This window comes from Streptomyces sp. NPDC041108, from assembly GCF_055592645.1.
Genome location: NZ_JBVIYK010000025.1, coordinates 1 through 55855, shown reverse-complemented (window position 1 = coordinate 55855; position 55855 = coordinate 1). Strand labels below are relative to the sequence as shown.

The following is a 55855-nucleotide window of genomic DNA, read 5'->3' as shown; positions in this document are numbered from 1 at the left end:
CCAACAGCGCCTTCCCCGGCACCGTAGCGAGGTACTGACATGCGCCACACCCTTCTCACACCCCTGCTGGCGCTTGCCCTGACCGGATGCTCGTTCCTAGGCCAGGACACCACGTGCACCGAGGCCGACGCGGACTCACAGGTCGCCGCCGCGTGGCGGCCCGCCGACTTCGGCACTCGGGACGCGGCGTGGATCCGGCTGTGCGTGGACGGCACCTGCGAGGAGCGGACATCAGGCAGCCCCGACGACCCGTTCGCCACGCTGGCCATCCCACTCCCCGACGACATCGGCGACGCCACCGTGCCGGTACAGCTCACCGTGACCTCCGTGAAGAACGGCGACAAGCTCGTCGAGGACAGCACCCGAGCCAAGCTGACCGAGCAACACCCCAACGGCACGCCCTGCCCGCCGACCGTCTGGACGGCGATATTCCGCGCCCACCCCGACAAGGGCCTCACCTCCCCCAAGGGCATGAAACTCCAGAACTGAGCCCTGCATACCGAAGCCCGTCCTTCCCCGGCACCACCGGGGAAGGACGGGCGCTTCCCATCCCCGCACCGCCGAAGCGAACAGCACCCTTGACGAGGGCCACGAGGCCTTGCTGGAGGAGCCGTACCGGGGCTACGGCCGCGACGGCCTGCGTAATCACGCGGGTGGGCAGCACTCCCGATGATGCGTTTACGGACGCGGCGGCCATCCTGTGGCCGACCCGGTGCAAGAGGCGGCGCTCGGTGCAGATCCGAACCGGCAGAGGGCTGGCACCCGATACCAGGTCCCGGCCCTGCGGATGAGCGGCTCAGCTCTCGCAGCCGAACTCCTGGTCGCCCACGTCCCCCGGGCAGATGTCCGTGCCGGTGTCGCCGTTGGAGGAGTCGTTGCCTCCCACGCCGTCGATGGCGCCCAGCCGGTCGTTTCCGGCGTTGCCGTCCATGATGTCCCGGCCGGCCCCACCGACGATCTCGTCGTCGCCCGCACCGCCGATCAGGGTGTCGTTGCCGTCGCCACCGACCAGGACAGCGCGTTGCGTGCTGTCGGTCGTCTGGAGAGTGTCGCCGCCCGCGTCGCCGTTGAGCGTGGCCCGCAGGCTCGCCCTCAGGATGACCGTGTCATTGCGGTCGCCCGCGCTGAGGAGGATCGTCCGTGTGCCCGCGGGGCAGGACACCGAGTTGGCGCTGAGCTGGGTACAACCTGCCCCTGCGGTGACGGTGTCACCGTTGTCGATGACGGTGATGTTGCTGCCGGACGGGTTGATGATGATCTGGTTCGCTTTGTGGGCCGCGGCGTTGATATTGATGAAGGCCGAGTTCGCGGTCACACCGGTGGCGGCGTGGGCCTGCCCGGCCGACAAAGCCAGCGCCGCGCCCATCGCGCCTGCCATCACCACGGCCTGTAAACCCTTGCGCATCGAGGTTCCCACTGTTCCTCCAGTCAGTACGGTGCCTGCGATCAAGCATTGACGGGGAAAGAGGGCCGCACATGGGGAGAGAACCCCCAGATACTGTCCGAGATGGATGGGACGAGCCCGTCGAGCCCGGCACCCTGGGGTCTTGTTGTGGCGGCCGTGCAGTCATGCGGGCCACCGTGTTACAGAACGTCAGGAAGCCGATTCTGGTACACAGCCGCCTGCGGCCAGCGAGGTGTCGGCTCAGCTGAGCTTGTTCTTTATCTACCAGGATCTTCCGGGCTTGCCGATGGCTTTGAGGGGCTCGGGGCGTTTGACGGATTTGCCGACGTCGTAGCGGGGTGCCCGGCGTTTGTTCTTGACGCCGGGCGGCCGTCCGGGCCCGGTGCCTGTGGGTTTGGGAACACGGGTCGGGCAGGCGAGATGAGCGCGGATGTTCCTGAACCCCCGGCGGACCCGGGCCGGGGTGAGCCGGTCGAAGGCGGTAGATGCGGCTGAGACCTCGTACCCGGTGCAACGCCCGCTACCGGGGCTGACCGCCCCCGTTGTCCTCGAACAGGTCTCGGGTACGGCGCAGCAGCGCCTCCCGTACGCAGTCCGGTGACAGGACCCGTAGCGTGGTGCCCAGACTGAGAAGGTATGTGGCGAGCTGGTCGGCGTCGTTGCCGCCGATTTCGACGATGGTGGCATCGGGGCCGTCCGGGTGATGGGTGCCGATCGTGGGCGGGACCAGCCGTAGCGCCTGGTCGATGGGGTGCGCTAGCCGGACTGTGACATAGAGCGGGTACACGACGCCCGCGATGGATCGGGAGACGAGGAGCGCCGGGTCGGGCGGGTCGACGAGTTCGACGGTATGTCCGGTCGGCTGGACCTGTACCACCCGGTCGGCCCGGAAGGTCCGCCACTGGTCCCGGGCCACGTCCCGGGCGACGAAGTACCAGCGGCGGCCTGTGTGTACCAGGCGATAGGGGTCGATGTCCCGGACAGTGGCCTTCCCCGCATGGTCCCGGTACGAAAGACGGGTGCGCTCGCCACGACGGCAGGCGGCGGCCAGTTCCAGCAGCACGCCGGGCGAGATCTGACGTCCCTCGGGCCTGGGAGTGTGTACGAAGGTCGCATCCATCTCCCCCAGCCGGTCCGCGATCCGGGGCGATAGGACCTGCCGTAGTTTCAACAGCGCCGACAGCGCGGCCTGGTCGCTGCCCAGGACGCCGCTGAGCGCGGCCTCCCGCAGCGCGACGGCCACGGCAAGCGCCTCCTCGTCGTCGAGGATGAGCGGCGGCACCCGGGTGCCGCCGCCGAGGCGGTAGCCGCCCCAGGGCCCGGGGTCGGACTCGATGCCGTAGCCGAGATCCCGCAGCCGGGCGATGTCCCGCCGGACCGTGCGGTCGGTGACCGCCATCCGCTCGGCCAGCTCGCGGCAGGTCCACGTCGGTCGAGTGGACAGCAGCGAGACCAGTCGCAACAGGCGGGCGGAGGTGCTGATCACATCCCGAAGTGTTCCCCATGACCAGGACCGGAACTGTCCTGGTTCCGTCATAGCGTCCTCCCCATGAGTACCGAACCCACATCCGGACCCGCGATCCGCTTGTTGTCCGTCGACTTTGACTGCCCGGACCCCGCCGAGTTGGCCTGTTTCTACGGCGACGCGCTCGGCTTGCCCGTCGTCTACTCCGGTGACGACTTCATCCTGCTCGGCCGGGAGGGTTCACCCGGACTGGGCTTCATCCGGGTGGCCGACTACCGGCGTCCGACCTGGCCGGACCCGTCCCAGGGCAAGCAGGCTCACATGGAACTGGGCGTCGACGATCTGGACGCCGCCCACGCACGGATGCTGGCACTGGGCGCCATGGAACCCCCTGTCCAACCGCACCCCGATCAGCGGAGGATCCTGCTGGACCCCGCAGGCCACCCCTTCTGCATCTCCACGCAGGGCTGAGCATCACCGGCCAGCCGATGACCGCGACCGCGAGCCCACGCAGGGTGGCGAACACACTGTTGTCCTCAGCTTGTTCTTCATCTTCCGGTGTCGAACGGCGTCTCGAACTGGGTCGCTCACCTGGGGGTTCGCCGGACGCGGGGGCGGCCTCCGTCTGATCATGCGCTCCGACCAAGGTGCACGTGACCAAGACGAAGGCCGTGAGGGTGAGTCTGACCCCTGGTGACCATGGACGAAGGAGTGCACGGCTGGTCCTGGCAGGAGACGTCACCTACCAGGCGCGGGCCCGGTGTTCTACCAGTCGGTCAGGTCCACGAGGAGATCGCAGTGCGGGTCGTCGGAGGGCGGGCGTTGGTGCTGCTCTTCTTCGATGAGGCTCGGAAGGGAGGCGATCAGCGCGGTGGGCGTGCCCGTGAGGCGGGTGTCGACGCCGATGATGCCTGGGTGATCAGGGCGCTGCACGTACAGGCGCAGCAGGCTGTGGCCCAGGAGCAGAAACCCGATCAGGAAGGGGTTCTCCTCGTCATCGGGGTTCGACAGGGCGCGCAGGACGGTGAGTGCCTGGCCGTGTTCGGGTTCTGGGTCCGGGGTGAGCTCCGCGGGGCGGAGGCGCATGACGGTCATCCCCATGGCTTCGCTGATGTCGCTGCTGCTGTAGAGCTGGGTGCCGGCCAGGACGGCGCGAAGGATGCCGGGGATGTAGTAGGGGGCGACGGTGTCGTTGGGGATCTCGTACAGAAACGTCGTGCCGTCCTCCTCGTCGCCGGCGTGGATGGCGATTCGGACGGCGTCTGGCGTGGGCAGGACCCCGCGCAGGCGGCAGCCCTCAGCGAGGGGCGCGTTGAGGTAGTACAGCAGCAGGCGACTGACAGCCGCCTGCTGCTCTCGGTCTTCGGAATCGTTCACCGGTTCATCCATGAGCGGCACTGTCGCATGGGCTGGTCGGCCCTCCAGAGGCAGAGGGCGGGGCGGGGTGGTGGGTGATCCCGTAGTCGCGGGCGAAGTGGTTGGCCTCCATCGCCGATCCGGTCATCCGGTGCAGCCAGAACCCGTACGCCACCGACGCCATCTGCTCAGGTGTCAGGTACAGCAGCCACCGCCGTACGCCGTGATCGCAGCGGGCTGTACGCGTCTGCTCCGCCAGCCCCGCCGCCACCGGCACCCGCAGCCGACCGGCCAGACCCAGGAACAGGCGCAGGGCCGCCATCTGCGAGGGCAGCAACTGCACCAGCCGCCGACCCGCATCCGGCTCACCGACGGCGCTGCCGGGGCGTGGGCGGGAGCGGGCGTAGAGCAGGAGGTCGTGTCCGGCCGGGGACAGGCGGGCCGCCCACAGCACCAGGGTGCCTTCCCACGCCGACAGTTCCGCCCGGTCCTCCCTGCCGGCGATCTCCACCAGACCCCGGTCGGCCAGCCCCCGCACCTGCTGCTTCATCGACAGCACGTCCGCGGCCAGCACCCAGCCGTGCACCGACGCCTGCGCCCGCTCCTCCAGCGCCCCTAGCGCAGCAAGAACCTGCTCCCCACCCCGCACAACAGTGCGGGTGCCGATAAATCATCCGCCCAGGTGACGGGCTTGATCGCTGATCTTGATTCGTGCCAGTCTCTTGCCCGGCTCTCCGCACATGTAGAGGGCTGGGACGGCATGATGATCTGTCATGCTGCTGCGCCTGGCCTACGTCACCGCGACCACCGCCGTCACGCTGCTGCGCCTGCTGCCGATGAGCGATCGGGACAAAGACCTCGAGATTATTGCGTTGCGGCATCAGCTGCTGGTGTTGCAACGCCAGGTCGGCAAGCCTGCGTTCACCGACACCGACCGCGTGATCCTTGCCGGCCTGCTCCACCATCTGCCGAGAGAGGAGCTGGGGCGGCTCCTGCTGCTGGTTCGTCCGGACACGATCTTGCGGTGGCACAGTGATTTGCTCAGGCGGCGGCATGCCGCGACCTGTGCGCCGAAGCGTCGCGGGCGCCCGCCGACCGTCCGCTCGATCCGCGCCCTGGTGCTGCGCCTGGCCCGGGAGAACAGCTCGTGGGGGTACCGCCGCATCCACGGCGAGCTTGCGGCGCTGGGCATCAAGATCGCCGCCTCCACCGTCTGGGAGATCCTCAAGGAGCACGGCATCCCGCCCGCGCCCGAACGCCAGGGCACGACCTGGGCAGCCTTCCTTCGCAGCCAGGCCGACGCGCTTGTGGCCTGCGACTTCTTCGAGACCCGCACACTGACCGGGGCGCGGCTGTACGTCTTCGCAGTCATCGAGCACGCCACACGGAGGATCCGGATCCTGGGTGTCACCACGCACCCCACGGCGCAGTGGGCGGTGCAACTCGGGCGTAATCTCGTCATGGACCTGCAGGACACGGCGAGTAGGGCCAGGTTCCTGATCCGTGACCGTGACTCGAAGTTCACGCCCGCCTTCGACGCGGTGCTCACTGATGCCGGGATCAGGGTCGTCACCAGTGGCGTTCGGATGCCCCGGATGAACTCCCTCATGGAGCGCTGGATACAGACCTGCCGACGTGAACTGCTGGACCGCACCCTCATATGGGACCAGCGACACCTGCTCCACGCGCTGCGCGAGTTCGAATCCTTCTACAACGGGCACCGACCCCACCGGGCCCTGAATCAAGCCGCCCCGCTACGTCCGCTACCCGAACCACTCACCGAACCGGGGGAGATCGGGAACCTGCAGGTCCGTCGCCGCGAGCGACTCGGCGGGACGCTACACGAGTACGAATGTGCCGCTTGACCAGCCCGGATGATTTATCGGCACCCGCACTTCTACGGCCTCAGCCAGGCCGGCCGCACCATCACGGCCGCCGCCTGGTCGCTCAAGGGCGAGGACTGACGCCTCGACGCCCATGGGATTAACAGGTCGTTTCACAATGGCACCGAGGGAGCGGATGCGTTCCGTGGCGCTTCTGCCGGGTAGGACGCCCTCGGCGGATGACCGAGTGGCGGGGGAGTCGCATGGGACGGGCGGACCGGACGTGGTCCTGGCGGGCGGCCGGCGGGTTCGCCGTGCTGTGGCTCGTGGGGGGCCTGGCCGTGGTTTGGCTGTTGTTCGGCGCCCGACTGGCCGCACTGAGCGGCATCGCAGGGCCGACCGGCACCTTCGTGGTCACCGGCTGCTTCGAGGGACCGGAGGACACCAGCACCAACTGCCGGGGCACGTACACGCCGTCCTCCGCGTCCTCGTCCGCTGATGCGACGGCGGCGCGGCCGATGCTGCTCCGCTCTGCCTCCAGCGACCTCCGGCCGGGCACCCGGCGCGACGTCCGACTCGTCGGCGACACGGTCTTCGAGCCCTCGCCGCTCGCCGCCGCCGAATACGTCACTTTCGCCGGCTGGACGGCCGTCACCCTCGGCCTGCCCGGCCACTGGCTGCTCACCTCCGCCCGCCGAGGACGTCTCCGCAACCGCGAGGGCTACGTCCTGGTCTGGCTCGCCTCCTTGCTCGGCGCCATCGCCCTCGGCATCCTCGCCCTCCCGGTGGCGTGGCTCCTGGCGACCGTTCGAGGGTAGGAGAGGCCGCGAGTTCACTCGAAGAAGCGGCGTCTACTAGACACTCCCCACTGTGGTCGGGTGCACCAGAGGCGGCTTCGTTCTACATAGGAGTCAGCGACGACTCGGCAGGCCATGCACTCCTCGACGAACTCCACGCGGCGGTCACCCGGGCGAAAAGTAGCTGAGTGCGGGACGTGAGGCCCTCTCGGCAGCGTGGAACAACCACGGGCACTGTAGGCGGTGGCGTGGGCCAGGCGGCCCCGCTCGGGAAGCCTGGCGGCGCAATTGGGATGAACGCAGCGCCAAAGCGTTGCACTCATCGCAGATCGGGAGCTGCTGGGTGCCGGTTGCGACACAGCAGGAGTCACCCAACTGCTGGACGGTCTTCCGGTGTAGATTCTCGGCCGTCTCAGTTCCGGAGAAGCCATAGGTCCGACATGGGGCCGCCGTTCCACCTGAAGAACAAGACGTTCCCGGTTTGACTGGCGGAATAGTTGCAGTAGGTCATCCAGGTTATTTTTGTTGGCGGCCCGCTTCATATTCAAGGGCTATTGCGAGGTCGGCCCGGGTGCGTACGCCGAGTTTGAGATAAATGTGCTGGAGGTGGTTGTCGACAGTTCGGACAGAAAGTGTGAGGTGTTGGGAAATCGTTTTGCTGGAATTCCCGGCGGCGGCCATCAAGGCGATCTCTTGTTCGCGTTTGGTCAGGCGGACGGAGGGGGTGCCGAGCGTGGACAGGAGCGGGGTCCGGGCGTCCTCGCACTGGGCTGCGAGGGCTGCGGCCCGAGTGGCGTCGGCGGTGGCTTTGCGGGGGTCACCCTGGTGTGTCCAGGCGCCGGCTGATGCGGCTGATGCTTCAGCGGCGAGGATGGGCGATCCCATCTGCTGGAAAGCGTGTGAGCACTCCATGAGGCGGCCGGGGTCGTTGTCGGCGAGGGCGGTTGCCAACCGTGCGCGGGTGTGGGTGAGGGCTCCGTCGCACTGGGTCGCGAGTTCGGTGAGGCGGTGCTGGACGCTCGGGGCGTCACCGAGGCGTGCGATGTCGGTGAGCAGAAGGACCTCGGACAGGATGTGGCCGGTGCGACGAGCGTCGCCGGCCGCAGTGCGCAGGACGTCGCGGGCGCGGCTGAGCTTGCCTTGGGCCGCGTGCAGCCAGGCAGTGCCGAGAGTCTCCTCGCCGGCCATGAACCCGCTCGGTGCGTATTGTTCGAGTTCCGGGAGCAGGGACTCGGCCGTGTCCATGTCGCCGGCCAGTGCCGCGCAGGCGATCAAACCCGATACGTAGAGCCTGGTGGTCCTGGTGTGCTGGTGCGTACGTGCGATGGCGGCGGCTTCCGCATACCAGCGGCGGGCGCTGGAGGGATGCCCGGCCAGCCACTCCGTTCGTGCGATGAAGTAGGCGAGCCACTGGCGGGCGAGGGGGGAGGGCGAATCCTGAAGCGTGTCGAAAGCGCTCAGGCAGGTCTCGCGGGCCTCGCTGATCAGACCGGCCTCCGAGAGCGCCAGCGCGAGCGGCGCCAGTTGGATCGCGGGATGCGGAAGAAGCGTTCCTCCACCGATCGCCTGGTGCATGCTGTGCCCGTGCTCGGCCAGTGCCCTGGCCTGTGCCACGCGGCCGACAACGGCCAGACCCACGGCTTTCGTCGTCGCCGCCAGCAGCCAGATGTCAGGGCTCTCCTGATGCGGGGCTCCGGGGAGGCTGTCGAGCAGTTGGAGCCCGGCCTCGGGCAGCCCGGAGACGGCCTGCATGGCTCCTTCCATGAAATGCAGCTGTTGCTTCGCCGTCCGGCTTCGCAGCACTGTTCGGGCATCGGCGCACACGGACAGTGCCTGGTCGAGTCGTGGGCTGGACCAGAACAGGTTCATGCTCCGGGCGGTGACTGCGGTGATCTTCTCCTGATCGTCGCGGGCGTGGGCGTCGGCCTCGGCGAGGACCGCTTCGGCGCGCTCCAGGCGGCCGGTGTACGTCAGCACTCTGCCCAGCAGGATCCGGGTCTCCAGCGTGTGCTGGTCCGGTTTGATCGCGGTGAGCAGCTGGATGACCTGTTCGCTGTCGTTGGCGTTCATCGCGATGGCGGCGGCCTGGGCCAGGAGGGCGGGATCGGCGGTGCCGATGGCCGCCAGTCGCCAGGAAGCGACGTGCAGGGCGTCGTCGCGGCGTCTGAGTCCGTGGGTTTCGAGACGCTCGGCCAGACGAAGACCCAGGTCGTAGCGCTGGAGGGGTGAGATACCGGCGGCTATGACCTCGCTGTACAGGGGGTGGGACAGCGCGACGGTGATTCTTCGGCCGTGTGCGGTGACCTGGATGATGCCCGAGCTCTCGACTTCGGCCAGGTGGGCGCGGTCGATGAGAGAGGCGGCGTCGGTCACGGACAGGGGGCCGCAGAGGGCAAGGGCTTGCAGCAGCGGGAGCGCCGCGGGCGGGGTCGCCGCGATCTTGGCGGTGATCAGGTCGTTGAGGTGAGGGGTGACGGCAAGCCGGTGATCGGGCATTTCCCAGACTTCGCCGTTGAGGCTGAGGGTGCCTGATTCGACGGCTCCCAGGACGAGTTCCTTCAGGAAGAGGACGTTTCCACCGCTTGCGGTGTACAGCGCGTGCAGGGTGCGGCGGCCGACGAGGCCGCCGAGGACGCGTTGGACGAGTGCCTCGACCTGGGTGCGGTCCATGTGGGACAGGTCGATGCGGCGGACGCGGTCCCCGCGTCGCAGTAGGGCCTCGACAGCGTCACTGACTGGTTCACCAGTGCGGGCGGTGCCGACCAGGACAATGACTTGGGAGTCCAGGAGCTGGCCGAGCAGGACGGCTGATGAGCTGTCCAGATGGTGCATGTCGTCGACGAAGACCACGGTGGGCTTGCCTGGCTCTGCGGCCATGGTCCGGGCGACGGCTCGGAAGCCGCTGACCGGGTCTGCCAGGTCGACGTCCGGGGGCAGCAGGTGGGCGATCGCGCTGAGGGGTACCTGCCCGGCAGCCTTGCCGGCTACGGCCCTCGCAGTGCGTCGTCCGCTCTGGGCAGTTGCCAGTTCCAGAAACTCATCAGCCAGGCGGGTCTTACCCACTCCCGCCGGCCCGCAGATCATCCAGCCCCGGGTGTGTCCGTCGGACAGGTCCCGGGCGAAGGAATCCATGAATGGCTGTCGCCCGATGAGCGGCCATCTGTCTGCCCAGCCCTGCATTCGACTGCTCCCTCAAGGGGCGACCGGTCAGACAAATGCTACCGGACCGCATGAGCAGCATGGTGATCGAGGGGCGGGAGATTCGTAAGCCTCGACATCGCCTTTACACCGGCAGCGGAGCTTCGCCTGGTGTGCTGCTGCCAGCGGCTGTTCCAAAGCATCACATGGAACACCATGTCTATAAGCTGAGCAGGTCCTGCGCTTGCCGTTTCGCCAGGCCTGGCTGGGCTGGTGTGGACGTCGACTTCTCCAGACCCGCAGAACGGCTGACGGCCCAGGACTCCGTCGTGCCGACTCGGAACAACCAGTTTGACGCCGAAGCGGGCGGGAGCGGCACGGGTTGCGGGACAGTGTCATTGAGTCCCGGCATGACGAAGCCTGCCGGACATGTGGGCGGCGGGATACAGGCGAGGGCGGGCCGAGAAGAACGAGGGTGACGCCCTCGTCTCAGCCCAGCCGCCCATCGGCCGTAAACCACGAGCCAGCGGGCCGGTCGCCGACACGTCAAAGGCGGTTGCCACGATGACGTGGATGTCTTATGCGGTCGGCGCTGTCCTGCGCGTAACCAATCACACGGACGATCAACGATGTCGTCCAGTCATATCCTCGTCCACGCCGCGCTCGCCCCGGCGCCTCCCAACGCCTGGCCCTCGGCAGCGCGGTCACCCTCCGCCGCCGCCCGGGTCCATGGTCCGGCCGAGACTCGAGGAATCGGTTGCGAGTCTGCCTCCGCCGCCGCCCGGGTCCATGGTCCGGCTCGCCGCGGTGGACATGCGGTGTCCATCCGACATGCCGCCCCCGGGGGCGGCATGTGCCAGCGAGGGCACAGCCACGACGGCGACGGCCGCCCCCGCTACGATTATGACCCTTCTCATTTTGCTCATTTCTCCTGCTCCTAGGTGATATCTGAGGGCTTTCGCATTGAGCGATGAGGCACGCACATTTACCTCGTGCGCTCATCCTGTGCACGAGAGTGCGAGCGCGCTTGAGTAATGGGTGCTCATCCTGGGCCACGCGCGCGGCAGGGGCGTGGTGGCAACGGCTCGTCCGCCCCACTGCGTGGAAGATGGTCTCAGTGCTCCGCTTCGTCCTCGGCCTTGCTTCGCCTACGGCAGGTCTGGAAGGGCAACGGGGCTTCTTTACGCAGCAGTTCGAACAGGTCGGGATCGACGTTCCCTCCACTGATGACCGCCACGTGGCCCCCGGCAGCGGGGAGGTCGCGCTCGTGGTACAGGTACGCCGCCGTGGTGACCGCCCCGGACGGCTCGACGATCATGCCCGCCCGCCGGGCCAGAAGGGCCACGCTCGAGCAGATCTCCTCTTCGGTGACGGTGATGATGTCGTCGACGAAAACGCGCATGTGCTCGAAGGTGTGCTCCCCCACGGTCGTCATGCGCAAGCCGTCGGCCATGGTCCGGCTGACACGCTCAGTCGGCCAGGTCACGCGCCGTCCGGCGCGCAGGCTTTCTCCGGCGTCCGCCGCCAGCTCCGGCTCGACGCCCACTACCCGTATACCGGGGTGTGTGAGCTTCAGTGCAGCGGCGACACCTGAGATCAGTCCGCCTCCGCTGACGGGCACCAGCACCGTGCCTATGTCGAGTCCCGCAGCCACCGCTTCGTCGGATATGTCGAGGCCGACCGTTCCCTGGCCCGCGATGACGTCCAGGTCGTCGAAGGGCGGCACGATCACATAGCCGTGTTCCGCGGCCAACTGCTCAGTGAGGGCTGGGCATTCTTCGGGGGAAGCGAAGCGCACATCGGCCCCGTACTCCCGGACCCCGTCGATTTTCACCTTGGCGGCCGTGGAGGGCATGACGATCGTCGCTTTCACGCCGTCCTGCCGGGCCGCGTAGGCAAGTGCTTTGCCGTGGTTCCCGCTCGATCGGGCAATGACGCCGCGGGTCTTCTGCGACTCGGACATCCGCGACAGTCGATTGCATGCGCCACGTATTTTGAACGAGCCGGTGATCTGCAGGTTTTCTGGTTTCAGAAAGAGAGACCGATGTCCGCAGGAGGCCCATGGAGCCCTGAGCAGCGACGTACGGGAGACCACTGGCTCCAGGCGTTGACGGGCTGTGTGCAGGTCGTTGAGCGTGACGAGAGGCATGGGTCGGTCATCCTTGTCAGGTAATGGCGGTCATCTGGCGAGCCGCTCACAGGGGGACGGATCACTCGGTCCGGGTGACGCCGACGAACAGCATGGGACGATCGCCGGCCGTACGCAGAGCGGCCTCGTCGGGGCCCCACCAGCAGCCGTCGGGCAGACCGGTCGCGTTGCCCGGGCGGATGACGACCGTGTGTTCCCCGGCCGTTCCCCAGGCGACCGTTCCCGTAGTGCCGTCCGGGCGGTCGACCGCGCAGGGATGGAATTCGTCAGCGTTCTCATACGGGCAGCCGGTGTCGTTGTGCCGATCGACGATTTCGTGGAGTGCGGCACGGTCGTCCATGTGGACCGGGGCTGCTGCCCTCGCCGCGACGATCGAGACGATGGGAGCGGCGAGCAGCACGCCGGCTACGGCTGCGGTGAGGGCTACTGCTTTCAGGGGCTCGTGCATCGCTGTCCTCCTGATTGCTCGGTGCGCGGATCTCCGGGGTGGTGTGGCCTTCTGGATGGACGGGCGGCCGGGCGATGGCCGGGGCGGCCGGCTACGCGCCGGCATGCGGCTTGGCGGGTCATGAGCAGTGGACGCTCAACGCCGCGATCGCCGTTGTCCCGGCTGGGCCGGACATCTCGTTCTGGCCATACACCGTCACAGCGCTGAGGGCCCTACGACTGCCCAGTGGCTGACCCGCCCGTCCCGCCCGGTGACGTCGCCGGCGCCTACGGCGACGGCGTCCACGATGAAGGTGCCGCGCCCGTGCTCGTCGGCGGGGCGGTCGTCGTACTGGTCCTCGGTGCGCGGGCCGCCGTCGGTGACCGCGACCAGGATCGCCCGGTCGTCGAAGAAGCACAGGGACAGCGCGACGGGCGGCTCGGCGTACTGCACCGCGTTGGTCACCAGCTCCGAGACGACCAGCAGGGTGTCGTCCATGGTTTCCTCGTCGGCTCCCCAGGCGTGCATCACCCTGCGGGCCTCGCGGCGCGCGGTCGCGGGCGCCGGCGCACCGCACTGCAGCGACAGCCCCCACGCGCCGGCGGTCCGAGCCGGCGTGGAAGTTCCGGTCACGGCGAGGGCAAAGGAGTCCTCTGTCGTCCTGGCGGCAGTGGGAGGTGCGGTGCAAGTCATGGTGATCACGGCCTCGGAGAGCTGCTGTGTGACTCTTCCAGGAGACGGCGCGCAGCCCTGGGGCGACTGAGCAAGCAGTACTCAAACCCGGAACAAGGCCGGTCTTCGAGGGCGAGGCACGTGTCGGGGCCGGCTGTCCGCACCGGAGGGCTTAGCACGCTTGGGCGGGCAACTTCTGCTCCAGCCGAGTATCTCCTGCTCATGTGGGGGTGCTCCTGCGTCCTGAAGAATCCCGACGCGTGGGGCCGCACGCGAGTGCGGCCAGGAGTAGGAGGTTCGCGATGGCTGCAGAGGACGACTTCGGCGTTGAGGAAGCCGGCGCGCGCAGGGGCGGGCACGCTGAGGGGCTTGCCGCCAACCGGGCGCTGTGGGATTCCCTGGCCGAAACCCACGGCACGACAGACACCGATCAGTCATACGACGTGGAGGCGTTTCTCGGCGGTCAGCAGACGCTGCGCAGCATCGAGCGTGAACTGGCCGGTGACGTAGCGGGCAAGGATCTGCTCCACCTGCACTGCCACTTCGGCATGGACACCTTGAACTGGGCCCGCCTGGGTGCGAGGGTCACCGGAGTCGACTTCTCCCCCGTAGCGATCGCCCGTGCCCGGGACCTCGCCGAAAAGGCGGGACTGGTCGCGGACTTCGTCGTGGCGGACACCCAGCGCCTGCCCGACAGCCTTGCGGCCGGGTTCGACGTCGTCGTCGCCACGTACGGCGTGTTGTCCTGGATCTCGGATGTCAACGCGTGGATGCGGGGGGCCGCGCGGGCGCTCAGGCCGGGAGGCCGGCTGATCCTGGTGGACATTCATCCGGCCTTCCAGACCGTCCTCAGCTTCGAACCCTTCGTAGCCGACTGGCCCTACGGCGGCGGCGAGGCTCAGTACGTCGCTCTGACCGGCACTTATGCAGATCCGAGCGTCGTGACGGCGCCACGGCAGACGGTGCAGTTCCCCTACTCGATCGGTGAGATCGTGACTGCTGCCGCTTCGGCGGGCCTGGTTGTGGAACGGCTGGCAGAGCATACGGAGACGGAATCCGACGGCCGCCACATCCTGCCTCGAGGGGCCGACGGTCTCTACCGTTTCCCCTTCAGCGACACCTACCTGCCGATCATGTACTCGCTGCGGGCTGTCGCGCCACGCACGCCGACGAGCGGCAGCTGATCGCGTCCTCCCTCTGACGTTCAGGGGGCCCGTACGCAAAAGCCAACGGCCGCCCCGCGTTTCGGTGCGGCGTTGCCACGGTCGTCACCAACCCGGGGGTACCGGGCTGCAGTCAGTGCCTGACTGAGAACCAGTAACCGCTCAGGGGTGTGCGGCCCAGAGTTGAGGTGCGGGCAGTGAGGTCATGGTCGGCTTCGGGTTCTCTCTTACGATTCCGGCAGAAGTTGTTCAGGGTCGGCCAAGGCGGGTGAGCGGGATTGGGGCCAGTTCCAGATTGGTTCTGGGAGGTCTTGGATGCGACAAGACCATGCCTGTCTGCCCTGGAGTCATGGCTGGAGTCACAGCCGAGAGAGATTCTTGAGGGGTTCGCGCTGGCATACCTGGATGCGGCGGACTCACTGATCGACTTCTCGGAAGGCGTGAATGTCGACGGAGAGGTCTGGTCCGAGGACAGCACCGAGGATCTGTGCATGTGGGTGGTCGGCCAGGGCCGTGGGTTCTGGTCCTCGGTGGTCACAGGTGAGTGGGAACTGGCAGAAGCCGCGCAGGCATATCACGGGAGCCCGTCGCCGCTCAGCGGAGAAGTGACTCAGTGGGATCCAGAGGTCTCGGCCCCAGAGCACCGGGGGTATCAGTCCCCGAACGCTCTTGTCTACGGCGTCTATCGAACGCGTTTTGCAGAGGCCTGTACGAACGGCTATCGGCCGAATGACCTGCTGTCCCTTTTATCCCGTTCTCCGGATGATGCAGCCAGACTCCTGGCAAATCAGCGGTTGTTAAGTCCAGCCACTCAAGTTTTTTCGTCCGGTGGGAGCGGGCGCAGTACGTGGACGACCTGCACGACCGGCTCCGTGACAGACTCCGGCTGCGCGACGGACGCGACATGGAGCCAAGCGCCGCCGTGATCGACTCGCAGTAGCTGCGCGCCGTCGAGACGGTGGGGGCCGACAGCCGGGGGTGGGATGCGGGAGAGAAAGCGAACGGCCGCAAGCGCCACCTTGCCGTGGACACCCTCGGCCTCCTCCTGGTCGCCCTCATCCCCGTGACCGGTTCTCAGTCAGGCACTCAGACAACGGATGGCCGGCTGCGCAGCGGCGAGTCGTGGGCACATGAGTGCCTCTTGCTCAGGTGCTGCATGCCGGCCGCGACACACGCTTGTCGCTGACCTTCAGACCTCTACGGCAAGGCATGTCATGCGTTCATACAGCAGAGTTGCGTCTCATCTCGAGCGGCGCGGGGGCAGTGAATGCGGTCCGGCTGTGTTCGTCAGCGAGCTGGACCTGACGGACGTGGCGACGGCGACGGCGGTGCACCTGACCAGCCGCCGATCGTATGCAGTCGAGGCCGCGCTGATCGGTTTTGACGGAATACCCGCTCTCCTGGAGAGCCTGGAGGAGATGCAGGCCCAGCCGTTGCGTTGGCTCGGGATGACGACGCGTGACGGTCACCTTGCCGCCTTCGTTGCCTGGCAGCGCCTGGCGAGGGAAGACGGCATCGACATCGAGCGGGTATGCGTCGATCCGGAATGGTTTCGCCGCGGTCTGGCTCTGAGACTGCTCGATCACCTGCTGACCGAGCTGGCCCCCACCGGGCAGGCGCTGGTCAGCACGGGCGCGGACAATCGTCCGGCCATCGCTCTCTATGAGCGTCTCGGCTTCACCCGTGTCGGCACCGTCGCGCGGGCGCCCGGCCTGCTCATGGCCGAGTTCCGGCTTGCGCGGGAATAGGATTACAGGCCGCCTCCCTGGTCATGGCATCTCGTGCGACGGCTGACTGCCTGGCGGGCCAGCCTGCGGCTGGTGGAGGTGCCGGCCGCAGGCCGGCCACGGGTGGGGGTGGGTCTGCGTAAGCGGTCAGTGGTGGCCGTGGCCGCTGGTGATCTCCTCGTACTCCTGGGCGGTCGGCTTGCTGCTCTGGCCGTCCGTACCGTAGTAAGCCTTGCTGAGCCTCGCGTGCGGCCATCAGCGTCACGGCCGGGCCGGAAGCGAGAGGAGCCTTTGGCGCAACGGACCGTCCGGGCAGGGCGTCACGCGGCCTACGGGCGAGCGGCGGCGTCTCGGATTGCGCCGGCTCCCGCCGCCCCGGCTCTCTCATTCATCGGCGGATCGGGCCGGACGGAGAAGTGCACCAAGTCCTGGAGCCAGGAGGCCGACGACCCGCTCGGAGTCCATGGCGGCCATCGGGTTCAGCCTGAGAACGTAACGGCTGAAGATCAGTCCGAGAGTCGTCGTCAGCACGGCCCCCGCTCGTTCTGCGGCGTCGGTTCCGCCGATGTGCTCCGCCAGCCGGGCGGTCAGTTCCCGCTCGACGTACTCGCGGAACGCGCGCATGAGCGCCGGGTCCCGCTGGGCCTGGGTGACCAGCAGCGTCAGCGGACCACCGAATTCCGGATCATCCCATACGGCCAGGACGGCCCGGACGATCTGTTCGGGCATCTGCCCGGGATCGCCCTCGAGCACGCGGGCCATCACCTGGCCCGGGCTGATCCCGAGCGCCATCGCCCCACCGAACACCCCTTGCTTGGAGCCGAAGTGATAGCTGATCAGGGCCGGGTCCACGTCGGCTGCCGAGGCGATGGCTCGCATCGTCGTCGCGTTGTAGCCGTGCCGCAGGAACGCCGTCTTCGCCGCCGCCAGAATCCTCTCCTTGGCGTCGGAGCCTCCACGCGGACGTCCACGAGGTTTATTCATCACCATTGAATATCACGGGGACCCGGACTCTCGTGCGGCTCGCAGGTGCTCACACAGCCAGGTCACGCCGGGCCGGCACCCAGCGGGCGCGGCCGGGGGCGACGACCGCGGCGGTGAGCGCCGCTGCCGCCGCCCTGCAGTCTCAGCGGGTGATGTCGACGAAGACCATGGGCCGGTCGGCGACGGTGTGGAACGCGGCCTCGTTACGGCCCCACCAGTGACCGGTCGGCCTGCCGGTGAGGGCGTCGGCCTGGATGAAGATCGTTCCCCGGCCCGCACCGCTCCATTCCTTCGTGGCAAGCCCCGGAGAGCCCTCGACCCGGGTGTCCCGGAACGCCCAGTGCGGCGACGTCCTGGATGAGAAAGCGACGCCGTGCGGGGCGGAGGTGCTGTCGGAAACCCTGACCGCGTACTCCTGGGTGGCGCTGTTGCCGTCGCGCTCGAACGGTGCCACGGACTGCACGACCATCATGTGGCCGGTAGCGCCCCCGTCCGAGCCGTCCAGGTACTTCACCGCGATGACGGAACCCGCGTGCAGGTCGCCGACCCGCTGTGCGGAGGGGCGGTTGACGTGATCGCTCATGTCATCGAGCGCGCCGCCGGCGGACGTGTCGGTGAAGGCGTCGTAGTACTGCTCCGAGGTCGGGCTGCGGAAGCCGATTCCGGAGGTGAACCACGCGTCGGTGGCCCAGGAGTAGGCATGTTTCAGCGAGGCGGTGAGGAACTGCGCGCACTTGGCCTCGACCTGATAGGAGCTGGGATCGCCGGGCGTGCCCCAGACGACCGGGGCTGTGGCGAAGTTTGCGTGGGCGCCGGCCCCGGGGTAGAAGTTCTCCGGGTCCTGTCCCGGCCAGCCCAGTGCCGCAAGTTGGTCGATGATCTCGTTCTCGGCGGCCACCAGAGGGGCGCCGTCTTCGGTTCCGTCTGCCTGTGCCGCAGTGGGCACGACCGCCAGAACAACGGCTGCCGACACTGCGCACAGGGGGGCTATGAGCTTGTTCATCGTGCTGATCTTCTTCTTTCTGTGATGCTGTTCTGCCGCGGCGGAGTTGGTCACTGCCTGCCGGGCGAGGGCGGCCGGGCGGCACAGCCGGATGTCGTGCAGTGCTGCGGGCGGGATCCGCCGTCGCGCGGCCCCGTGCAACGGGAACCGGCCTGCCGTCTCAGCGACCCGCCGACATCACCGGCAGCGGCCGGGGTCCGGCCTCGCCTTGGGGGGCGTTCGAGGTGGGCCGCCCTCCCCCGCCGCGGCATCTGCCCGCCTCTGGCACCGCCGCGGTTGCTCGGGCCGGCAGGGTCAGTCAACCGTGAGCGGGGGAAGCGGAGATGAGTAATCCCTGCCCATCTGGGCGGCCGGGGGCAGGCCGTACATCTCACAGGAGGCACCGGCCCTAATCTCAGACATACGAGGCGCCGAGTCGGTCCGAAACGTGGATCGCGTGGTCCTGCAGCATGGTGGCGCCGGGGCCGGGGCGGCCGCGGCCGCCCTGTGCCGGTCGCGTCCGGCAGCGACGTATCAGGGAGCTCGCCGCTGATCTGGCCCCGCCGTGCGGCCGATGCCCCCGGTTACGCACGGGGCAGCGTCGCGGACGGCGCCCGGATGATCACCGCCGAAGGACGGGAGACGGGCAAGCGTGTCACGGCGAACGGGCGGCCGCTCATGCACCGGGCCGGCCGACAGGACCGGGCTGCGCAGGAAGCACTGTTCCGCCATGAAGGCCGCCGCACAGGCAGGCGACCTGACCGCACGCGGCCAGCCCTGCGGCGGTGGACACGAGGTGGCCGGCGGCACCGCCTGGAGCTCTGACCGGCTCCGCCGTGCGATCTGCCTGTTCAGTGGGCGGATGCCTGTGGTTCGAGGATGCTCCGGACGGCGGGGGTGTAGGCGGCGACGATCTCTTCGGGCGTCATGCCCACCACGGCTGGGATGCGCAGCAGATAGCGGGTGAGGGCGAGGCCGAGCAGCTGGGCGGAGACCAGCCCGACGTTGTCCTTGGCGGCGGGGCCGAGGGCCGGGGAGACCTGCGCTGCGAAGATCTCCCGCATGCGGCGTGCCGCCTGGTCGTTGGTGACGGCGGAGCGCAGAAGCAGCAGGAGCGCGTCGTCGGCGCCCTCGTGCTCCCAGCGGTGCAGGAAGTGCCGCACGAGGGCTTCGGCCCGTTCCTCTGCCGGGGTGGCGGACAGGTCGGGAAGGCACAGGTCGATGTCGAGGGCGGCGTCGAAGAGCTGGGCTTTGCTGCCGTAGTAGCGCATGACCATGGAGGGGTCGATGCCCGCGTCGGCCGCGACGGCCCGGATGGTCGTGCGTTCGAAGCCCTGAGCGGCGAAGCGCTGGCGGGCGGCGTCGAGGATCGCTGTCCGGGTGCGGTCGGAGCGGCGGGGGCCGGGGGGTGCTTCTGTGCTGTCTGATGTCATGCCAACAAATGTAGGCCATCGCTCGTTGACTTTCCATCCTCCTAGATGCGTTAATGTCAACGGGGGTTGGCCAACAAGCGTTGGCATCCAGTGTCTTCCGTAGTGCGGCCCGTTCGGTGCCGGGGCTGCAGCGGCCGGCACCGACCCCCTCACTGCCACTGCGCGTTCGCGCGTCATGAACTCTGCGCTGCTGCTGTGCCGCGCCTCCAGGGCGGCTGCATCCGCCATGGATCCGTCCTCGGACCAGCGCACCTGTCCAGCGGGAAAGGACGTCTCTCATGAACCGAGGCCTCACAGAACAAGGTCACAAAGTGGTGCGTCACGGCGCAGTGCTGGCCGTCACATGCCTGGCTCTGGCCACCGTCGTCTCGGCGATGGCATCGCTGAATGTGGCTCTGCCGGGCATCGCCCGTGAGACCCACGCGAGTCAGACGCAGCTGTCGTGGATCATCGACGCCTACAGCCTGGTCTTTGCCGCCCTTCTGCTGCTGGCGGCGACTCTGGGCGACCGGTTCGGCCGGCGCCGGGCCCTGCTGGGCGGCCTCGCTCTGTTCGGGGCCGGATCGGTCGCGGCCGCGTTCGTCTCGGAACCCGGGGTTCTCATCGCCCTGCGAGCGCTGCTGGGGGTGGCGGCTGCTTTCGTCATGCCCGCTACGCTCTCGACCATCACCAGCACCTTTCCCCGCGAACAGAGGACGCGTGCTGTCAGCATCTGGGCGGCCGTCGCGGGAGCCAGCGCCATACTGGGCCTGCTGACTTCCGGTGCCGTCCTCGAGGCATGGTCCTGGCGATCCGTCTTCTGGGTGAACGTCGTTCTGGCGGTCGTGGCGTTCATCGGCACCTACGTCTTCGTGCCGGAGTCGGCCGAAGCAAAGAAGCAGCGCATCGACACCGTCGGCGCCACGCTCACGGTCGTCGGCCTGGGCATTCTGGTCTACTCGGTCATCCAGGCGCCCGAGCACGGCTGGGCGAGCACCCGCACCCTGCTCGGCATCACGGCGGGACTCCTCGTGCTCGCCGGTTTCGTCGTCTGGGAGCTGCGCCACCCCTCCCCCCTGCTGGATCCCCGGCTGTTCCGCAACAAGCCGTTCGCCGCCGGGACTTTGTCGATCACCCTGCAGTTCTTCGCGTTCTTCGGATTCATCTTCGTCGTCATGCAGTACCTGCAGCTCGTACGAGGCGACAGCGCGCTGATCGCCGCGGTGAGTGTGCTGCCCATGCCCGCCGCCATGATTCCGAGCGCCCGGCTGTCCCCGAAACTGGCAGCACGCGTCGGCGCTCGCCGTCCCTGGATCGCAGGGCTGATCGCCGTCGCCGTCGGTCTGAGCGTGCTCGCCGAACTCGACAAGACGAGCTCCTACTGGTTCATCGTGACAGGGCTCATTCCCCTGGGCGCCGGTATGGGCCTGGCCATGACACCCGCCACCGCGGCCATCACCGACGCGTTGCCCTCCCGCCTGCAAAACGTGGGCTCCGCGGTGAACGACCTGTCCCGTGAACTGGGCGGCGCCCTGGGAATCGCCGTACTCGGCAGTGCGCTGAACGCCGGCTACCGCAACACTCTCGACACCGAGGGACTCCCGGCCCATGTGGCGGAGGCAGCTCGCTCATCCCTCGCCGCAGCCAACATCGTCGGCACCAGGACAGGCGACACCGCCCTGGTCAATCAGGCCCGCGATGCCTTCGCCTCCGGTCTGCACCTCGCTCTCATCACCGGAGCAGGAGCAGCCGTCCTGGGTGCGGCATCGGTCGCCTTCCTTCTGCGGCGCTCCCCCGACACCAGTGACAGCGCCGACGATTTCGACGGCATCGCCACGGAGGGATGACCCTCCCGCCCTCCTCCCCCGCGCTGCCTGTGCCCCACCTCGTGCCGGCACAGGCAGCGCCGTGCCCGGCCAGGGCCGTGAGAGCGGGGAGCGCATTGCGGCTTCTGCACGTCGCGGTCGCGTCGCGGCTGACCGCACTGCGGCACCCGGGTGACGCACCGCCGGTGCGCCCCGACCCGCTTTCCTTCGCCGAGCGGCCCGCACCGGCCGCCGCGACGGCGTGTACGGCGCTTCATCTGAGGGCAAGGGTGGTGTCGCGCAACGCGGTCAGGGCCGGGGCGTACATGCGGGCCTTGATGGTGCCGAGGGTGACCCCCGCCCTGCTCGCCTGTGACCGGGCCAGTGCGATGGCCGCCGTACGCACTTCGTTCTCGGCGACCGCCTGGTCGACGATGCCGGCGGCCACCGCGTCTGCCCCGCCGTAGCGGTGCGCGGTGAGCATGGCCCGGTGCGCGGTGTGCGGGCCCAGCCGTGCCTGGATGAGTGCGGACATGCCAGGGGTGAAGGGGATGTCGATGTCGGCCTCGGGCAGGCACCAGTACCCGCGGTCTGCGCGCATGATGCGGAAGTCGTGAGCGAGGGAGAACATCGCTCCGGCCGCGAAGGCATGTCCCTGCAGAGCCGCGATGGTGATCACCGGCAGGGACAGCATGCGCGCGAAGAGCTCCTGGACGGAGATGACGTAGTCGGGGTGCTCGTCCAGGTGCGCCAGCAGCCAGTCCAGGTCCAGGCCGTTGGAGTAGAACTTTCCCGTCGCGGTGGTTACCAGAGCGCGCGGGCCTGTCTCTTTCTCGACCTTGTTCAGTGCGGCGGCGACGGAGGCGAGCCAGTCGGGGTGGAAGCGATTCTCTCCGTCTCCGAGGTCGAGAACGAAAACGTCGTCGTGACGATCGAGCGTGGGCATCTGACTCCTTCAAGTGAAGCGGGATCGGGTGTAGGGGGCGAAGTTGGTCGAGGCGCTTTACCGGTTCCTCAGGCGTGACGCTCGCAGCGTGGCTCGGGCGCGCCTGCTGTCACGAAGCCCTCGCGGCGTCGGCCTCGCCGTCTGTTCACCTTCACGTTCTTCACGGACGTGCCCTCGATCAGCTGCGTGTGCATGGCGCCGGCTGAGGCCATGCACCTGAGCCGAGTGCCTCAGTTGCCTTCTGCGACCGGCCTTGGCCCCAGGGACGTTGACGGAGAGGTGCTCCTCCGCCCAGACGGTCAAGGAGGCCAGGGGGATGAGGAGGGCCTTACCGTGGGCGGAGAGCGCGTAGTGGGAACGTGATGGCGTGTCCGGCGCGGTGGTTCGGGTCACGAGGCCGAAGGTGGTCAGTTCCTGCAGCCGCCGGGTGAGCACGCCTTCGCTGAGGCCGGGGAGGCGTTCGCACACCTGGGCGACATCGACCGGGCCCCTGGCAAGGATAGTGACGATCAGCCCGGTCCCGCGTCTGCCCAGCAGGGAGAAGGCCCGGGTAAGGGCCACAAGGGATTCGGGCAGTTGCGGAGGGTGGGGCTGGTCAGGTGGCTGAGGGTGCGGCAGCGTCATGGCCGGTTCCTTCCTGGTACGGCGCGAGGCAGCGCCCTCGCACCGTTCGTCGTGGTGGCTGTCGGGCGGTTGGCTGTGGCTACGCAGTCGACTTCGCAATGCGCGTACCGGTCCGGCGTCCGGGTTCGAGACGGGTGAGCCGGGCATGGGAAGCCTCCTGTTGAACGGAAACGGGTGGAAGGTGGGCGGGGCTCGGTACGTCGCCGGCGGAAGAGGTCAGCCGCTCACGACGTCGTCGAGGCTGCGACGCGGGCTGAGGCCCGCCGCACGCTCGGGATGACCGACGCGGAAGGACAGCAGACCGCTCGACGCGGGACGGCCGAGCAGGACAGCCCACCGAGCGGAGAAAACGTCGCGGGCACCGGAGACGGCATCACGGTCGATGCGCTCGGTGATCTGGTTCATGTGATGCAGACCAAGACCGAGAGCGGTCGCGGTCAGATGCATCCGAGCCAGCAGCCGTCCACCGTTGACCTGGGCGCTTCGGTCGGTGACGTCGTCGACGACGATGACGCCGTACGCGGCGGCAGTCGCGGTGTGCACCTCGCGGGTGGCCTTGACCCAGTAGGCGTCGCCGTCCTTGCGGGACTGCGCGGGGAGGAGTTTCGCTGCGAGCAGGATCAGGCGGCTGAGTCCCTGGCCGTCGAGGGTGAGCCCGTCGCGGTGCTTGTCGATGCTGCTGCGCGAGCTGCGGAACCAGCTGAAGGCCTCCCTCGACTGCGCGGAGTCTGCGGTGATCGCCTCGGTGGCCTCCACGTAGAGCCGGCCCAACTGCTCGCGCGTCGCCCTGTCGGCGATCCACAGCACGCTCGCTCCGTCGACGCGGGAACTCTGCTCGGCGAATCCGTCCAGGTCGACGGGCTCCGACGTGTAAGGGCCGCGGTTTGTGTGTCGGTGCGGGATCGCGTCGGCGAGGTCACGGTCCACTCTGGTGCGGTGCCTCCTGAGTGCGATGCGCGCGACATGGTCCGAGGCCGGGCCGTGCGGGAAGAGGGTGACCTGCGCGGTCAAGCCGACCGATCCGGCGGCGATCACCATGTTCTCGACGGCGCAGCCGAGCCCGGCGAAGTGTTCACGGCCACTCGCGTCGTTGAACGGCATCCTCCTGCTGGGGTCGGAGTGGACGTCGATGGCGTCCCCGTCGACGAAGATCCGCCAGGGCTGGGTGTTGTGCGGGTTGCACGCCAGGATGCCGGCGGCGACCACCCGCTCGATGCCGGACATCGAGCTCCAGTCGTGCCACAGGTCGTACGGATCGCCGGATCCGGCGCTGAAGGCGCCGTTGGTGGCGGCCCGGAGTCCACCGACGCCGACGCCGAGGGTTGCTACCGAGGCGATGCCGAGGGCGGCCAGCTTCAGCCCGTCCCTGCGGGTCAGGGCTATTTCCGGGTGTTCGTCTGGGACGGTGTTCGTGGCCATGGCGTCTCTCCTGTCGCGCGGCCCCGGGTTGCGGCAGGACAATCGCGTTGGACAGGGTGCTCGCGCACCACCCCGCCGCGAGATGTACCCGGGGTGGTCCAGCTGGCAGAATCGGCGCCGGATTGCGGTGCTGGGCGCCGCAGGTCGGGAGAGTCGTGACGTCGAAGAAACCTACGCGGCCACTGCTCACGGTGAAACAGGTGATTCCCCCGGCGCGGGCCGGCGCGGTCCCGCGCGAACGCCTGCAGCGGCAGTTGCGTCTCGCCGAGACCCGGCTGACCGTGGTGGTGGCGCCCGCCGGCTGGGGCAAGACGAGCCTGCTCAGCGGCTGGGCGGCGGATCCCGAAGAGAAGCGTCGCATCGCGTGGGTCTCGCTCGACGAGAGCGACGACGAACCTGTCCGGTTCTGGAGCTACGTACTCACCGCCCTGCACAACGCCGGCGACGCGATCAGCACAGGCCCCCTCCAAGCGTTGGACGCGGCCGCTGTCGCTCCGGTCGACCTCGCGCTGCCGATGCTGCTGAACGAGCTGGCCGCATCCGAGACACCGCATGTACTCGTGCTCGACGACTACCACCTGCTCACCGACCCACGAATCCACGAGGCGCTCGAATACCTGATCACCTACCTGCCCGCCTCACTGCGGATCGTGATCGCCGCACGCACGGACCCGCCACTGCCGATCGCCCGGCTTCGGGCCCGCGGCGACCTGACCGAACTGCGCGCGGCACAACTGCGGTTCTCCCCCGAGGAGGCGACGGCCCTGGTGTCGGCGGTGTCAGGGCACGACCTCGACGGCGCGGCCGCGGCAGGTGTGTGGGAGCGGACGGAAGGGTGGGCGGCGGGTCTGCAGCTGGCTGCTCTCGCGCTGCGCGCGGACCCGGCGAAAGCCCAGGCCGATGACCGGCATCTGGTGGACTACTTCGCAGCCGAGGTACTCCCGGGCCTCGAGCCCAGGCAACGTGACCTCCTCGTGCGGGCCGCGCCACTCGAACGGCTCTCCGGTCCGCTGTGTGACGCCGCACTGCAGGTGACCGGATCAGCCCAGGTGCTGTCCGATCTCGTCAGGGCGGATCTTTTCGTGGCCGCCCTGGACGACGAACAACAGTGGTACCGCTGCCATCACCTGCTCCGGGACGTCCTGGCACACGAGGCCACCACAGACCCGCGGGAGGTCCTCGGCCATGCCGCGGCCTGGTTCACCGAAGAGAACCGGATCGACGATGCGGTGCACCACCTGCTGCGCGCCGGCCGCGACGACGACGCCGCCGAGCTGATGCTGCGCAACGCGGAAACCTGGTTCTTCCCCCGCGGGGCCGCGGCGACCTACCTGCAGTTCGGCGAGCGGCTGCCCGGCCGGTCGGTGGATCCGGCGCTGGCGTTTTCACTGGCCTACACGGCGGCTCTCTGCGGCGATCAGGAGCGGGTCAACCGCTGGCTGGACGTCTGCGAGGCGGGTGGCACCCCCGACACCACCGTCCCCGGCTGGCACAGCTTCCGCAGCGCCGTGCTCTGCGTGCGGGCGGGCTTCGGCATGCCGGATGCCCAGGCCGCGCAATCCGTCGTCATGGTGCAGCAGGCGCTGGACGAAGAAACCGAGGCAGGCACCGCCGGGCATCCGACTACTCAGGCGGCACTGGGAGCCATGCTGGCTCGCGACGGCCGCTTCGAGGAGGCCGCGACCCTCATACTCGACCTGTGGTCGTCACCGACCCACCGCAAGGCGTGGCCGCCGTCGCTGATGCTTCAGGGCGCCGGCACGCTGACGATCAGCCTCGCCGAAGCCGGCCGCGGCGAAGACTGCGACCGGGTCCTGCGCGAGGCCCGTCCGCTCGCCGACGCCGTCGAACGCGACGGGCGGGAGACAAGCACGCCGGGACTGGCGCCGCTGCGCATCGCCCAGGCCAGGCGCAGCTACCAGACCGCCGACATGGAGGCGGCCGCCGTCCTGCTGCGCCGCGCCGTCACCCTCGCCGAACTGCACCCGCGTCCGACCGTACTGTTCCTCGGGCTGGTGTACCTCGCCGACGCCGAACTCGCCTGTGGTGACCGGCCGGCTGCCCGTGCGGCGCTGTCGCGGGCCCGCGAGGTGGTGGACGAGGAGCCGGTGAGCGCCTACGCGAGGCGGCGGCTCGAGGAGAGCGAAGCGCGGCTGGGCCGGGTCGGCGCCCGCACCGCCGTACGCTCGGGTGCTCTTGTGGAGGAGCTCACCGACAGGGAGCTGTCGATCCTGCGGGCCCTGCAGGGGCCGGCGACCCAGCGGGAGATCGGCGCAGCGCTGTTCCTGTCGATCAACACGGTCAAGGCATACAACAAGAGCCTCTACCGCAAGCTCGGCGTCGCTTCCCGGCACGACGCTGTCGTAGCTGCGCGCGGTCTTGGCCTGATCTGAGGCTACCCGGGGTGCTCTTTTCCCAGCCGGTGGTGTTCGGGCACCCGGACCACAGGGTTTTCTGGACGGCATGACCCAAACCCGTTTCGAGCTGACGCTGCGCGGACCGATCGCCCACTCCCTGCTGGACGTGATCCTGACGCGGTTTGACCACGTGTCCACGCCCGGCACGGACGGCACCGTGCTGGTCGCCGAAGCCATGGATCAGGCATCGGTCCGCGCTCTGCTGAACCTGCTCCGGGATGCCGGCCACGAGGTGCTGGTTTTTGAGGCGGTGACGGTCGGAGACGTCCCGCGGCGGACCTGCCGCGGCGGGAGTCCCACGACATACCGGCGGGCGGCATGCGGGTGAGAAGGACTTCGCCGACCCGAACGGCAGTGGGGCACCACTCGCTTCCCGGTGTCCGCCGATGCCGCTACGGGTTTGTGGGCACGCGGGACGGCTGCTCGGTGCGGCGCACGTTCCTTCTGGTGCCGGCGCGTCGGCGCAGCCCGTTCACCGTGCGCGGCGGCGAGGAGGGCGATGTCTAGCGGTAGTTGAGCTCGGCAAGCTCGGTGGCGAGCTTCCTGGGCACCGGGGTATGCCCCAGCAGAGGCAGTGCGAGGTTGCGGACACCGCGGGCCACGGAGCTGCGCGTGGTGGCCACGCGGGTCATGCGGTGGGTGAAGGCGACCACCCGCTGGGCCACGGGGCGGCGTTGCGCCTCATAGCCGTCGAGGCGGCCGGTGGCGAACGCCCGGCCCAGGGCGTAGCCGTCCTGGATGCCGGTGTTCATCCCCTGACCGCCTGCGGGGCTGTGCACATGCGCGGCGTCGCCGGCCAGCAGCAGACGGCCGGCGCGGTAGTGGTCGGCTACTCGGTGGTGCACCCGGAACCGTGACGACCATGCCATACCGGTGACCTGGGCCTGGCCGGGGGCGCGCTCGTCGAGCAGCTTCTGGACGAAGTCGAGGCCCGGTGCGGCGGGCGCGTCGTCCACGGTGGCGACGACCCGGTAGTGGCCGCCGGGAAGCGGGGCGACGACGGCGAGCCCCAAGGTGCCGAAGGTCAGCGAGACTTCGTCCGGTCCCGGGACCCAGTCCATCACCACGTCGGCGAGCACGAAGGACTCGGCGTAGGCGTTGCCGGTGAATCCGATACCTGCCGCCTCACGCACGGTGCTGTGCATGCCGTCGGCGCCGACGGCGTTGGCGGCGCGCAGAGTCTCGCCTGTGGTCATGGTGAGTGTCACGCCGTCGTCGTCCTGGACGACGGACGCGACCTCGTAGGGGCGGTGCACGTCGCCGCCGAGTGCGCGCAGCCGGTCCAGCAGCACGCTCTCGGTCTCGTACTGCGGGACCATCAGCGTGTACGGATGGGGCGTGGGCAGCTTGTCGAACGGCACTGTCAGCAGTCGGCGCGCGCCGTCGCGGACGGCGAACCGGGTGACCTTGACGCCTCGCGCGATCAGCTCCTCTGAGGCTCCCAGCTCGTCCAGGACCTCCAGCGTGCGGGCATGCACAACGGCGGCGCGCGAAGTGTTGGCGCCCTCTGCCAGCTTGTCCAGGACAACGAAGTCGATGCCTGCGGAAGCGAGCGTGACGGCGAGTGCGAGACCGGCCGGTCCGGCGCCGACGACGGCGACTTCGGTGCGGGCGGGAAGTGCGGTGGCGTTCATGGCGGAGCCTTCCGTTTCTGATCCGGGAAGCAAGTCAACAGGCGTTGGCCTACACTCGTTGACAGGATGCTCGAATTCTCGGCGAGAGTCAACACCCGTTGGCCCACATTCGTTGGCGCTGAGAGGGCCGGGGACCTCCGGCGCGGCGCGGCACGGGATCGAGGGATGGCTGGTGGGTGGCGCCGAGGTGCACGGACTGCGGGCGGACCGCTCGTGCAACGGCCGGCAGAGCACACCGACGGCCGCCTCACCAGCCGCGAGACCCCTGCTACCGGGGGTCATCCGTCTGCTGCCTAGCCCACCCCGGAGGTTGGAAGGGACCCGGTGCGTCCCAGTCCGGTTCGGCCGAGACTCCTCCTCGTCGCGTCGTACCCGGCGGTTCGGAGCAGCTCCGTGCGTTCTTCCTCGCCGGTTCCGCCCCACACGCCCGACGTCTGTGCGGTGCCGAGGGCGTAGGACAGGCACTCGAAGCTCACCGGGCAGCGGGCGCAGACACGTTTGGCGGCGGCGGCCTCCCGCAGCGCCGGCCCGGTCGTGCTCACGGGGAAGAACAGCTCGGGGTCCTCGCCCGCGCAGGCGGCGGCGCGCAACCACTCCATCTCACTCCACGGCATTGCTCTGCCTTCTTTGCTGTAGAACGCGTGGCGCTGCAGGGCTGGCATTTCTCGACCATCACCGACCGTCGGTTTCACCCGAGAGCGGCCGGCCTCAAAGCAAGGTGCGAAAGCGATCTGCGCTCAGGAATGCTCAGGTGGGTCCGATGTCACGGGCGCGTCTGCCGGCCTGAATCTCAGCCAGTACGAGCTGTCGGCGTCGAGCTGGGCCGGCACGACCAGGCGGTGGCGATCAGGAGGAGGCCGCCGGTCCAAAGGCCGTGGGCACCTCGCCGGGCGACCGGGCGAGGGCTGAGGCGGAGGCTGGGTCATCGCCGCGGACATCGGCAGCAGGCTCACGGCGGCCATGAGGGTGGCTGCCGAGCCGATGCCCGGGCCGGCCAGCTTCAGCCCGTCCCTGCGGGTCAGGGCTATTTCCGGGTGTTCGTCTGGGACGGTGTTCGTGGCCATGGCGTCTCTCCTGTCGCGCGGCCCCGGGTTGCGGCAGGACAATCGCGTCGGACAGGGTGCTCGCGCACCACCCCGCCCCAAGGTATACCCGGGGTGCCCGAACTGGCAGAATCGGCGCCGGATTGCGGTGCCTGGCCGCAGGTCGGGAGAGTCGTGACATCGGACAGGCCTGCACGGCCACTGCTCACGGTGAAACAGGTGATTCCCCCGGCGCGGGCCGGCGCGGTCCCGCGCGAACGCCTGCAGCGGCAGTTGCGTCTCGCCGAGACCCGGCTGACCGTGGTGGTGGCGCCCGCCGGCTGGGGCAAGACGAGCCTGCTCAGCGGCTGGGCGGCGGGCCCCGAAGAGAAGCGTCGCATCGCGTGGGTCTCGCTCGACGAGAGCGACGACGAACCTGTCCGGTTCTGGAGCTACGTACTCACCGCCCTGCACAACGCCGGCGACGCGATCAGCACAGGCCTCCTCCAAGCGTTGGACGCGGCCGGCGTCCCCCCGATCGACCTCGCGCTGCCGATGCTGCTGAACGAGCTGGCCGCATCCGAGACACCGCATGTACTCGTGCTCGACGACTACCACCTGCTCACCGACCCACGAATCCACGAGGCGCTCGAATACCTGATCACCTACCTGCCCGCCTCACTGCGGATCGTGATCGCCGCACGCACGGACCCGCCACTGCCGATCGCCCGGCTTCGGGCCCGCGGCGACCTGACCGAACTGCGCGCGGCACAACTGCGGTTCTCCCCCGAGGAGGCGACGGCCCTGGTGTCGGCGGTGTCAGGGCACGACCTCGACGAGACCGCGGCGACAGCCGTATGGGAACGGACCGAGGGCTGGGCGGCAGGCCTGCAGCTGGCCGCCCTCGCACTGCGCGCGAACCCGGCGAAAGCCCAGGCCGATGACCGGCATCTGGTGGATTACTTCGCAGCCGAGGTACTCCCGGGCCTGGCGCCGAGCCACCGCGACCTCCTCGTGCGGGCCGCGCCACTCGAACGGCTCTCCGGTCCGCTGTGTGACGCCGCACTGCAGGTGACCGGATCAGCCCAGGTGCTGTCCGATCTCGTCAGGGCGGATCTTTTCGTGGCCGCCCTGGACGACGAACAACAGTGGTACCGCTGCCATCACCTGCTCCGGGACGTCCTGGCACACGAGGCCACCACAGACCCGCGGGAGGTCCTCGGCCATGCCGCGGCCTGGTTCACCGAAGAGAACCGGATCGACGATGCGGTGCACCACCTGCTGCGCGCCGGCCGCGACGACGACGCCGCCGAGCTGATGCTGCGCAACGCGGAAACTTGGTTCTTTGCGCACGGGGACGCCGCGAGCTACCTGCGGTTCGGTGAGCGGCTGCGCAGCCGGGCGGTCGGCCCGGTGCTGGCTTATTCGCTGGCCTTCGCGGCGGCGCTCTGTGGCGATCAGGCCCGTGTGAACCACTGGCTGGACGCCTGTGAAGTCCGGGGCACCGCAGAGACCGTCATGACCGGTTGGCGCAGCTTCCGCAGTGCCGTGCTCACCGTGCGTGCGGGCTTCGGCATGTCGGATGCCCAGGCCGCGCAATCCGTCGTCATGGTGCAGCAGGCTCTCGAACTGGAAACCGTCGGCGATGTCACCGCGCACCCTCACGTGCCCGCAACACTCGGTGGCGTGCTGGCTCGCGACGGCCGTTTCGACGAGGCCGCGACCCTGCTGCTCGACGTGTGGCAGCAGCGCCACCGCGACTCGTTGCCACTGTGGACTGTGATGGCCGTAGCGGGCATGCTGACGGTCAGCCTTGTCGAGGCCGGCCGCGGCGAAGACTGCGACCGGGTCCTGCGCGAGGCCGCTCCGCTCGCCGACGCCGTCGAGCGCGGCGGGCGGGAGGCCAGCACGCCAGGGCTCGCCGCGCTGCGTATCGCCGCCGGCCGACGCGGCTACCTGCATGCCGATGTGGAGGGGGCCGCGGTCCTGCTGCGCCGCGCCGTCGAGCTCGCCGAATTCCACCCGCGGCCGACGACGCTGTTCCTCGGCCTGCTGTACCTCGCCGACGCCGAACTCGCCTGCGGTAACCGCTCCGCCGCCCGCACCGCACTGGCGCGGGCCCGCGAGGTCGTGGAGGAGGAGCCGGTGAGTGCCTTCGCGGTTCGGCGCCTCGAGCAGGCCGAAACGCGGCTGGGCCGGGTCGGCACCCGCACCGCCCTACGCTCGGGTGCTCTCGTGGAGGAACTGACCGACAGGGAGCTGTCGATCCTGCGGGCCCTGCAGGGATCGGCGACCCAGCGGGAGATCGGCGCAGCGCTGTTCCTGTCGATCAACACGGTCAAGGCATACAACAAGAGCCTCTACCGCAAGCTCGGCGTGGCCTCCCGGCAGGACGCCGTCAAAGTGGCACGCGAACTCGGCCTGATCTGATCCCACCCCGGGTACCTTTCCCGAGCGGGTGGTGCGCGCACACACGGGCGACGGGTTTCCTGTACGGCATGGCCCCCACCCGCTACGAGCTGACCCTGCGCGCACCGATCGCCCGCACCCTGCTGGACGTGATCCGGACCAGGTTCGACCACGTGTCCACGCCTGGCGAGGACGGGACCGTGCTGATCGTCGAAAACATCGACCAGGCATCGGTGCGCGCCCTGCTGACCCTGCTCTGGGACACCGGCCACGACGTACTGGCCTTCGAGGAAACAAGGACCTGAGACATCCACCGACATGCGTGATGACCTCGGCGTCCGGCTGTCAGCCGGTTCACGCCGGGGGCCGGACCCGGCACGCCGGCCACCTCCACGAAACCGATCAAGACACTCGGGTGGCCCCCTCGCACAGCGACTCGGCCGGACGAATGCCCGTCTCTCTGACGCTGGTCCTTTCAACGGGCAGGCCGAACCAGATCATCTGCGATCACAACCGGGCGGATGGGTCAGCCGGTGGAGTGCGCCGAACTCGCCATCGGCGTCCGGCCGTCCACCCGTCCAGGTCCATGCCGTCGGCTGCAACTCGGCGGGGAAGCGCCGTCGGATGTGAGGAAGCCCGCCCCCTCCCGGCCGACGGCCTGCACCACACCGCCTGCCCGTCATCGGCCTGTCCGGCGGCAGCACCCTGCTTTCAGGCATGCGCCGCCAGGAGGACAGCGCCGATGCACCTCACCGCCCCGCGCCGGCAGGGGCACCGCACGGGCGAACAGGGCTGTGACGCGGTCGGGGCACGGACGCAGACCGACCTGACCGTCCAGCCGCAGCCCGGCCCCGAGCGGTCGGCATCGTTGCCGCCGCCCTCGAACCACGCGAGGTGACTCGCTCGCTCACTGACTGCGGGGTCTTCGGCCATGGCGAAGTCGCGATGGACCAGGACGCGACCTCGCTCGCTTCCTGAGCCCCCGCCGGGCTGCTCTCCTGAACCGTGGTCGAACTGCCGGCGAAGACGACCAGGCGCAGAACGAGGAATCGCCCGATTCCGGCGAGCCCTGAAGCACTGAGGTAGACGGCCTGCTCGCTCAGCGTCCCGGCCGATGGCTGCATGAGGTGCAGGATGAACATCGCCGCGCAAGTCACCGCGTAGGCGGCCAGGGCCGACCCGGCGGACTGCCAGTGCCGGCGCCATCCGGCACGCCGCCCGGCCTTGAAGGTGAAGCGCGCGTGGAGTTCTGTGCAGAGGATGGTGGAACCTGCGGTGACCAGTGCGTTCGCCGACGCCCAGGGCATCAGCGTGGCCAGCAGTGCCACGGCCGGGCCGGAAGCGAGTCCGACACCGCCGCCGCACAGGACGAACCGGGAGAAGGAGGTGAGCGGGCCGGGAGCGGCTGCGGTCCGGCGTGCCTCGTCCATGGCGGCTTCCGTCCGGCCGGTGTGCTGCGCCTCGTACGCCGTACCGGGCTTCGAGGGGAGCAGCGGTTTCATGGCGGTTGTCCTTCCGGGCCGGGGGCACCTCGGTCTCCGGGCCGGGCGCAGAGCAGATGCCAACAAGCGTTGGCCATCACTTGTTGACAGAATGCCCACCCCAGGCCGGAAAGTCAACGCCAGTTGGCCTACGCCTGTTGGCGATGTGCAGGAGGCCGGAAAACCCGCTGCCCCCGGCGCTCCGACCGCACCGGGTCGCCATACCGAAAGCCGCCCGGCGACGCTTCGCCGCCCAGGGGTACGAGCGCTATGCGATCCGCGCCATCGCCGCTGACGCCGACATCGACCCCTCAAGGGTCATGCGCTACTACCGAAACAGGTCCCACCTCTTCGACGCCGCCCTCGACGCCGTCCTGCACCTCCCTGGCCGACCTCCCCGCAGACGACTTGCTCCCGTCTGCTCTGCTCCGGCCATCGGCGGACCCACCGCCCCGATTTCTTTCTCTTCAGCCAGCCATGCGGCCCACTCACCCGCCCTCACGTCCCCTGGCGAACCTGCCGCACCCAGCGGGGATTTATGGGCATCGTTTACTCATGTGAGGGGCTCGGAGCCGCAAGGACGATGAGTACCTGAGAGGACCCGCACCTGAGGTGCGGCGCAGTTCTCTGACCTGAGTGGTCAAGGAGGCAGGCCGACCCTGTTCCTCTCGTCCCCCTCAATGAACAGGGAGCCCTCGTGGCCTCGTTTCTCTACAGACTCGGGCGGCTGGCCTTCCGTCGCCGCAGGCTGGTAGCCCTCATCTGGGTGGCCCTCCTGGCGCTCGCCGGCTTCGCCGCGGCGTCCGCGCCGGCGGCCACCTCGTCGTCCTTCTCCGTTCCCGGCACGGAGGCCCAAAATGCCTTCGACCTGCTGGAGGAGCGTTTCCCCGGTGGCAGCGCCGACGGTGCCACCGCCCGCATCGTCTTCAAGGCGCCCGCCGGCGCGAAGATGACGGACCCCGGTTCCAGGGCCGAGGTCACCGGCGTGGTCGCCGCGCTGAAGTCCGGCTCCCGACAGGTCGCCTCCGTCACCGACCCGTACACGACGCAGGCTGTGTCGAAGGACGGCTCGACGGCGTACGTGTCCGTCACCTACCGGGTCGGTTCCATGGAACTCACCGACGACACCCTCCACGCCCTGAAGAAGGCCGGCGTACAGGCCCGGCACGACGGGCTCACCGTCGAGATCGGCGGCGACGCGCTGCAGGCCACGCCGGAGACGGGTGCCGGGGAGATCATCGGCGTGGTGATCGCCGGGGTGGTCCTGGTCGTCACCTTCGGGTCGCTGATCGCCGCGGGTCTGCCGCTGCTCACCGCGCTCGTCGGCGTGGGCATCGGCATCTCCACGATCACGGGACTGGCCGCCGCCCTCGACCTGGGCACGACCACCTCGACGCTCGCCATGATGATCGGCCTCGCGGTCGGCATCGACTACGCGCTGTTCATCGTCTCCCGCTACCGCTCAGAACTCACCGAGGGACGCGAGAAGGAGGAGGCCGCCGGACGGGCCGCCGGCACTGCGGGCTCGGCCGTGGTGTTCGCCGGCCTGACCGTGGTCATCGCCCTGGTGGGCCTGGCCGTCGTCAACATCCCCCTGCTCACCAAGATGGGCGTCGCCGCGGCCGGCACCGTCGTCATCGCGGTGCTCATCGCTCTCACCCTGATTCCGGCCCTGCTGGGCTTCGCCGGGGACCGCGTCCTGGGACGCAAGGCCCGCCGGGGCAGGGCCGTCGCGCACCAGCCGAACATGGGCACCCGCTGGGCGCGTCTGGTGCTCCGCCACCCGGTCGCCGTCCTGCTCATCGGCGTCGTCGGCCTCGGCTCGATCGCCCTACCGGCCGCCTCGCTGGAGGTCGGCCTGCCCGACGACGGCTCGCAGCCCGTCCACACCACCCAGCGCAAGGCCTACGACCTGCTCTCCGACGGCTTCGGCCCCGGCTTCAACGGACCGCTGACGGTCGTCGTCGACGGCGACAAAGCCGAGGCCGACCGGACGATCAGGCTCATCCGGAATCTCCACGGCGCGGCCGCCGTCACCGAGCCGACCCTCAACAAGGCCGGCGACACAGCCGTGATCACGGTCATCCCGAAGGACCGGCCGTCCTCGCTGGCCACCGAGGACCTGGTCCACGAGATCCGGGACAAGAGCAGCGACCACGTCTACGTCACCGGTGCGACCGCGCTGAACACCGACTTCTCGCAGAAGATGAGCGACGCACTGCTGCCCTATCTGGCGCTGGTCGTCGGCCTCGCCTTCCTCCTGCTGATGGTGGTGTTCCGCTCGCTGCTCGTGCCGCTCAAGGCAGCGCTCGGCTTCCTGCTCTCGGTCGTCGCCGCGCTCGGCGCCGTCGTGGCCGTCTTCCAGTGGGGCTGGCTCGGCTCGCTGTTCGGCGTCGAGCAGACCGGCCCGGTCATGTCGATGATGCCGATCTTCATGATCGGCGTGGTCTTCGGCCTCGCCATGGACTACGAAGTCTTCCTGGTCACACGGATGCGAGAAGCCTTCGTCCACGGCCAGCAGCCCGGAGACGCCATCGTCACCGGCTTCCGTCACAGCGCCCGCGTGGTGATCGCGGCGGCGGTCATCATGATCGCGGTCTTCGCGGGCTTCATCGGTTCCAGCGAGCAGATGATCAAGATGATCGGTTTCGGACTCGCGATCGCGGTGTTCTTCGACGCCTTCGTGGTCCGCATGGCGATCGTTCCGGCCGTGCTGGCTCTGCTGGGCCGGCGGGCCTGGTGGCTGCCGCGCCGGCTGGAGCGGAGTCTGCCCAACGTCGATGTGGAGGGCGAGCAGCTCGGCAAGGAACTGTCCCAGAGCCCGGGCGGTTCGGACGAGGACCGCGGACTGATCCCCGTCTGAGCCAGGGACGATCCGAAAGGGATTCGGGGCCTCTGTGCGGTGCGGTCGGCGCCACCGCACCCGCCCGGGCATCGTCTGCTCGCGGCGCGCCCCGGAAAGCGGCGGCCCGTGGGGACGAGACCGCCGCTGGAAAGGATGGCCGTGCTGTCGCTGCAGACAGCACGGCCATCACCCACTGGCTTTCGAAATGCCGCAGCGCTCAGTGCCCGGCCAGGAGTCCTGCCGAGGAGGAGCACAGCCGGCCACGGGTGCAGTTCGGCGGGAGGGACGGCGCGGCGCAGCAGGACGGCGGACGCCTCCGGCGTTGTGGTAGCTGCGCCTGGCCTGGGCGATGCGCAGCGGAGCCAGCCCCGGCGTGCTCGTCTCCCGCCCGTCGCGCTCGACGGCGTCGGCGAGCGGACGGACCTCGCGCATGACCCGGGTCGCAGTCCTGCCCGCGGCCGGCTTCGACGAGGGGTGATCGTCAGCGTGCCGGAGCGCCCTGCCGCATCAGCGACGGCGGCCACGCCTTGCGGTGGTGCGGCGACGACCGCAGATCGAGCAGCAGGTCGCAGCCTCGTCGAAGCGGCCCTCTCGGGCCGGCACAGCCCCCGGCGCCGCCCGTACGGCCGGATGCCCGGCGAAGCCCGCTGCGGTCCCCTCGTCCAGCGCCTGCTGCATCACCACGACGGATTGCGCGTCCTCGGCATCCGGCCCGCCGAAACCCGCAGGCACACAGAGCACAGCGCTGCGCAAGCGGGCCGGCCGGAGACGGCGGTGCCGCGGGCGTCACCCGCCTCTCAGACGTCCCATCGGTGGTTGGCCGGCTCCTGATCGCCGCAGAGCACCGCTGTGCAGGCCGGTGAGTACGCCGGCGCGGGCCCACCGCCTGGCCGGGCAGCCGCTCGCCGAACTGCAGGTACGTCGCGGCGGCCACGGTGTCGCCGCTGACCAAGGCGACGTCTGCCTGCCCGGAGGCAGCCCGTCCTCGGGGTGGAGGCAGGCCGCAGTCGTGACTGCGCCCGAAAAGCTGCCCAGACACCGCTTCCTCTCGTGCGTTGCGTCAGATCAGGCTCTTCAGGAGTTCTTCGACCGCGTCGACAAGGAGATCGCCCTCGGTTCCCGGACGTCGGACCATTCCGAGTTCTACGTCGGGCAGTTCGGGCAAGCCGCGCGCCGCCATGCCGGACTCGACCTGGGCGGGAAGAAGGGCCGCGGCGCCCAGCCCGGCGCGAACCGCGCTCTGCACGCCGGCCAGGCCGGTGCTCTCAAAGGCGATACGCCAGTCACGTCCGCTGTCTTTCAGAGCGTCGAGTACCGGCATGCGCCAGCGGCACGGCTGGGAGAACAGCACGAGCGGCAGCGGGTCCAGGCTGAGGTCCACCTCAGGCCCGGCGGCCCAGACGAGGGGCAGCCGCACGGTCCAGCGCGGAGGTTCGGGCAGATACGCCGGGTCACACAGCGCCAGGTGGATGCGGTTGGTCGTGAAGGCCCTTCTCATTGCCGGGCCGGGCGCGCTGACCAGTTCCAGCGTCGCCTGCGGATGCATCCGGCCGAAGTCGGCCAAGGCCTGTGCGAGCGGAGCAGCGGCGAGGTCCTCGATCAGACCTACGCCGCAGTGCCCGGCCACGGTCTCCCCGGTGGCCCTCATAGCCTGTGCCGACAGGGTAAGGATGCGTTCCGCGTACGGCAGCAGAGCCTCCCCGGCTCTGGTCAGCGACACACCTGTGGCAGACCGGTGCAGCAGCGGTTGACCGACGGCGCGTTCGAGTTTCCTCAGCTGTCCGCTGAGCGCCGGCTGGCTGTGCCCCAGCACGTTCGCAGCCCTGCTGATGCTCCCCGAACGGACGCAGCTGACAAAGGCCCGCAGGAGCGATGTCTCAAGATCCGGCCCCATAAGCACAGGTTATATCCGCCCGATGAAAGTTGCCGGTTCCTTGTACCTGCGACAGACCGTACTGTCCGAAACATGCGCTACCTACACGTTGACGTCTTCAGCAGCCGGCCGTACAGCGGCAACAGCCTGGCGGTGTTCCCGGACTCCGCACAGCTCAGCGCGGAGCAGATGGTGCACATCACCCAGGAGATGCGCCACTTCGAGTCGGTCTTCCTGGCCCGGGACCCCGCCAGTGACCGGAGCTGGCATGCGCGCGTCTTCGACCTTGCCGGGGAACTCGACTTCGCCGGCCACCCTCTCATCGGGGCAGCATGTGTCCTGCACGCGCTGCACGGTGGCGATGACACCGAGACCTGGTGCCTGAAGCTCAAGGCCCGAACGGTCGACGTCACCACCCGACGCCGAGCAGCGGGCCGCTACAGCGCCGTTCTCGACCAGGGCCCCGCCGCATTCCTCGGCCGCCCCGACATCGCCGAGCTGGCCGCCTGGTTCTCCTTGGACGCCGACGACCTGGATCCGGACCTTCCTGCGGAAGTGCTCTCCACAGGACTTCGGTACCTCATGGTTCCTGTGCGTGGCGACGCGCTGGAACGCGCCCGGATCACCCAGGACCTCGAAGCCCCCCTCGCTGCGCATGGTGCACAGTTCGCCTACCTGCTCGACGCCACCACACTGGAAGGACGTCACTGGAACAACGACGGCGTCCTGGAGGACGTGGCCACCGGTTCCGGCGCCGGTTGTGCCGCCGCCTACCTGCGCCGACACGGCCGGATCGGCAACGGGGAGAGCGTCACCCTGCACCAGGGGCGCCTCACCGGCCGCGCCAGCCAGATGACGATCAGCGCACACGGCGAAGGGCAGGACATCCGCTCCGTCACGGTGGGCGGCGAAGTGGCGTTCGTTGCTGAAGGGCATCTGAGGGAGCTGCCCGCATGAGCCCCTCCGCACTGCCCCACGTCGGCCCTGACGCCATCCGGGCCGCAGTCGGATACGAAGACGTCCTGGAACCGGTGGCCCAGGCGCTCGCCGACTACAGCCGGGGCATGGGCGACTCTCCGGTAGTGGTCTTCGCACCGGCCGGGCGGGACGGCGACGTCCACGTGAAGTCGGCCTGGCTGCCCGGGCGCCCCGTGTTCACCGTGAAGGTGGCGACATGGTTCCTCGAGCGATCCCGGCGCGGCGGTACGCCGGCATCCGGCATTATCGCCGTCTTCGACGCCCAGACCGGTGATCTGCGGATGCTGCTGGAGGACGAGCACCACATCTCCGACATCCGTACCGCTGCTGCGGGCGCCCTTGCCGCACGTACCCTGGCCCGACCGGATTCTGCCGTGCTCGCCGTCCTGGGCACCGGTGTCCAAGCTTATTTGCAAATCCTGGCGGCCGCCCATGAACTTCCCCTGCGGGAGGTACGCGTGTGGGGACGCAACCCCGACCACGTGCTGCGCCTGACAGCCGCTGTCATGGCCCGCCACCCTGAACTGCACGTGAGGGCCGCGGCCGATGCCCGAGAGGCCTGCCAAGGGGCCGACGTCCTGGTCACCGCAACCGCCAGCACAGAACCGCTGGTCGAAAGCGCGTGGCTCACGCCAGGCATGCACATCACCGCAGTCGGTGCCGACGATCCTTCCAAGGCCGAACTGTCTCCCGACTGCCTGCTGAAAGCCGATCGGATCGTCGTCGACAGCCGTGAACTGGCCGGCATCCACGGGGACCTGGCGCGAGCAGGAATGGACGCCGCGGAGCATGCAGAGCTCGGAGAGGTCCTGGCACGGACCGCACCCGGCCGGTCGGACAACGCCGAGATCACTGTCTGCAAACTCATCGGCCTCGGGGTGCAGGACCTCGCCGCAGCCGAGGTCACCCTCAGGTACCTCGACGACGGCGCCCCGTCACGCAAAAGGCCACCGGCGAGCGCAAAGGACGTGGGCGCCGCCCGGTAGGAGAACCAGCGGACCTGCAAGGCCAGGTCGCATCGCCGGTTGTCCCCGGAGTGTGTCCAGCAGCGGAGCAACCGCTTGACGTCGCTGCGGTTTCCGCCGGTCAGCGACAGCGGGAGCGGGCGCCCGGACGTGGCAGAAGTCATCACGCCCGCGACCAGTCCGGATGCCGGTATACAGCACGAACAGGATCCCGCACAGTGCCTGCCGGTCCGGCACCTGCAGTCTGCCTTCCACCGACTTCGGCGCAGGCCAGGGCAGCAACGGCTCGATCAACGACCACAGTTCATCCGACACGATCCAAGGACGCGACTGCCGTTTCCCCACGACAGAGCAACGACCAACCACGCCGAAAGCCACATGATCAACAGCCCGATCCTGCCGTTGATCATTGCGTGGCCCGGGTTGTGACCCCGGCGGCCGCTTCGCGGCACTACGAACCATGACCGCTGTCGGGCGCGGCACGGTGTTCCGAGGCAAGGAGTCCGAAGAAGACGTCGTCGGTCCACTCCCCCTTGAACCAGGTGCTCTGGCGAGGTGGCCCTCGCGGCGGAACCCCACGCGCCCCAGCAGCTTCGCCGAGCTGACGTTACACCTGTCGCAGTTGGCCCAGACGCGGTGCAGCCCTTCCTCCACCAGCAGATGTTCCACCATCCGCGCCACCGCCTCGGTGGCGTACCCGCGGCCCTGGAACACCGGCGCGAAAGTGAAGTCCAGCTGTGCCTGCCTGCCGTCCTCGCTGAGGCACACCCCGATATCGCCGATCAGCCCCGGAACGTCCCGCCGCTCGACGGCGTACTGGAACCATCCCGGATCGCGGGCACCGATGCCGGCTCACCTCCGGATCCGACCGATACGCCGCCAATGCCAGCGCGTCTGCGGGTGTGAACCTGCGCAGTACGAGCCTGGCAGACTCCAGGCCCTCGTTGTCTTTCATGAGCGCTTCCCTTCTTTCGCGCCATGGCCGGCTGCTGTGAACCGCATGTCCGCGCTCGCCCTCTCCCCCTTCGCTTCTTCGCACCCGGCTGACGACCCTCCGACGCCTGCGCTTGCCCACCGGCGGCCAGCGGCCGGCCATGCGACAGCCGAGCAGCCGGGGTGCTTGCCGCGTGCGCTCGGCTCCCGTACACGCCGCGCAGGGCCGATCGGGGGCTGCAGGGGAACGCCGACGGACCCGTGCGCCGTGTGCTCACTTGCCCGAAGAGGTTTCTACAGCCCACAGAATGTCAGGGGCGCCCACGGGCAGGCCGGGGGACTTGGACGGGACCTCGGCGCGCTGCCCCGAGAGGTGATCGCGATCGCGCGACCGGAGGACACCGCGACGTGGTGAAACTCAACCGCCGGCTTTCATGCGCCGCCGATAGCCGACGGACGGACCGCCCTGAGCGAATACAGGATGGGCAGATAGGTGTCGCTGAAGGGGAACCGGTACAGACCGTCCGGGCCCTGCGGCAGGAGGTGGCGCCCGCCGGTCTCGGTCTCCGTGTGCTCGCCCAGGCGCTCCACGACCAGTCCCGCCGACGTGGCCGCCCTGACGATCTCCCCCAGCGAATACGGGGACTGGGTGGACTTCTTCGGCTCCGCGGGTACGTCGGCGTGGGCGTAGGTGCCCGTCATCGCATCGTGCCGGGGCGCACCGCCGCCGCGGGGCCAGTCGGCCACAAAGGAATCAAAAGTAAGCACCGTCTGGAAGACGGGGTGGGGGTCGACGAGCACCAGCCTGCCTCCCGGCCGCAGCGCCGACGCGGCGCCGGTCATCCAGGCGTCCAGGTCGCCGATCCACGACAGCACCCCGTAGGTGGCGACCACCAGGTCGAACCTTGCGGCCAGGGCATCGGGAAGACGCTGGGCGTCCGCTTCCACGAACTCCGCTTCCAGACCGGCCTGTTCCGCCAGTCGCCAGGCTCGTGCGACCGCATGGGGGGAGGAGTCGACGCCGGTGACGCGGGCGCCCAGGCGGGCCCAGTTCAGGGTGTCCATCCCGAAGTGGCAGTGCAGGTGCAGGAGTTCCTTGCCGGTCACGTCGCCGGCGAGTTCTCGCTCGATCCCGCGCAGGGTCTGCCCGCCTGCAAGGAATGCCTCCACGTCGTAAGACCGGTCGTCGGGGTCGGCGCCGTGGAACTCGGCGAGGTCGTCCCAAAAGTCCCGGTTGGCAGCGAGCCGGTCTGCGTCCGCCGCCACGGCGTCGTCGTCGGAACGCAAGCCGCCAGCTCGGTCTTCAGCGGCCATTGCCGGCCCCTCCTTCTCTGTTCTGTGTGGCGATGCGGCCGGCTACCGGAGCGGCAGGCACCTTTCCTGATCGTCCGCGTTCCGCATGGTGACGCTGGGCATGCTCCGGGCCGCTGCGGATGCCGGGTGCGGGAGCGGGGCCGCCGCCTCGGCCCGCCTGCCCGCCATGCGGCACCCGAGGCAGTCCGGATGTCCGTGCCGGGCGCGGAGGTCCTTCACCCGCCAGTCCCACTGGTCGGCCGGGCGCGGGCCGCTCGGCTTTCCCCATCCCGCCAGGTGGAGGAGCCAGGTGATGGCCGCAGCCAGGGCGATCACTGCGATCCCGGAGAGTACGAGCGGCGCGGAGACAGCGATCACTCCGACACCGGTGACGCAGAAACCGGCCAGGGCGACGGCTGTGCCGGCCCAGCCGGCCACCGTGTGCCCCAGGTCCACGTTCTCGTGTGCGCTCATGTCCTGTCCTTTGTGCGATGCAGTGGGCCGGATTCCGGCGATGTGCGGGGGGCCGCGGCCCAGGTGTGCGCGGGGAGATCCTGTGCCCACACGGTCAGGGCCACCAGCGGTATGAGGAGGGCCTTGCCGTGGGAGGCAAGTGCGTAGACGGTGTGACGGGCGGTGCCTGGGTAGGCGGTTCGCTCCACCAGGCCGAGGGCGGTCATCTCCCGCAGGCGTCGGGTGAGCAGACCGTCGCTGAGGCCGGGGACGCGCTCGCGCAGCAGGGGCAGGTCGGCCGGCCCTTGGGCGAGGGCGGTGATGATGAGTCCGGTGCCGCGTATGCCGAGCAGTGCCAGGGCGCGATTGAGAGCTTCCAGGGACTCCGGGGCGCGGGGAGGGCCGGGTGGTGGTGCCGTCCGGGTGGGCAGCGAAGTCATGTCGGTTTCCTTCCTTCCCGGTGCGGCGCCAGAGACCGGATCGTGGTCTGGCGCCGCACGACTTGGACGTGTCGGATGTGTTCAGCGGGTGGCTAGGCCGTGGCCTTCGCCGCGTCGCGGCCCGTGCCGCCCGTCGGGCCGTCCGCAGGGTCGTGCGTCTGCGTCTCGACGCCGACCGTGCCGGGCTTGCCGGTCCGGCGCAGCAGGAGGGTGACGACGACGGCGGCCAGGAGGGTGGTCGCGGCGCCGCTGAGGAGGGCGAGGTGCATGCCGGAGGCGAAGGCGTCGCGGGCCTCGTCGATCAGTGCCGGGTTGGCGGTGGCGTGGCCGATGTGGTCGGCGGCGGCCAGGGAGGAGCGGGCTGCTTCCGCGACCGGGGCGGGGAGGCCGTCGGTGTCGAGGGAGTCTCGGTAGCGGGCGCTCATGAGGCTGCCGAGGACGGCGATGCCCAGGGCTCCGCCGAGTTCGCGTGAGAGGTCGTTCACCGCGGAGCCCACGTTCTGCAGGCGGGGCGGCAGAGCGTCGGTGATGGCCGCGGTGGCCGGCGTCGTGGCCAGACCCATGCCCGCACCGAGCGGCAGGAGCCCGCCGACGACCAGCCAGTACGAGCTGCCGGCGTCGAGCTGGGCCAGCACGACCAGGCCGGTGGTGACCAGGATCAGGCCGACGGTCCAGGGGCCCCGCATGCCTCGCCGCGCGACCAGGAGCGGGCTGAGGCGCGCGCTGGGGATCATCGCCGCGGACATCGGCAGCACGCTCACCGCAGCCATCAGGGCGCTGTCACCGCGCACCAGCTGGAGGTACTGCATGGTGACGAAGATGAACCCGAAGAACGCGAAGAACTGCAGCGTGGTCGAGATCGACCCGGCCGCGAACAGCTTGTGCCGGAACAGCCGCGGATCGAGCAGGGGGTGCGGGTGCCTCAGCTCCCAGGCCACGAAGGCCGCCAGGACGACGAGCCCGAGGGCCATGCCGATGAGGGTGCGCGTGCTGCCCCAGCCGTGCTCGGGCGCCTCGATGACCGAGTAGACCAGCACCCCCAGCCCTGCCACCGTGAGCACGGCTCCGGTCACATCGATGCGCTGCTTGCCCGGCTGCGCGGACTCCGGGACGAAGAGGTAGGTGCCGATGAACGCCACTCCGGCCATCACCGCGTTCAGCCAGAACACCGATCGCCACGACCACACCTCCAGCAGTGCGCCCGAGGCGAACAGTCCCAGCGCGGCGCTGGCGCCCGCGACCGCCGCCCAGATACTGATGGCACGCGCCTGCTGATCGCGGGGAAACGTGCTGGTGATCGTGGACAGCGTGGCGGGCATGACGAACGCGGCTGCCACCCCGAGCAGGGCGCGCAAGGTGATCAGGACGCTCGGCTCGGCGGTGAAGGTCGCGGCGAGTGATATTACGGCGAACAGTCCGACGCCGCCGAGCAGCGCTTTGCGGCGGCCGAAACGGTCGCCGAGGGTCGCGGCGAACAGCAGGAACGACGCGAAGATCAGACTGTAGGAGTCGATGATCCACGACAGCTGGGTCTGGTTGGCGTGCGTCTCCCGGGCGACGTCGGGCAACGCCACACTCAGCGAAGCCATCGCCGACACGACGGTCGCCAGGGCCAGACAGGTCACTGCCAGAACGGCACCGGGGCGCAATGCGCGTACCGGTCCGGCGTCCGGGTTCGAGACGGGTGAGCCGGGCATGGGAAGCCTCCTGTTGAACGGAAACGGGTGGAAGGTGGGTGGGGCTCGGTACGTCACCGGCGGAACCGGCGGAAGAGGTCAGCCGCTCACGACGACGTCGAGGCTGCGACGCGGGCTGAGGCCCGCCGCACGGTCGGGATGACCGACACGGAAGGACAGCAGACCGCTCGACGCGGGACGGCCGAGCAGGACAGCCCACCGAGCGGAGAAAACGTCGCGGGCACCGGAGACGGCATCACGGTCGATGCGCCCGGTGATCTGGTTCATGTGATGCAGACCAAGACCGAGAGCGGTCGCCAGGATGCCGGTGGCGACCATCCCCTCGATGCCGGACATGGAGCTCCAGTCGTGCCACAGGTCGTACGGATCGCCGGGTCCGGTGCTGAAGGTGCCGTTGGTGACGGCGCGCAGTCCCCCGAGGCCCTCGCTGAGGAGGGCTGTCGAGCCGATGGCCAGGCCGGCCGGCCTCAGCGCGTCCCTGCGGGGCACGGTGATCTCTGGAGGGTCGTCTGGGACGGTGTTCGTGGCCATTGCGTCTCTCCTGTCGCGCGGCCCCGGGTTGTGGCAGGAGACTCGCGTCGGACAGGGTGCTCGCGCACCACCCCGCCCCAAGGTGTACCCGGGGTGCCCGAGTTCGGCGTAGACGTTGCCGGTGAACTCGATGTCGGGCAGCTGGTCGAACGGCACAGTCAGCAGCCGACGCGGGCGGCGGATCGGCTGACCTTGACGCCGTGCGTGATCAGCTTCCGCGAGGGTTCCGAGTTCGTCCAGGACTTCCCGGATGCGGGCGGGCACGACGGCGTGGAGCTCGGTGGTGTGTTCATGGTGGAGTCTTCCGTTCTGGTCCGGAAAATATACCAACGACCGTTTGCCAACATCTGTAGGCCAACGTGCGTTGATATAGTGCGCAGACCCCCTCCAGAAAGTCAACAGATGTCGGCCTACAGCCGTTGGCAAGACCCTGCGTACCGAAAGACCAGCACCCACGCACGCTCCGATCGCACCAGAACCGCGATCCTGCGCGCCGCACGCGGACGGCGCGGCCAGCGCTAAGGCACACCACGATCCGCGCCGTGGGATGCGACGCAGGCATCGACCCGTCGATGATGCTTGGCCTCGAGTCGGGTGACACGGCAACCGCAACCGTCGTAACCAGCCGCCGTACTCCTCGGACTGCTGGGCCGGTTGCTGGCGGCCATCGCGGCGAGAAGCGCATGGGGAGAACGGCCTCGACATCCGGCACGGCACAAGGCACTTCCGCGCAGGCGCCCTGCTGTGCCCCCAGATGATCGCGTCCTTGATCTGCTCGGCGTCCTGCAGTTGCAGGGACCGGGCGGCCCCGAAGACGGGCCGTGCCGTTCAAGGGGCAGCTGGTCCCTGCTCAGTGCCGGGCCTCGTCGCCGCCACGGCCGGACGGCTCCCGGTCAGCGGCCACCACGCGCTGCGGGCACCTCGACGCCAGTCCCGGCGGGCAGCCGGCTCGACGACCCATGACTGGCCGACCAGCCCCCGCTGTTCCGGATCGTCTCGACGCCCCCGTCAACCCGCCCGGGGAGCTGCGAAGGCGCGTCCTGACAAGGACAGCATCCCTGGAGCCGAGCGCCCGTCTCACGCCTTCGCATTCCCTTCCCGCCGGCTCTCCGTAGACGGCCACTGCCCCAGCGAGATCAACCTCGTGACGCGGACGATGAGGCAGCCGGCCAACGGCAGCTCCGCGAACACCGCGAGCGCCGCCGACAGCCACACGCCTGATGTGCCGAACGTGAGCGACACATCGAACCAGGCGTCACAGACCAGCAGCACGGCCAGGCCGACGGCCGGCACGATGACAGCGTTGTTCCGCAGCCAGCCCAAGATCGCCGTGGCGGTCACAGCGACCACGAGAAGGACGTCGAACCCCACCCAGGCCAGGCGCCACTGTGTGGACCTGGTAGTGGGACGGCAGGGTCAGCGCCAGCACAACTGTCCAGGGCACCAGACCCACCGCGCAGACGGTGAGCAGCCCCACTGTGCGACGCTGCTCCCGCCGGATCCGCTCCAGCCGCTCCAGCCACTCGGGGACAGGATCCGGTCCCGGGTACCCCGGGCGGGATTCCCCCTGCGCCTCACTCATGTCGGCTGCTCCGTTCTGATCGGTGCGGCACGCACCGCTGTTCGCTGTTGTACGTCAGGTGACCTCCGGGCGCTCCTGGACGACGAGCGCCACCTCTCGGACGTACGGACGGCCGCCGCGGGAGCTCTTGCGGCGCGGGATGGTGCGGCGCGACTCCCACGTCCTGCGGGTCATCGGTCACTGGCACCGGCACTCAGGCCTACCTTCAGACGCTCGCTGCGGCCGACGCGCTCCCGCTGCGCGCGGTACGCGTGCGGGGACGGCGCGTGTCCCATGTCCAGCCGCTCGCCGCCGCGTTGCATGTGCCCGCGGCCGGAGCTGTGCGTCATCGGCGTGGACAGAGCCCAGTCCGCGTTCGACAGCGCCGACGTAGCGGTGCCGACGACCTCACGCACCGAACGTCCGCGCGTCATGGCTGACACCCGGAGTGCACATCACCGCGGTGGGCGCCGACGATCCGACGAAGGCGGAGCTGACATCCGACAGCCTGGGGCAAGCAGACCGGGTCGTGGTCGACAACCGTGAACTCAGCTCCATCCACGGCAATTTGTCACGGCTTATGGAAGAGAACCGCCGGGTCAACGCGGAACTCGATGAGGTCCACGCCGGATCGGCCACCCGGCCGGGAGAACGCCGAGGAAATCACCATCTGCAAACTCATCGGCCTCGGCGTCCACAATCTGCCCGCCGCAGACGTTGCCCTCAACATGCCCGGTGCCCCCGCGTTCCACAAAGATTCCTGCGCACGCGCGGAAGGTGCATCGGCACGCAGCGGAGGCGACGCCAGCGGTCGCCTGAAGTCCTGCTGGCGGACTCAACGCGACCTCCTGGCCGGACTGGTCTCGCCGCGTGGCCGACTCCTCCCCCGTCAAGACCCATAGGGGGACACACCGCCCACCCCTTCACCGACAACGCCGACCGGCTTGCAGGACGGCACGCCCCTTTCGCGCGCATTCATCTACGGAATCAGAACGATCTTCCCTGTGGTCCGGCCCTCCTCGCCCAGGCGGTGAGCGTCGATCACCTGACCAAGAGGAAATGTGCGATCGATGTGGACCGTGATCCGGCCTTCGTCGGCGAGAGAAGCCAGGGCATCCAGGTCGGCCCGATCAGGTTCCACCAGCATGAAGTCGGCTCGGAGACCCTTCTGCGCGGCCCATTGCACTGTGTCCGCATCGGCGCCGTTGAGCGCGACGACCCGGCCACCAGGCACCAACAGCCCAGCCAGGCCCCGGATCTGCCCCGCGATGGTAGCCAGAAGGATATCGACCTCCCTCACCTGGGAGCTCACTTCAGAGCTCCTGTAGTCGATGACCTCATCAGCGCCAAGGCTCCTTACGAAATCGTGCTTTGCTCCACTAGCGGTCGCAATGACGTAGGCACCATGAGCCTTGGCGATCTGAACGGCCAAGTGGCCCACGCCTCCCGCCGCGGCCGGAATGAGTACCCGCTCTCCGACAGCAACCCCAGCCACCGTCACCAGCGCCTGCCAAGCGGTAAGACCCGCCAGGGGAAGACCCGCCGCTTGGGCATGGCTCATGCCGGGCGGCTTGCGAACCAGGTGTCTCGACGGAGCGGTCACGAACTCCGCGTACGCTCCTGCCTCGGCCGGAAACCGTGGCATTCCGAAGACCTCGTCTCCCGGCCTGAAGCGCGTCACACCGGCTCCGACGGCCGCCACCACTCCTGAGACGTCCCAGCCGACCGAGAAGGGCGGTTCGCCCACGCCTCCCCCGGTGCGCACCTTCCAGTCGACCGGATTCACACCGGCGGCCTTTACCTCGACCAGGACCTCCGCCGGTCCCGGTTGCGGCACATCAACCTCGACAACCTCGAGAACATCCGGACCACCCAACCTGCTCTGCATTACTCGGCGCATGTATCCATCGATATCAGGCCGACACCGCGGACATGTGAGTAGCACATACTCAACATCCGCCTCCGCCAGTCCTTCAGATTCATGCCGATCCCAGGAAGAACACTCCCGTCGGAAGCGTGTCGCCAGACGCGTTGCGTCTCCGGCGATGGAACCCGCTGTCCTGCGGATTTGCTTCCGGATGAGCAGTGACTACTCAGGTGCACTGAGGATCCCGACCAGGATGAGCGTTGACCGAACGGGCCAACGGGCGCCGTCGAGCCGGGGGCCGCGGACGCGGCCGCGTGAAGAAGGACTCCCTCGTCCCGGACCGATACAGCTGACCACCGGCTCTGGTCAGCCCCCAGGAAGGCCACACGCTTGGCCTTGGCACCGCCGCAGAGCCGACACTCCCTCGCAGCCAGGACCCGCCAGACCAGCGCATACCCTTCGCCTGAGCCGGCGCAGCAATAAAGAAATCCCGCACGGGACTGTAAGACGTTCGGTGTAACTCCCGATCATGGAAGATGCTTCGATGACCAGTGAAAACGTGTCCGGATCCGAGGCTGTCGAGCCCGTGGCGGTTGTGCGGGCAAAGGCTGTGGACGACCAGTTGATCGACGAGGTGGTGGGCCGGGCCCAGGCCGAGGGTCTGCAGCTGACAGGCGAGGGCGGGCTGCTACAGCAGCAGCTGACCAAACGCCTGCTGGAGTCCGCTCTGGAGGGCGAGATCACGGACCATCTTGGCTATGACAAGCATGATGCGGTCGACAAGAACGGTGGCAACTCCCGCAACGGCAAACGCTCCAAGACCGTGCTGACCGATGTCGGCCCGGTGGAGATAACGGTGCCGCGCGACAGGGACGGCTCCTTCGAACCGAAGATCGTCAAGAAGCGGCAGAAGCGCCTGACCGGCGTCGATGAGATGGTCATCTCGCTGGCCGCGAAGGGCTGACCACTGGCGAGGTGCAAGCCCACCGGCCGAGGTCTATGGTGCCGAAGTCTCCCGCCAGACCATTTCGTCGGGGCAGTTCAGCCCTGCCGCGACGCAGGCGTTGCCCTTCGCTCCGTTGACTGCCAGTGCGTCGGTTCGGCTGTTGCCGTCGGCGCAGGAGGCGCGGCCGTAGGTGCACAGCTCGTCGATCTTGTCGTAGAAAGCTTCGGTGTAGATCTGTGCCTGGTCCCAGCCGACGGGGACGTGAACGGCGGGGTAAATGGTGACGTAGCCGTGGTTGTTGAGGCCGACTCCTGAGTCGCCCTCCTGCTGCCACGATCCTCCGAGGATAGTCTCGCGTACCCATTCAAGCCATGCCATCCTGAATTTCGCAGGTCACGGGGGCTGGTGTGGCTGTGTGGTGGCCGGCTCGTGCTGGCCGGAGGCGAGATCGTTAGCAGGTGATCGTCCGTCTCAGGCTCGTTCTGCGGGAATCGGTTTTCGGGCGGTGGTCTCTTCGTACGCTCCGAGAGGGAAGGCCGGACCGGAGAGGGGCTGTTCATGGCGGATGTGCTGACGTGGACGATCGAGCGGCGGGTGATGTTGGCTGAGCGGGCCGAGTTGCTGCGCAAGGAGCTGGCGGAGATCGACGTCGAGGTGGCCCGGCTGGAGGCTGCCGAGGTGGTGTACGGGCAGTGGGCCGAGGCAACGGATGGCGGGCGGAGTCCATCAGGCATCGTGGAGCCGGAGCCGGAGCCGCTGGTCTTGACGCCGGGTGCGGCCGGGATGCGGCTAGGTTCTGTCTCTTTGGTCAGCGTCGGGCCCAGATGAGGATGCCGACGAGGTGGAGTGCGGCCTGGTAGGCGATCGCGAGTTTGTCGGTTCGGGTGGCCAGGCCGCGCCACTGCTTGAGGCGGTTGATACACCGTTCAACTGTGTTCCGCTGCTTGTAGGCTTCACGGTCGAAGCTTGGCGGGCGGCCTCCGTGGCAACCCCGCCGCAGGCGGTGGCCGATCTGGTTGGACGGCTGCGGGATGACCGCTCGGATTCCCCGGCGCCGCAGGTGGCTGCGGATGGCGTGGGATGAGTAGGCGCGGTCGGCCAGCACGGTGATGGGCCGGGTTCGTGGCCGGCCCGGTCCGCTGCGGGGCACGCGAATGCGAGACATCACCGTCTCGAATGCGGGTGCGTCCCCGGCCTGGCCTGCGGTGACCGTGAAGGCCAGAGGCCGTGCACCGCCGTCCGCGGCCAGGTGGACCTTGGTGCTCAAGCCCCCGCGAGAGCGTCCGAGGGCGTGATCAGCAGGCTCGCCGGAGCGGATCGCCCCTTTTTGCGTGCGCCTGCGGCGTGCTGGTGGGCCCACACGACCGTGGAGTCCACCGAGACCGTCCAGTCGATGTCGTCGTCGGCATCCACCGCTGCCAGGACGGCGGCGAGGATCTTCTCCCAGGTGCCGTCGACGGCCCACCTGATCAGCCGTTTGTGGGCGGTCTGGAACGAGCCCAGCTCGTCTGGCAGGTCCCGCCAGGGCGAGTTGGTGCGGTACTTCCACGCGATGGCCTCAAGGGTGCGGCGGTGATCGGCCCACCTTCGGCCGCGGACCGGATCGACCGGCATCAACGGCTCGATCCGGTCCCACATCTCATCGGTGATCACTAATCGGACGGACACAACTGATCAACTGACGAACCCATCCAGCAGGCACGCTAGACGTGCACCTCGGGAGGAAAGCCCGTCCAGCGCAGCTCGGGAGGCAGATGCCGCATGTCGTTCGAGACGAGGACAGAGGCCGGCCGGCCGGGCGCGTACCGGATGACCGTGAGAGCGGCGTTGCTGTGGTTGAGGCCGAGCCAGCGCCAATGCGGCGCATGCATGGCGTCCCGGACGAGCCAGGCGACCAGGAAGTTGTGGGTGACGACCAGTTCGTGCCGGTCCTCTTCACCGTGCACAGGCCCGGTGAACATCTCCAACGCCTGCCGGGCCAGAGCAGGTCCGTGCTTTCGTTCCTCCTCAGTCGCGCCAGAAAGGAAGCGGAGGAAGAAGTCTGCGGATTCCGCTGGCAGCTCGTCTCTCATGGGCACGTAAGGAACGTAGTCACCGGCCACTTCCGAGACACGCAGGGGAACGTTCTGCAGCTGGTCACCGATCAGACGCGCGGTCTGCTCTGCCCGGGGCAACGGGCCATGGTAAACAGCCGCGAAAGGGATCTCGCGCAGGCGCTGACCCAGCAGCACGGCTTGCCGACGACCCACCTCCGTCAGCCCGCTCTCCTCCGACGCCGCCTCGCCATGCCGCACCAGATAGAGGTAACGGGCAGCCGTGCCGGTCATCACACACTCCTCTGCACCCACTAGCGATCTTGTGTATCGATGGACGCAGCCTGCTTCGGCGCCGGTTCCCGCATCAAAGAGACAGAACCTAGTCCCGGACCGCGTTGACGGGATGGGTCTGGAGGTCCTGACCTCGGACTATCGGCGGATTATGGAGATCGTCACCAATGCGGGCGGTCCGGTGATGGCGAAGGACGTGGCCCGCGCGCTGGGCCGGGAGCTCACTCCCGGCAAGGTCGAGCCAGTCCGCGGCCAGCTGCGCAAACTCGCAGACCGGGGCTGGCTGTCGAGGACCGGTGCGGGCCGCTACCTGCCACGCTGACCGGCCCGAACGCGAGTGGACCGGCTGATTCCTGCCGTAACAAGAGGGCCGCCGACGGAAGTTGGGGTGTGTGTGAAGACAACCAGCCCCGCCGAGGGCGCTCAGCATGCTGTCTACCAGGTCCGGCTCCCGATGTCGAAGCGGACCCTGGACCTCGTCGGGGATCTGATACGCCGTGAACGCAACCGGTTGGGCACCCGCTGGCGCAAGGTCCCCGCAGGCACTCAGGCGTTGATCGTGCTCGCTGTTCTCCGCCATGACCAGCGCCTCGCCGACATGGCCGGCGGCAGCGCCGTCTCCGCTTCCACCGTGCGCCGCTGGGTGCAGGAGGTCCTGCGTCTGCTGGCCACCCGCGCCCCACGCCTGGACCGAGCCCTGAAGAAGATCGCGCAGCGGGGCGGCGTGGTCGTCCTGCTGGACGGCACCCTGATCCGCACCCGGCGCCGCACCGGAGCGGACAATCGCAGGAACTACAGCGGGAAATACAAGGCCCATGGCCTGCTGTTTCTCGCGCTGACCGACGAGAAGGGCAATCTGATCTGGATCTCCTCGGCCCGGCCCGGCCGGTCCAGCGAGATCACCACCGCCCGCCACGACAAGATCACCGCGCACCTTCGCGAAGCCGGCCTCGGCGCCCTGGCCGACCTCGGCTTCGTCGGACTCGATGACCAACCCGACGACGACCCGGTGATCATCACCGGCCGCAAGGCCACCCGCAACCACCAGCTCACCGACGCGGAGAAGGAGGCGAACCGTCTGCTCAGCCGCGAACGCGCGGCCGTCGAGCACGGCTTCGCCAACCTCAAGACCTGGCGCATCCTCACCAAGGTCCGCATGAACACCCACCACGCGACGACGCTCCTGCGGGCCCTCCTTGTCCTGGCGAACACCGAAGTGCAGAGGTGACCGACGATCTCCCCAGGACGATCATGATGCTGACCGGCACGAGTCCGTCACCCCCGACCCACACCAGCGCCGTGACCTGCGAAATCAGGAAGAAAATCTCTCAGTGACTCCTACCTCGTGGGCTCGTTCGGCGCAGTGCCTGGGGTCTCCACGGGGCAGGCGGGCCGCCGGATGCTGTCGGCGGAGCAACGGAGCAGCAGGTGCACGCGCCCTGAGGGCGAGACGCAGGGGTGGGATTCGTTGGACCGCGAGGAACGGACGCGGAGAGGCGGAGACTCCCAGATCTGCTTGGGGCCAACCGAATCCCGCGGGCAGTGGTGATGGCCAAGCAACTGCTCCGCGGCAGGGTGTAGCCCGCCGGACCCACTGCCAACCACTTGCCTGCCGGGAAAGCAATTGATAACTTTCCCGACAGGCAAGTGGTTGGTTGGAAGGCTGGCCGCGCTGATCAGACGGGGAGTTGAGCGTGCCATGGTGGATCCGCGCAGTGCCGCGGAGGACTTGCGCCGGATTGAACGGGTGCAGGACCGGATCGCCGAGCAGGGCAGGATCGAGCAGGACGGCCCGCGCAGCATCCGGGCAGTGTGGGCCTCGGCCGCGACGCTCTGGGTGTTCCTGGCGATACAGGGTCTGCCGATGCCCAAGTGGCTGGAGTGGACAGTGCTTGCCGTGTTTATGACCGGCATGATCTCGCTCGGAATCCGCAGTGGTCGGCGGACACCGTTTACGCCGCACCGGTCGGACATCTCGGCGGGGTGGCTGGCTGGCTGGGTAAGCTCGCTGGTCGTGGTGACGATCGCTTCCGCGGTGGTGCTGAACGTCTGGGAGCCGCCGTTTAGTTCACTGATCTGGGCAACGGTGACGGCGGGGGCGTTCGTGCTGCTCGGCTACGCGATGCAGGGCCGCTGGCTGCGGCCGGGCCGCGGTCGCAGCGGGGCCGCGCAGTGACCACTCCGTTCGGCTTCGACGAGCTGATCCACCCCTCCACCCGGCTGGCTGTGGTCTCCCTGCTGGCCGCCACCGAGTGGGCTGAGTTCGCCTTTGTCCGCGACCAGCTGGAGCTGAGCGACTCCGCGCTTTCCAAGCAGCTCCACACCCTGGAGAGGGCTAGCTATGTCAGGCTGAAAAAGGAGGGCACGGGGCGTCACAAGCGCACCCGCATCCTCCTCACCAAGCACGGCCGCGCCGCCTTTGAGGGGCACGTCGCAGCACTCCGCCGGATCGTCGGCGGCGCCGCCGCGGCAACTGGGGAGGCTGGGGCGGCTGAGGAAGCGATCAACCCAGGGCAGAGTCCCCGGTGAAGAAGGTGAGGCCGGCCAGAGTAGCCAGGGCGCCCCTGCGCGGGCACTGACGGCGATCACAGAGGGCCGTCATTCCGGGTTATGAGAGCAGGGTCATCTTCCTGATGAAATCGAACTCTGCCTAGCCGAATAGATGCCTCTTGAGTTTCTTGATGCGATTCACGACGCCCTCAGTGCCGCCCGAGTTCCAGCGCAACGTGAGCCCGGCGGTCACGGCATCGAGATCGCTGGTCAGACCGCGGGCGAAGCCGGTCAGACCAGGAGGTTCACTGCGAGAGCCTCGTTGATCCAGGCGGGCGGGAAGATGCCGGTCTGCTGGGTGAGCATCTCACCGAAGTCACGGACCAGGCGGTGGGCAGCAGCCAGCTCGGGACAGGCGTCCAGGACCGCCTTGAGCTGCTGGTGTTCATCGTCGGTCAGTGAGCCGGAGTAGCGGGTGAGCCAGCCGGCGGCCTTGCGGGTGCTCGGGGGGGCAGGGGGCGGGGTGGGACGTGTCCCACCCCGGCAAGCCGCGGCTGGACCGGGCGCTGAAGAAGATCGCCCACAGCGGCGGGGTGGTAGTGCTGCAAAGCCCGGTCGGTCCAGCGAGATCACCACGGCCCGCCACAACAAGATCACCGGTCATCTACGCGAGGCCGGACTCGGGGCCCTGGCCGACCTCGGCTTCGTCGGCCTGGACGACGACCCCGACGACCCGATGATCATCACTGGCCGCAAGGCCACCGCAAACCACCGCCTCACCGACGCGGAGAAGGAAGCGAACCGCCTGCTCAATCGCGAACGCGCCGCTGTCGAGCACGGCTTCGCGAACCTGAAGTCCTGGCGCTTCCTGGCCAAGATCCGCATGAACGCCCGGCACGCCACCACCCTCCTGCGCGCCCTGCTCGTCCTCGCAAACACCGAAGTCCACAGGTGACAGACGATCTCCCGATGAAGATCAGGCCCCAGACCGGCGCGAGTACATCACCGCAACCTCACACCAGCCCCGTGACCTGCGGAATCAGGATGAAAACTTCTCAATGCCCATCTGCCGACCGCCCCGCACTATTGCGACCGCGAGGAAACGGCTGATTAGCCCCGCCCGGCCAGGGCTGCCCTACGGGTCCAGCTCACCAATGCCGCCTTCTAGTCCGGGGCGTTTCGTGGACGTCCGACCCAGGCTTGGTGGTGAGACGCGACGCGCAGCCCCTCGCGCAGGCGTCCACGCAGGACGCCGACACGTGTTCTGCCCTCCAGGACCTGAAGGCCGCTGTTTGATGGGGCTAAGACGTCGTCTCATTTGGGGTGCTGGGTAGTCTGCCCGTGTGGTGATGGTCGAGCGCATGGTGCCGGACGAGTTGTGGGAGCTGTTCGAGCGGGT

At 68.8% G+C, this 55855-nt stretch carries 50 protein-coding genes and 6 pseudogenes; 24 read left to right on the top strand and 32 right to left on the bottom strand.

The annotated features are described in order from the left end of the window. Positions 1–39 precede the first annotated feature (39 nt). Positions 40–489 carry a hypothetical protein gene (locus tag ACZ6BB_RS38850; RefSeq protein ID WP_471619818.1) on the top strand — a complete coding sequence of 150 codons (450 nt, stop codon included), beginning with the start codon at positions 40–42 and terminating at the stop codon, positions 487–489. A gap of 307 nt (positions 490–796) precedes the next feature. On the opposite strand, the gene ACZ6BB_RS38845 is transcribed toward ACZ6BB_RS38850, so the two are convergent. From ACZ6BB_RS38845 to ACZ6BB_RS38835, 3 genes and pseudogenes are all read right to left on the bottom strand, one after another. Then, positions 797–1405 carry a calcium-binding protein gene (locus tag ACZ6BB_RS38845; protein ID WP_471619817.1) on the bottom strand — a complete coding sequence of 203 codons (609 nt, stop codon included), beginning with the start codon at positions 1403–1405 and terminating at the stop codon, positions 797–799. 261 nt (positions 1406–1666) lie between these two features. Continuing rightward, a pseudogene (locus ACZ6BB_RS38840) lies at positions 1667–1879 on the bottom strand (NF041680 family putative transposase); the annotation flags it as partial. Between the two features lie 46 nt (positions 1880–1925). After that, positions 1926–2891, bottom strand: a complete 966-nt coding sequence (locus ACZ6BB_RS38835; protein ID WP_471619816.1) for a helix-turn-helix transcriptional regulator — start codon at positions 2889–2891, stop codon at positions 1926–1928. A 63-nt stretch (positions 2892–2954) separates the two neighbouring features. Here ACZ6BB_RS38835 and ACZ6BB_RS38830 point away from each other — a divergent pair, with 63 nt between their 5' ends. After that, on the top strand, positions 2955–3341 hold the full coding sequence (locus tag ACZ6BB_RS38830; RefSeq protein ID WP_471619815.1) for a VOC family protein: 387 nt from the start codon (positions 2955–2957) through the stop codon (positions 3339–3341). A gap of 294 nt (positions 3342–3635) precedes the next feature. Here the strand turns inward: ACZ6BB_RS38830 and ACZ6BB_RS38825 are convergent, their stop codons facing one another. Beyond that, positions 3636–4247 carry a hypothetical protein gene (locus ACZ6BB_RS38825; RefSeq protein ID WP_471619814.1) on the bottom strand — a complete coding sequence of 204 codons (612 nt, stop codon included), beginning with the start codon at positions 4245–4247 and terminating at the stop codon, positions 3636–3638. A 4-nt stretch (positions 4248–4251) separates the two neighbouring features. Continuing rightward, the gene (locus ACZ6BB_RS38820; protein WP_471619813.1) at positions 4252–4875 is read right to left on the bottom strand and encodes a DUF6417 family protein; all 624 of its coding nucleotides are present in this window, start codon (positions 4873–4875) and stop codon (positions 4252–4254) included. 124 nt (positions 4876–4999) lie between these two features. Here ACZ6BB_RS38820 and ACZ6BB_RS38815 point away from each other — a divergent pair, with 124 nt between their 5' ends. Together ACZ6BB_RS38815 and ACZ6BB_RS38810 are read left to right on the top strand one after the other, a co-directional pair. Beyond that, entirely contained in the window at positions 5000–6091 is a 1092-nt protein-coding gene (locus tag ACZ6BB_RS38815; RefSeq protein WP_471619812.1) for an integrase core domain-containing protein, read from the top strand. 221 nt (positions 6092–6312) lie between these two features. Then, positions 6313–6867, top strand: coding sequence for a hypothetical protein (locus tag ACZ6BB_RS38810; protein WP_471619811.1), 555 nt, complete (start codon positions 6313–6315; stop codon positions 6865–6867). Positions 6868–7362: 495 nt separating this feature from the next. Here the strand turns inward: ACZ6BB_RS38810 and ACZ6BB_RS38805 are convergent, their stop codons facing one another. The 4 genes from ACZ6BB_RS38805 to ACZ6BB_RS38790 all read right to left on the bottom strand — a co-directional run bounded on the left by ACZ6BB_RS38805 (position 7363) and on the right by ACZ6BB_RS38790 (position 13193). Then, positions 7363–9978: a LuxR C-terminal-related transcriptional regulator gene (locus ACZ6BB_RS38805; RefSeq protein ID WP_471619810.1), complete on the bottom strand. Its 2616-nt coding sequence runs from the start codon at positions 9976–9978 to the stop codon at positions 7363–7365. A 1120-nt stretch (positions 9979–11098) separates the two neighbouring features. Next, positions 11099–12133 carry a threonine ammonia-lyase gene (locus tag ACZ6BB_RS38800; protein WP_471619809.1) on the bottom strand — a complete coding sequence of 345 codons (1035 nt, stop codon included), beginning with the start codon at positions 12131–12133 and terminating at the stop codon, positions 11099–11101. Between the two features lie 61 nt (positions 12134–12194). Further along, positions 12195–12581, bottom strand: coding sequence for a hypothetical protein (locus ACZ6BB_RS38795; RefSeq protein WP_471619808.1), 387 nt, complete (start codon positions 12579–12581; stop codon positions 12195–12197). A gap of 195 nt (positions 12582–12776) precedes the next feature. Continuing rightward, positions 12777–13193, bottom strand: a complete 417-nt coding sequence (locus ACZ6BB_RS38790) for an ATP-binding protein (protein WP_471619807.1) — start codon at positions 13191–13193, stop codon at positions 12777–12779. Between the two features lie 341 nt (positions 13194–13534). Between ACZ6BB_RS38790 and ACZ6BB_RS38785 the strand changes: the two genes are divergently transcribed. Then, complete coding sequence (locus ACZ6BB_RS38785) at positions 13535–14416, top strand: class I SAM-dependent methyltransferase (RefSeq protein ID WP_471619806.1); 882 nt, start codon at positions 13535–13537, stop codon at positions 14414–14416. A 1259-nt stretch (positions 14417–15675) separates the two neighbouring features. Continuing rightward, positions 15676–16143 carry a GNAT family N-acetyltransferase gene (locus ACZ6BB_RS38780; RefSeq protein WP_471619805.1) on the top strand — a complete coding sequence of 156 codons (468 nt, stop codon included), beginning with the start codon at positions 15676–15678 and terminating at the stop codon, positions 16141–16143. 363 nt (positions 16144–16506) lie between these two features. Here the strand turns inward: ACZ6BB_RS38780 and ACZ6BB_RS38775 are convergent, their stop codons facing one another. From ACZ6BB_RS38775 to ACZ6BB_RS38765, 3 genes are all read right to left on the bottom strand, one after another. Then, on the bottom strand, positions 16507–17106 hold the full coding sequence (locus tag ACZ6BB_RS38775; RefSeq protein ID WP_471619804.1) for a TetR/AcrR family transcriptional regulator: 600 nt from the start codon (positions 17104–17106) through the stop codon (positions 16507–16509). Between the two features lie 142 nt (positions 17107–17248). Then, positions 17249–18109, bottom strand: a complete 861-nt coding sequence (locus ACZ6BB_RS38770; RefSeq protein ID WP_471619803.1) for a hypothetical protein — start codon at positions 18107–18109, stop codon at positions 17249–17251. An 830-nt stretch (positions 18110–18939) separates the two neighbouring features. Then, positions 18940–19521: a TetR/AcrR family transcriptional regulator gene (locus ACZ6BB_RS38765; RefSeq protein ID WP_471619802.1), complete on the bottom strand. Its 582-nt coding sequence runs from the start codon at positions 19519–19521 to the stop codon at positions 18940–18942. 374 nt (positions 19522–19895) lie between these two features. Here ACZ6BB_RS38765 and ACZ6BB_RS38760 point away from each other — a divergent pair, with 374 nt between their 5' ends. After that, a complete protein-coding gene (locus ACZ6BB_RS38760; protein WP_471619801.1) occupies positions 19896–21347 on the top strand; it encodes an MFS transporter in 1452 nt (483 codons plus the stop codon). Between the two features lie 232 nt (positions 21348–21579). Here ACZ6BB_RS38760 and ACZ6BB_RS38755 read toward each other — a convergent pair whose 3' ends face one another. From ACZ6BB_RS38755 to ACZ6BB_RS38745, 3 genes are all read right to left on the bottom strand, one after another. After that, the gene (locus ACZ6BB_RS38755) at positions 21580–22251 is read right to left on the bottom strand and encodes an enoyl-CoA hydratase-related protein (protein ID WP_471619800.1); all 672 of its coding nucleotides are present in this window, start codon (positions 22249–22251) and stop codon (positions 21580–21582) included. 57 nt (positions 22252–22308) lie between these two features. Further along, positions 22309–22875: a winged helix-turn-helix transcriptional regulator gene (locus ACZ6BB_RS38750; protein ID WP_471619799.1), complete on the bottom strand. Its 567-nt coding sequence runs from the start codon at positions 22873–22875 to the stop codon at positions 22309–22311. A 216-nt stretch (positions 22876–23091) separates the two neighbouring features. Continuing rightward, the gene (locus ACZ6BB_RS38745; RefSeq protein WP_471619798.1) at positions 23092–24294 is read right to left on the bottom strand and encodes an Acg family FMN-binding oxidoreductase; all 1203 of its coding nucleotides are present in this window, start codon (positions 24292–24294) and stop codon (positions 23092–23094) included. 254 nt (positions 24295–24548) lie between these two features. Between ACZ6BB_RS38745 and ACZ6BB_RS38740 the strand changes: the two genes are divergently transcribed. Both ACZ6BB_RS38740 and ACZ6BB_RS38735 read left to right on the top strand, forming a co-directional pair. Beyond that, positions 24549–26687 (top strand): helix-turn-helix transcriptional regulator, encoded by a 2139-nt coding sequence (locus ACZ6BB_RS38740; RefSeq protein ID WP_471619797.1) that lies wholly within the window; start codon positions 24549–24551, stop codon positions 26685–26687. Between the two features lie 70 nt (positions 26688–26757). Next, on the top strand, positions 26758–27039 hold the full coding sequence (locus ACZ6BB_RS38735) for a hypothetical protein (protein WP_471619796.1): 282 nt from the start codon (positions 26758–26760) through the stop codon (positions 27037–27039). Between the two features lie 175 nt (positions 27040–27214). On the opposite strand, the gene ACZ6BB_RS38730 is transcribed toward ACZ6BB_RS38735, so the two are convergent. Together ACZ6BB_RS38730 and ACZ6BB_RS38725 are read right to left on the bottom strand one after the other, a co-directional pair. Beyond that, complete coding sequence (locus tag ACZ6BB_RS38730) at positions 27215–28345, bottom strand: FAD-dependent oxidoreductase (protein WP_471619795.1); 1131 nt, start codon at positions 28343–28345, stop codon at positions 27215–27217. A gap of 293 nt (positions 28346–28638) precedes the next feature. Next, a complete protein-coding gene (locus ACZ6BB_RS38725) occupies positions 28639–28944 on the bottom strand; it encodes a WhiB family transcriptional regulator (RefSeq protein WP_471619831.1) in 306 nt (101 codons plus the stop codon). A 558-nt stretch (positions 28945–29502) separates the two neighbouring features. Here ACZ6BB_RS38725 and ACZ6BB_RS38720 point away from each other — a divergent pair. Both ACZ6BB_RS38720 and ACZ6BB_RS38715 read left to right on the top strand, forming a co-directional pair. Beyond that, on the top strand, positions 29503–31797 hold the full coding sequence (locus ACZ6BB_RS38720) for a helix-turn-helix transcriptional regulator (protein WP_471619794.1): 2295 nt from the start codon (positions 29503–29505) through the stop codon (positions 31795–31797). A gap of 68 nt (positions 31798–31865) precedes the next feature. Next, positions 31866–32081 (top strand): hypothetical protein, encoded by a 216-nt coding sequence (locus tag ACZ6BB_RS38715; protein ID WP_471619793.1) that lies wholly within the window; start codon positions 31866–31868, stop codon positions 32079–32081. A 699-nt stretch (positions 32082–32780) separates the two neighbouring features. On the opposite strand, the pseudogene ACZ6BB_RS38710 reads toward ACZ6BB_RS38715, so the two are convergent. Further along, a pseudogene (locus ACZ6BB_RS38710) lies at positions 32781–33206 on the bottom strand (GtrA family protein); the annotation flags it as partial. 128 nt (positions 33207–33334) lie between these two features. On the opposite strand from ACZ6BB_RS38710, the gene ACZ6BB_RS38705 reads away from it, so the two are divergent. Both ACZ6BB_RS38705 and ACZ6BB_RS38700 read left to right on the top strand, forming a co-directional pair. Continuing rightward, positions 33335–33844, top strand: coding sequence for a TetR family transcriptional regulator (locus ACZ6BB_RS38705; RefSeq protein ID WP_471619792.1), 510 nt, complete (start codon positions 33335–33337; stop codon positions 33842–33844). 110 nt (positions 33845–33954) lie between these two features. Next, positions 33955–36120: an MMPL family transporter gene (locus ACZ6BB_RS38700; RefSeq protein ID WP_471619791.1), complete on the top strand. Its 2166-nt coding sequence runs from the start codon at positions 33955–33957 to the stop codon at positions 36118–36120. A gap of 1042 nt (positions 36121–37162) precedes the next feature. Here the strand turns inward: ACZ6BB_RS38700 and ACZ6BB_RS38695 are convergent. Beyond that, positions 37163–37996, bottom strand: coding sequence for a LysR family transcriptional regulator (locus ACZ6BB_RS38695; RefSeq protein WP_471619790.1), 834 nt, complete (start codon positions 37994–37996; stop codon positions 37163–37165). 72 nt (positions 37997–38068) lie between these two features. Between ACZ6BB_RS38695 and ACZ6BB_RS38690 the strand changes: the two genes are divergently transcribed. After that, on the top strand, positions 38069–38932 hold the full coding sequence (locus ACZ6BB_RS38690) for a PhzF family phenazine biosynthesis protein (protein WP_471619789.1): 864 nt from the start codon (positions 38069–38071) through the stop codon (positions 38930–38932). Further along, positions 38929–39939 (top strand): ornithine cyclodeaminase family protein, encoded by a 1011-nt coding sequence (locus ACZ6BB_RS38685; RefSeq protein ID WP_471619788.1) that lies wholly within the window; start codon positions 38929–38931, stop codon positions 39937–39939. The genes ACZ6BB_RS38690 and ACZ6BB_RS38685 overlap by 4 nt, the downstream gene beginning before the upstream one ends. A gap of 159 nt (positions 39940–40098) precedes the next feature. Here the strand turns inward: ACZ6BB_RS38685 and ACZ6BB_RS38680 are convergent. From ACZ6BB_RS38680 to ACZ6BB_RS38650, 7 genes and pseudogenes are all read right to left on the bottom strand, one after another. Continuing rightward, a pseudogene (locus ACZ6BB_RS38680) lies at positions 40099–40236 on the bottom strand (transposase); the annotation flags it as partial. A 309-nt stretch (positions 40237–40545) separates the two neighbouring features. Beyond that, positions 40546–40692, bottom strand: a pseudogene (locus ACZ6BB_RS38675) (GNAT family N-acetyltransferase); the annotation flags it as partial. Between the two features lie 591 nt (positions 40693–41283). Next, on the bottom strand, positions 41284–42165 hold the full coding sequence (locus ACZ6BB_RS38670; protein WP_471619787.1) for a class I SAM-dependent methyltransferase: 882 nt from the start codon (positions 42163–42165) through the stop codon (positions 41284–41286). 42 nt (positions 42166–42207) lie between these two features. After that, entirely contained in the window at positions 42208–42618 is a 411-nt protein-coding gene (locus ACZ6BB_RS38665) for an HGxxPAAW family protein (protein ID WP_471619786.1), read from the bottom strand. Further along, complete coding sequence (locus ACZ6BB_RS38660) at positions 42615–43037, bottom strand: winged helix-turn-helix transcriptional regulator (RefSeq protein ID WP_471619785.1); 423 nt, start codon at positions 43035–43037, stop codon at positions 42615–42617. Before ACZ6BB_RS38660 ends, ACZ6BB_RS38665 begins: the two co-directional genes overlap by 4 nt. Before the next feature lie 92 nt (positions 43038–43129). Beyond that, positions 43130–44734, bottom strand: coding sequence for an MFS transporter (locus ACZ6BB_RS38655; RefSeq protein ID WP_471619784.1), 1605 nt, complete (start codon positions 44732–44734; stop codon positions 43130–43132). A 78-nt stretch (positions 44735–44812) separates the two neighbouring features. After that, complete coding sequence (locus tag ACZ6BB_RS38650) at positions 44813–45265, bottom strand: hypothetical protein (protein ID WP_471619783.1); 453 nt, start codon at positions 45263–45265, stop codon at positions 44813–44815. Between the two features lie 93 nt (positions 45266–45358). Here ACZ6BB_RS38650 and ACZ6BB_RS38645 point away from each other — a divergent pair, with 93 nt between their 5' ends. Next, positions 45359–45787, top strand: a complete 429-nt coding sequence (locus ACZ6BB_RS38645; RefSeq protein ID WP_471619782.1) for a hypothetical protein — start codon at positions 45359–45361, stop codon at positions 45785–45787. Between the two features lie 555 nt (positions 45788–46342). On the opposite strand, the gene ACZ6BB_RS38640 is transcribed toward ACZ6BB_RS38645, so the two are convergent. Further along, positions 46343–46606 (bottom strand): hypothetical protein, encoded by a 264-nt coding sequence (locus ACZ6BB_RS38640; RefSeq protein WP_471619781.1) that lies wholly within the window; start codon positions 46604–46606, stop codon positions 46343–46345. A gap of 411 nt (positions 46607–47017) precedes the next feature. Further along, complete coding sequence (locus tag ACZ6BB_RS38635) at positions 47018–47260, bottom strand: hypothetical protein (protein WP_471619780.1); 243 nt, start codon at positions 47258–47260, stop codon at positions 47018–47020. A 14-nt stretch (positions 47261–47274) separates the two neighbouring features. Here ACZ6BB_RS38635 and ACZ6BB_RS38630 point away from each other — a divergent pair. Beyond that, positions 47275–47403 (top strand): annotated as a pseudogene (locus ACZ6BB_RS38630) (ornithine cyclodeaminase family protein); the annotation flags it as partial. Positions 47404–47805: 402 nt separating this feature from the next. On the opposite strand, the gene ACZ6BB_RS38625 reads toward ACZ6BB_RS38630, so the two are convergent. Beyond that, positions 47806–48726 carry an NADP-dependent oxidoreductase gene (locus ACZ6BB_RS38625; RefSeq protein WP_471619779.1) on the bottom strand — a complete coding sequence of 307 codons (921 nt, stop codon included), beginning with the start codon at positions 48724–48726 and terminating at the stop codon, positions 47806–47808. 511 nt (positions 48727–49237) lie between these two features. On the opposite strand from ACZ6BB_RS38625, the pseudogene ACZ6BB_RS38620 reads away from it, so the two are divergent. Continuing rightward, positions 49238–49724: pseudogene (locus tag ACZ6BB_RS38620) on the top strand (transposase); the annotation flags it as partial. On the opposite strand, the gene ACZ6BB_RS38615 reads toward ACZ6BB_RS38620, so the two are convergent. Beyond that, positions 49691–50017, bottom strand: coding sequence for a hypothetical protein (locus ACZ6BB_RS38615; RefSeq protein ID WP_471619832.1), 327 nt, complete (start codon positions 50015–50017; stop codon positions 49691–49693). The pseudogene ACZ6BB_RS38620 and the gene ACZ6BB_RS38615 sit on opposite strands and share 34 nt — an antisense overlap. A 180-nt stretch (positions 50018–50197) precedes the next feature. Here ACZ6BB_RS38615 and ACZ6BB_RS38610 point away from each other — a divergent pair, with 180 nt between their 5' ends. Beyond that, the gene (locus ACZ6BB_RS38610) at positions 50198–50467 is read left to right on the top strand and encodes a hypothetical protein (RefSeq protein WP_471619778.1); all 270 of its coding nucleotides are present in this window, start codon (positions 50198–50200) and stop codon (positions 50465–50467) included. Here the strand turns inward: ACZ6BB_RS38610 and ACZ6BB_RS38605 are convergent. Both ACZ6BB_RS38605 and ACZ6BB_RS38600 read right to left on the bottom strand, forming a co-directional pair. Then, a protein-coding gene (locus ACZ6BB_RS38605) for an IS5 family transposase (RefSeq protein ID WP_471619830.1) occupies positions 50448–51277 on the bottom strand; the annotation gives its coding sequence in 2 pieces (ribosomal slippage) (positions 50448–50965 and positions 50965–51277; 831 coding nt in all). The genes ACZ6BB_RS38610 and ACZ6BB_RS38605 overlap by 20 nt on opposite strands. A 65-nt stretch (positions 51278–51342) precedes the next feature. Then, on the bottom strand, positions 51343–51966 hold the full coding sequence (locus tag ACZ6BB_RS38600) for a histidine phosphatase family protein (protein ID WP_471619777.1): 624 nt from the start codon (positions 51964–51966) through the stop codon (positions 51343–51345). 112 nt (positions 51967–52078) lie between these two features. Here ACZ6BB_RS38600 and ACZ6BB_RS38595 point away from each other — a divergent pair, with 112 nt between their 5' ends. The 5 genes from ACZ6BB_RS38595 to ACZ6BB_RS38575 all read left to right on the top strand — a co-directional run bounded on the left by ACZ6BB_RS38595 (position 52079) and on the right by ACZ6BB_RS38575 (position 55411). Next, a complete protein-coding gene (locus tag ACZ6BB_RS38595; RefSeq protein ID WP_471619776.1) occupies positions 52079–52288 on the top strand; it encodes a hypothetical protein in 210 nt (69 codons plus the stop codon). A gap of 72 nt (positions 52289–52360) precedes the next feature. After that, the gene (locus tag ACZ6BB_RS38590) at positions 52361–53194 is read left to right on the top strand and encodes a transposase family protein (RefSeq protein WP_471619775.1); all 834 of its coding nucleotides are present in this window, start codon (positions 52361–52363) and stop codon (positions 53192–53194) included. Between the two features lie 471 nt (positions 53195–53665). Beyond that, positions 53666–54142: a hypothetical protein gene (locus ACZ6BB_RS38585; RefSeq protein ID WP_471619774.1), complete on the top strand. Its 477-nt coding sequence runs from the start codon at positions 53666–53668 to the stop codon at positions 54140–54142. After that, the gene (locus ACZ6BB_RS38580; protein WP_060904727.1) at positions 54139–54495 is read left to right on the top strand and encodes a winged helix-turn-helix domain-containing protein; all 357 of its coding nucleotides are present in this window, start codon (positions 54139–54141) and stop codon (positions 54493–54495) included. The genes ACZ6BB_RS38585 and ACZ6BB_RS38580 overlap by 4 nt, the downstream gene beginning before the upstream one ends. A 436-nt stretch (positions 54496–54931) precedes the next feature. Further along, on the top strand, positions 54932–55411 hold the full coding sequence (locus ACZ6BB_RS38575; RefSeq protein WP_471619773.1) for a transposase family protein: 480 nt from the start codon (positions 54932–54934) through the stop codon (positions 55409–55411). Positions 55412–55855 lie beyond the last annotated feature (444 nt).

Coding starts and splice junctions, on each gene's coding strand:
- ACZ6BB_RS38850 (WP_471619818.1), top strand. CDS start 40: ATGCGCCACACCCTTCTCACACCCCTGCTGGCGCTTGCCCTGACCGGA.
- ACZ6BB_RS38845 (WP_471619817.1), bottom strand. CDS start 1,405: ATGCGCAAGGGTTTACAGGCCGTGGTGATGGCAGGCGCGATGGGCGCG.
- ACZ6BB_RS38830 (WP_471619815.1), top strand. CDS start 2,955: ATGAGTACCGAACCCACATCCGGACCCGCGATCCGCTTGTTGTCCGTC.
- ACZ6BB_RS38815 (WP_471619812.1), top strand. CDS start 5,000: ATGCTGCTGCGCCTGGCCTACGTCACCGCGACCACCGCCGTCACGCTG.
- ACZ6BB_RS38810 (WP_471619811.1), top strand. CDS start 6,313: ATGGGACGGGCGGACCGGACGTGGTCCTGGCGGGCGGCCGGCGGGTTC.
- ACZ6BB_RS38805 (WP_471619810.1), bottom strand. CDS start 9,978: ATGGATTCCTTCGCCCGGGACCTGTCCGACGGACACACCCGGGGCTGG.
- ACZ6BB_RS38800 (WP_471619809.1), bottom strand. CDS start 12,133: ATGCCTCTCGTCACGCTCAACGACCTGCACACAGCCCGTCAACGCCTG.
- ACZ6BB_RS38795 (WP_471619808.1), bottom strand. CDS start 12,581: ATGCACGAGCCCCTGAAAGCAGTAGCCCTCACCGCAGCCGTAGCCGGC.
- ACZ6BB_RS38785 (WP_471619806.1), top strand. CDS start 13,535: ATGGCTGCAGAGGACGACTTCGGCGTTGAGGAAGCCGGCGCGCGCAGG.
- ACZ6BB_RS38775 (WP_471619804.1), bottom strand. CDS start 17,106: ATGAATAAACCTCGTGGACGTCCGCGTGGAGGCTCCGACGCCAAGGAG.
- ACZ6BB_RS38770 (WP_471619803.1), bottom strand. CDS start 18,109: ATGAACAAGCTCATAGCCCCCCTGTGCGCAGTGTCGGCAGCCGTTGTT.
- ACZ6BB_RS38765 (WP_471619802.1), bottom strand. CDS start 19,521: ATGACATCAGACAGCACAGAAGCACCCCCCGGCCCCCGCCGCTCCGAC.
- ACZ6BB_RS38760 (WP_471619801.1), top strand. CDS start 19,896: ATGGCATCGCTGAATGTGGCTCTGCCGGGCATCGCCCGTGAGACCCAC.
- ACZ6BB_RS38755 (WP_471619800.1), bottom strand. CDS start 22,251: ATGCCCACGCTCGATCGTCACGACGACGTTTTCGTTCTCGACCTCGGA.
- ACZ6BB_RS38750 (WP_471619799.1), bottom strand. CDS start 22,875: ATGACGCTGCCGCACCCTCAGCCACCTGACCAGCCCCACCCTCCGCAA.
- ACZ6BB_RS38745 (WP_471619798.1), bottom strand. CDS start 24,294: ATGGCCACGAACACCGTCCCAGACGAACACCCGGAAATAGCCCTGACC.
- ACZ6BB_RS38735 (WP_471619796.1), top strand. CDS start 26,758: ATGACCCAAACCCGTTTCGAGCTGACGCTGCGCGGACCGATCGCCCAC.
- ACZ6BB_RS38730 (WP_471619795.1), bottom strand. CDS start 28,345: ATGAACGCCACCGCACTTCCCGCCCGCACCGAAGTCGCCGTCGTCGGC.
- ACZ6BB_RS38725 (WP_471619831.1), bottom strand. CDS start 28,944: ATGGAGTGGTTGCGCGCCGCCGCCTGCGCGGGCGAGGACCCCGAGCTG.
- ACZ6BB_RS38715 (WP_471619793.1), top strand. CDS start 31,866: ATGGCCCCCACCCGCTACGAGCTGACCCTGCGCGCACCGATCGCCCGC.
- ACZ6BB_RS38705 (WP_471619792.1), top strand. CDS start 33,335: ATGCCAACAAGCGTTGGCCATCACTTGTTGACAGAATGCCCACCCCAG.
- ACZ6BB_RS38695 (WP_471619790.1), bottom strand. CDS start 37,996: ATGGGGCCGGATCTTGAGACATCGCTCCTGCGGGCCTTTGTCAGCTGC.
- ACZ6BB_RS38690 (WP_471619789.1), top strand. CDS start 38,069: ATGCGCTACCTACACGTTGACGTCTTCAGCAGCCGGCCGTACAGCGGC.
- ACZ6BB_RS38685 (WP_471619788.1), top strand. CDS start 38,929: ATGAGCCCCTCCGCACTGCCCCACGTCGGCCCTGACGCCATCCGGGCC.
- ACZ6BB_RS38670 (WP_471619787.1), bottom strand. CDS start 42,165: ATGGCCGCTGAAGACCGAGCTGGCGGCTTGCGTTCCGACGACGACGCC.
- ACZ6BB_RS38665 (WP_471619786.1), bottom strand. CDS start 42,618: ATGAGCGCACACGAGAACGTGGACCTGGGGCACACGGTGGCCGGCTGG.
- ACZ6BB_RS38660 (WP_471619785.1), bottom strand. CDS start 43,037: ATGACTTCGCTGCCCACCCGGACGGCACCACCACCCGGCCCTCCCCGC.
- ACZ6BB_RS38655 (WP_471619784.1), bottom strand. CDS start 44,734: ATGCCCGGCTCACCCGTCTCGAACCCGGACGCCGGACCGGTACGCGCA.
- ACZ6BB_RS38650 (WP_471619783.1), bottom strand. CDS start 45,265: ATGGCCACGAACACCGTCCCAGACGACCCTCCAGAGATCACCGTGCCC.
- ACZ6BB_RS38635 (WP_471619780.1), bottom strand. CDS start 47,260: ATGACGCGCGGACGTTCGGTGCGTGAGGTCGTCGGCACCGCTACGTCG.
- ACZ6BB_RS38625 (WP_471619779.1), bottom strand. CDS start 48,726: ATGCGCCGAGTAATGCAGAGCAGGTTGGGTGGTCCGGATGTTCTCGAG.
- ACZ6BB_RS38615 (WP_471619832.1), bottom strand. CDS start 50,017: ATGGCATGGCTTGAATGGGTACGCGAGACTATCCTCGGAGGATCGTGG.
- ACZ6BB_RS38610 (WP_471619778.1), top strand. CDS start 50,198: ATGGCGGATGTGCTGACGTGGACGATCGAGCGGCGGGTGATGTTGGCT.
- ACZ6BB_RS38600 (WP_471619777.1), bottom strand. CDS start 51,966: ATGACCGGCACGGCTGCCCGTTACCTCTATCTGGTGCGGCATGGCGAG.
- ACZ6BB_RS38595 (WP_471619776.1), top strand. CDS start 52,079: ATGGGTCTGGAGGTCCTGACCTCGGACTATCGGCGGATTATGGAGATC.
- ACZ6BB_RS38585 (WP_471619774.1), top strand. CDS start 53,666: ATGGTGGATCCGCGCAGTGCCGCGGAGGACTTGCGCCGGATTGAACGG.